This is a genomic window from Mycobacterium alsense (assembly GCF_002086635.1).
GTDB lineage: Bacteria > Actinomycetota > Actinomycetes > Mycobacteriales > Mycobacteriaceae > Mycobacterium > Mycobacterium alsense.
Window position 1 is genome coordinate 1 of sequence record NZ_MVHD01000007.1, and the last position, 57,671, is coordinate 57,671.

At 67.7% G+C, this 57,671-nt stretch carries 41 protein-coding genes and 1 pseudogene (1 of these 42 running past the window's edge); 14 read left to right on the plus strand and 28 right to left on the minus strand.

Annotated elements, in window-relative coordinates:
• Nucleotides 1-241 (minus strand): annotated as a pseudogene (locus BST11_RS06575) (hypothetical protein); the annotation flags it as partial.
• Between the two features lie 314 nt (nucleotides 242-555).
• Between BST11_RS06575 and BST11_RS06580 the strand changes: the two are divergent.
• The gene (locus BST11_RS06580; protein ID WP_083137175.1) at nucleotides 556-1,563 is read left to right on the plus strand and encodes a YihY/virulence factor BrkB family protein; all 1,008 of its coding nucleotides are present in this window, start codon (nucleotides 556-558) and stop codon (nucleotides 1,561-1,563) included.
• Here BST11_RS06580 and BST11_RS06585 read toward each other — a convergent pair.
• From BST11_RS06585 to BST11_RS06605, 5 genes are read right to left on the minus strand one after another with little or no spacing between them, the layout of a single operon-like run.
• Nucleotides 1,505-1,645, minus strand: a complete 141-nt coding sequence (locus tag BST11_RS06585; RefSeq protein ID WP_083137176.1) for a DUF3072 domain-containing protein — start codon at nucleotides 1,643-1,645, stop codon at nucleotides 1,505-1,507. The two genes, BST11_RS06580 and BST11_RS06585, sit on opposite strands and share 59 nt — an antisense overlap.
• Nucleotides 1,646-1,656: 11 nt before the next feature.
• On the minus strand, nucleotides 1,657-2,739 hold the full coding sequence (locus BST11_RS06590) for a PDR/VanB family oxidoreductase (protein ID WP_083137177.1): 1,083 nt from the start codon (nucleotides 2,737-2,739) through the stop codon (nucleotides 1,657-1,659).
• A 2-nt stretch (nucleotides 2,740-2,741) separates the two neighbouring features.
• Nucleotides 2,742-3,647 carry an alpha/beta fold hydrolase gene (locus BST11_RS06595; protein ID WP_083137178.1) on the minus strand — a complete coding sequence of 302 codons (906 nt, stop codon included), beginning with the start codon at nucleotides 3,645-3,647 and terminating at the stop codon, nucleotides 2,742-2,744.
• A 13-nt stretch (nucleotides 3,648-3,660) separates the two neighbouring features.
• A complete protein-coding gene (locus BST11_RS06600; protein WP_083137179.1) occupies nucleotides 3,661-4,569 on the minus strand; it encodes a metal-dependent hydrolase in 909 nt (302 codons plus the stop codon).
• A 19-nt stretch (nucleotides 4,570-4,588) separates the two neighbouring features.
• On the minus strand, nucleotides 4,589-7,831 hold the full coding sequence (locus BST11_RS06605; protein ID WP_083137180.1) for a thioester reductase domain-containing protein: 3,243 nt from the start codon (nucleotides 7,829-7,831) through the stop codon (nucleotides 4,589-4,591).
• Between the two features lie 590 nt (nucleotides 7,832-8,421).
• Here BST11_RS06605 and BST11_RS06610 point away from each other — a divergent pair.
• Nucleotides 8,422-8,727: a hypothetical protein gene (locus BST11_RS06610; RefSeq protein WP_067326064.1), complete on the plus strand. Its 306-nt coding sequence runs from the start codon at nucleotides 8,422-8,424 to the stop codon at nucleotides 8,725-8,727.
• A gap of 9 nt (nucleotides 8,728-8,736) precedes the next feature.
• On the opposite strand, the gene BST11_RS06615 is transcribed toward BST11_RS06610, so the two are convergent.
• On the minus strand, nucleotides 8,737-9,735 hold the full coding sequence (locus BST11_RS06615) for a diacylglycerol/lipid kinase family protein (protein WP_083137181.1): 999 nt from the start codon (nucleotides 9,733-9,735) through the stop codon (nucleotides 8,737-8,739).
• 139 nt (nucleotides 9,736-9,874) lie between these two features.
• Here BST11_RS06615 and BST11_RS06620 point away from each other — a divergent pair, with 139 nt between their 5' ends.
• From BST11_RS06620 to BST11_RS06655, 8 genes are all read left to right on the plus strand, one after another.
• Nucleotides 9,875-10,744: an oxidoreductase gene (locus tag BST11_RS06620; RefSeq protein ID WP_083137182.1), complete on the plus strand. Its 870-nt coding sequence runs from the start codon at nucleotides 9,875-9,877 to the stop codon at nucleotides 10,742-10,744.
• A gap of 108 nt (nucleotides 10,745-10,852) precedes the next feature.
• Nucleotides 10,853-11,770 (plus strand): DMT family transporter, encoded by a 918-nt coding sequence (locus BST11_RS06625; protein WP_083137183.1) that lies wholly within the window; start codon nucleotides 10,853-10,855, stop codon nucleotides 11,768-11,770.
• Between the two features lie 300 nt (nucleotides 11,771-12,070).
• Nucleotides 12,071-12,730, plus strand: coding sequence for an esterase (locus BST11_RS06630; RefSeq protein WP_083137184.1), 660 nt, complete (start codon nucleotides 12,071-12,073; stop codon nucleotides 12,728-12,730).
• A 14-nt stretch (nucleotides 12,731-12,744) separates the two neighbouring features.
• Complete coding sequence (locus tag BST11_RS06635; RefSeq protein WP_083137185.1) at nucleotides 12,745-13,998, plus strand: hypothetical protein; 1,254 nt, start codon at nucleotides 12,745-12,747, stop codon at nucleotides 13,996-13,998.
• A 121-nt stretch (nucleotides 13,999-14,119) separates the two neighbouring features.
• Nucleotides 14,120-14,620 carry an antitoxin Xre/MbcA/ParS toxin-binding domain-containing protein gene (locus tag BST11_RS06640; RefSeq protein WP_083137186.1) on the plus strand — a complete coding sequence of 167 codons (501 nt, stop codon included), beginning with the start codon at nucleotides 14,120-14,122 and terminating at the stop codon, nucleotides 14,618-14,620.
• Nucleotides 14,617-15,246: an RES family NAD+ phosphorylase gene (locus tag BST11_RS06645; RefSeq protein ID WP_244897552.1), complete on the plus strand. Its 630-nt coding sequence runs from the start codon at nucleotides 14,617-14,619 to the stop codon at nucleotides 15,244-15,246. The genes BST11_RS06640 and BST11_RS06645 overlap by 4 nt, the downstream gene beginning before the upstream one ends.
• A gap of 117 nt (nucleotides 15,247-15,363) precedes the next feature.
• A complete protein-coding gene (locus BST11_RS06650) occupies nucleotides 15,364-18,552 on the plus strand; it encodes an AAA family ATPase (RefSeq protein WP_083137187.1) in 3,189 nt (1,062 codons plus the stop codon).
• Nucleotides 18,553-18,800: 248 nt separating this feature from the next.
• Nucleotides 18,801-20,477, plus strand: a complete 1,677-nt coding sequence (locus tag BST11_RS06655; protein ID WP_083137255.1) for a PPE family protein — start codon at nucleotides 18,801-18,803, stop codon at nucleotides 20,475-20,477.
• 35 nt (nucleotides 20,478-20,512) lie between these two features.
• Here BST11_RS06655 and BST11_RS06660 read toward each other — a convergent pair whose 3' ends face one another.
• From BST11_RS06660 to BST11_RS06670, 3 genes are all read right to left on the minus strand, one after another.
• Nucleotides 20,513-21,433, minus strand: a complete 921-nt coding sequence (locus tag BST11_RS06660; RefSeq protein WP_083137188.1) for an acyltransferase domain-containing protein — start codon at nucleotides 21,431-21,433, stop codon at nucleotides 20,513-20,515.
• Between the two features lie 45 nt (nucleotides 21,434-21,478).
• A complete protein-coding gene (locus BST11_RS06665; RefSeq protein WP_211284663.1) occupies nucleotides 21,479-24,064 on the minus strand; it encodes a helix-turn-helix transcriptional regulator in 2,586 nt (861 codons plus the stop codon).
• 132 nt (nucleotides 24,065-24,196) lie between these two features.
• Nucleotides 24,197-24,700 carry a PE family protein gene (locus BST11_RS06670; RefSeq protein WP_142276221.1) on the minus strand — a complete coding sequence of 168 codons (504 nt, stop codon included), beginning with the start codon at nucleotides 24,698-24,700 and terminating at the stop codon, nucleotides 24,197-24,199.
• A 269-nt stretch (nucleotides 24,701-24,969) separates the two neighbouring features.
• On the opposite strand from BST11_RS06670, the gene BST11_RS06675 reads away from it, so the two are divergent.
• Nucleotides 24,970-34,029, plus strand: coding sequence for a BTAD domain-containing putative transcriptional regulator (locus BST11_RS06675; protein WP_264010407.1), 9,060 nt, complete (start codon nucleotides 24,970-24,972; stop codon nucleotides 34,027-34,029).
• A gap of 21 nt (nucleotides 34,030-34,050) precedes the next feature.
• On the plus strand, nucleotides 34,051-34,956 hold the full coding sequence (locus BST11_RS29225; protein WP_083137256.1) for a PE family protein: 906 nt from the start codon (nucleotides 34,051-34,053) through the stop codon (nucleotides 34,954-34,956).
• Between the two features lie 34 nt (nucleotides 34,957-34,990).
• On the opposite strand, the gene BST11_RS06685 is transcribed toward BST11_RS29225, so the two are convergent.
• The 7 genes from BST11_RS06685 to BST11_RS06715 all read right to left on the minus strand — a co-directional run bounded on the left by BST11_RS06685 (nucleotide 34,991) and on the right by BST11_RS06715 (nucleotide 43,056).
• Nucleotides 34,991-36,586 (minus strand): PPE family protein, encoded by a 1,596-nt coding sequence (locus BST11_RS06685; RefSeq protein WP_083137192.1) that lies wholly within the window; start codon nucleotides 36,584-36,586, stop codon nucleotides 34,991-34,993.
• 262 nt (nucleotides 36,587-36,848) lie between these two features.
• The gene (locus BST11_RS06690) at nucleotides 36,849-37,166 is read right to left on the minus strand and encodes an STAS domain-containing protein (RefSeq protein WP_083137193.1); all 318 of its coding nucleotides are present in this window, start codon (nucleotides 37,164-37,166) and stop codon (nucleotides 36,849-36,851) included.
• Nucleotides 37,166-39,631, minus strand: a complete 2,466-nt coding sequence (locus BST11_RS06695) for a SpoIIE family protein phosphatase (RefSeq protein ID WP_083137257.1) — start codon at nucleotides 39,629-39,631, stop codon at nucleotides 37,166-37,168. The genes BST11_RS06690 and BST11_RS06695 overlap by 1 nt, the downstream gene beginning before the upstream one ends.
• Before the next feature lie 184 nt (nucleotides 39,632-39,815).
• Entirely contained in the window at nucleotides 39,816-40,721 is a 906-nt protein-coding gene (locus tag BST11_RS06700) for a TPM domain-containing protein (protein WP_083137194.1), read from the minus strand.
• A 59-nt stretch (nucleotides 40,722-40,780) separates the two neighbouring features.
• Nucleotides 40,781-41,485: a nitroreductase family protein gene (locus tag BST11_RS06705; protein WP_083137195.1), complete on the minus strand. Its 705-nt coding sequence runs from the start codon at nucleotides 41,483-41,485 to the stop codon at nucleotides 40,781-40,783.
• Between the two features lie 17 nt (nucleotides 41,486-41,502).
• Nucleotides 41,503-42,138: an HD domain-containing protein gene (locus BST11_RS06710; RefSeq protein ID WP_083137196.1), complete on the minus strand. Its 636-nt coding sequence runs from the start codon at nucleotides 42,136-42,138 to the stop codon at nucleotides 41,503-41,505.
• A gap of 42 nt (nucleotides 42,139-42,180) precedes the next feature.
• Nucleotides 42,181-43,056, minus strand: coding sequence for an alpha/beta fold hydrolase (locus tag BST11_RS06715; RefSeq protein ID WP_083137197.1), 876 nt, complete (start codon nucleotides 43,054-43,056; stop codon nucleotides 42,181-42,183).
• 142 nt (nucleotides 43,057-43,198) lie between these two features.
• Between BST11_RS06715 and BST11_RS06720 the strand changes: the two genes are divergently transcribed.
• Entirely contained in the window at nucleotides 43,199-44,155 is a 957-nt protein-coding gene (locus tag BST11_RS06720; RefSeq protein WP_083137198.1) for a TIGR03619 family F420-dependent LLM class oxidoreductase, read from the plus strand.
• A gap of 439 nt (nucleotides 44,156-44,594) precedes the next feature.
• Here the strand turns inward: BST11_RS06720 and BST11_RS06725 are convergent, their stop codons facing one another.
• Genes BST11_RS06725 through BST11_RS06750 form a run of 6 tightly spaced genes read right to left on the minus strand, consistent with a single transcriptional unit; the run spans nucleotide 44,595 to nucleotide 49,517 of the window.
• Nucleotides 44,595-45,284: a hypothetical protein gene (locus BST11_RS06725; RefSeq protein ID WP_083137199.1), complete on the minus strand. Its 690-nt coding sequence runs from the start codon at nucleotides 45,282-45,284 to the stop codon at nucleotides 44,595-44,597.
• Entirely contained in the window at nucleotides 45,281-46,204 is a 924-nt protein-coding gene (locus BST11_RS06730; RefSeq protein WP_083137200.1) for a vWA domain-containing protein, read from the minus strand. The genes BST11_RS06725 and BST11_RS06730 overlap by 4 nt, the downstream gene beginning before the upstream one ends.
• Nucleotides 46,201-47,178, minus strand: a complete 978-nt coding sequence (locus BST11_RS06735; RefSeq protein WP_083137201.1) for a hypothetical protein — start codon at nucleotides 47,176-47,178, stop codon at nucleotides 46,201-46,203. Before BST11_RS06735 ends, BST11_RS06730 begins: the two co-directional genes overlap by 4 nt.
• On the minus strand, nucleotides 47,169-47,642 hold the full coding sequence (locus BST11_RS06740) for a hypothetical protein (protein ID WP_068206874.1): 474 nt from the start codon (nucleotides 47,640-47,642) through the stop codon (nucleotides 47,169-47,171). Before BST11_RS06740 ends, BST11_RS06735 begins: the two co-directional genes overlap by 10 nt.
• A complete protein-coding gene (locus BST11_RS06745; protein ID WP_083137202.1) occupies nucleotides 47,632-48,498 on the minus strand; it encodes a DUF58 domain-containing protein in 867 nt (288 codons plus the stop codon). Before BST11_RS06745 ends, BST11_RS06740 begins: the two co-directional genes overlap by 11 nt.
• Before the next feature lie 17 nt (nucleotides 48,499-48,515).
• Entirely contained in the window at nucleotides 48,516-49,517 is a 1,002-nt protein-coding gene (locus tag BST11_RS06750; protein WP_083137203.1) for an AAA family ATPase, read from the minus strand.
• Between the two features lie 109 nt (nucleotides 49,518-49,626).
• Here BST11_RS06750 and BST11_RS06755 point away from each other — a divergent pair, with 109 nt between their 5' ends.
• Nucleotides 49,627-50,964, plus strand: a complete 1,338-nt coding sequence (locus tag BST11_RS06755) for an adenylate/guanylate cyclase domain-containing protein (protein ID WP_068206868.1) — start codon at nucleotides 49,627-49,629, stop codon at nucleotides 50,962-50,964.
• 67 nt (nucleotides 50,965-51,031) lie between these two features.
• On the opposite strand, the gene BST11_RS06760 is transcribed toward BST11_RS06755, so the two are convergent.
• The 5 genes from BST11_RS06760 to BST11_RS06780 all read right to left on the minus strand — a co-directional run.
• On the minus strand, nucleotides 51,032-52,135 hold the full coding sequence (locus BST11_RS06760) for a 3-keto-5-aminohexanoate cleavage protein (RefSeq protein ID WP_083137204.1): 1,104 nt from the start codon (nucleotides 52,133-52,135) through the stop codon (nucleotides 51,032-51,034).
• A gap of 201 nt (nucleotides 52,136-52,336) precedes the next feature.
• On the minus strand, nucleotides 52,337-53,506 hold the full coding sequence (locus BST11_RS06765) for a CaiB/BaiF CoA transferase family protein (protein WP_083137205.1): 1,170 nt from the start codon (nucleotides 53,504-53,506) through the stop codon (nucleotides 52,337-52,339).
• 68 nt (nucleotides 53,507-53,574) lie between these two features.
• Nucleotides 53,575-55,098 (minus strand): aldehyde dehydrogenase family protein, encoded by a 1,524-nt coding sequence (locus tag BST11_RS06770; protein ID WP_083137206.1) that lies wholly within the window; start codon nucleotides 55,096-55,098, stop codon nucleotides 53,575-53,577.
• A 31-nt stretch (nucleotides 55,099-55,129) separates the two neighbouring features.
• The gene (locus BST11_RS06775; protein ID WP_068214399.1) at nucleotides 55,130-56,311 is read right to left on the minus strand and encodes an amidohydrolase family protein; all 1,182 of its coding nucleotides are present in this window, start codon (nucleotides 56,309-56,311) and stop codon (nucleotides 55,130-55,132) included.
• Between the two features lie 248 nt (nucleotides 56,312-56,559).
• Nucleotides 56,560-57,671 carry the 3' portion of a cytochrome P450 gene (locus BST11_RS06780; RefSeq protein ID WP_207544293.1) on the minus strand. 109 nt of this gene lie beyond the right edge of the window, so the window shows 1,112 of its 1,221 coding nt (coding positions 110-1,221); its start codon lies off the right edge, out of view; its stop codon occupies nucleotides 56,560-56,562.

Consider the following 57,671-nt stretch of genomic DNA (forward strand, 5'->3'; position numbering starts at 1 on the left):
GCCCCCCCGGTCCACCCGGCCCGTTCGCGGTCGGGAGCCAGAACACGCATTCGTTCAGCTGCACACTCCACACCCACCCCGGCGCGCACGGCTCGTCTGCCCTGCTGATCGCCGGCGCGGCGATGCTCGTCAGCGGCAAGACCACCGCCGCGACGGCCAAGACGCCGACCGCGCAGCGCGTGAGAACACGCCCCGCCGCCGGTCGCCCGTCGGTCTCTTCTGCCGCGATCGCATCGGCCATATCGACCCTCCTCCTGGATGGCTCGGCGCCACTGAATACTGATTTAATCGCTGCGCGAACTCCTCGATCGGCGTTTTCCCGATTTTCGGATGAAAGTTCCCGGGGTCGCGGTGTTCCGTCGGCGACCCTCTCGGAGACCGGGATGACGCCCGGTGACTTTCAATCCCGTTGCACAGCAGGCGGTCCGCAATGTCACCGGCAGTCGCCGCGGCGGCCGGCCGAGCGCCGAAGCCGGGTCGGATTGACGGCCCCCGAATTGGGGTATCCCCGGCCAACCCGTCGTTCGGGACCGTTGCTAGAGAAGCGAGCGCACGATGATCGGCTGGCTGGACAGGCTGCAGCGGCGCAACCGCGCGGTCGGCGTGGCGGTAGCCGTCATCTACAAGTACCTCGACGATCAGGGCGGCTATCTGTCCGCACTGATCACCTACTACGGATTTGTCTCCCTGTTCCCGCTGCTGCTCCTGCTGACCACGGGCCTCGGTGTGGTCCTGGCCGGACGGCCCGACCTGCAGGAGCAGGTGATGCACAGCACGCTGAGCCAATTCCCCGTCATCGGCGCCCAATTGCACCAGCCCGAGGGGCTCAGCGGCGGCACCGTCGCCGTGGTCGTTGGCGTCGTGGGCGCCCTCTACGGTGGTCTGGGCGTCGGCCAGGCGCTGCAGAATGCGATGGACTCGGTGTGGGCCGTCCCACGGAACAAGCGCCCCAACCCAATCCGGTCACGCCTGCGCAGCTCGCTGCTGCTGCTGGTGCTCGGCTCGGCCGCGCTCACCGCCACCATCCTGTCCGCCATCGGTCAGGCCACCGGTGCGCTGGGCGTTTTTGGCCAGATCGGGGTGGCCCTCGCGGCCGTCGCGATCAACGGGATGATCTGCCTGGCGATATTCCGCGTGACCACCGCCCGGCAGCTCTCCTACCGCCAGGTCTGGCCCGGTGCGCTTGCGGCGGCGTTCATCTGGCAGATCCTGCAGCGATTCGGCGCCGGTTATGTCCAGCACACGGTCAAGACGGCCAGCGCCACCAACAGCGTGTTCGCGCTGGTGCTGGGTCTCCTGGCCTTCCTGTACCTCGTGTCGTCGACGCTGGTGCTGTGCGCCGAGATCAACGTCGTTCTCGTCGAGCGCCTTTACCCGCGCGCCTTGCTCACCCCGTTCGTCGACGACGTGGATCTGACTTCGGCCGACCGCCGCACCTACACGAAGAAGGCAAAGGCCGAGCGCGTCAAGGCATTTCAGCGCGTCAGCGTGCGGTTCCGCGACCTCACGCGCAAAACCCCCCGGCCGGACCCCCCCACGGTGCGCCGCCGGCCCGCCGGCTAGCCCGCGCCGCGTCCGGTGTGCCGTCCTCGCGCCCGGCTTCCCGGGCCAGCGTGTGCAAATAGCTGCGTTGTGGCCCGGTCATCGGCTCGTCCGTCAGGCGTCGATCACCACGCGACCGCTCTTCGCCCGCGAGACGCACACCAGCATTTCGTCGTCGCCCTCCACGGTGCGGCCCCGGCGATCGACGTCCCCGCCGAGCACCTTGACCTTGCAGGTCCCGCAGAAACCTTGCTGGCACGAATACGGGGTCGCCGGGTCGCGGTCGAGCATGACGGCCAGCGCCGACCGGTTCGACGGCACGCTGAGCACCCGCCGCGACCGCGCGAGTTCCAGTTCGAACGGAACGCCGTTGATGACCGGCGGCGGGCTGAACCGCTCGTAATGCAATGGGGCACCGACGTATTCGTCACGCGCCGCGCGGACCGCCTCCAGCACGGCCGTCGGCGCGCACACGTAGACGGCGGTCCTTGGGCCCGCGCCGGCCAATAGCTCATCGGTGGTCGGGAATCGGCCGCGCTCGTCGTCGGCCCACACGGTAACCCGGTCGGGGTCCACGGCCAGCATCTCGTCCAGCAGCGGCATGTAGTCGCGACCCCTGCCGGCATAGATTGCGCGCCAATTGATTCCGTGCTGCTGTGCCACTTGGATCATGGGCAGAATGGGCGTCACCCCGATGCCGCCGATGACGAACAACACGTCCTGCTCGTCGGTCACGAGATAGAAGGCGTTGCGGGGACCTTCGAATTCGAGGGTGTCGCCGACGTCGAAGGTGTCGTGCATCTCCACCGAACCACCGCCGCCGTCGGCGATCCGGCGCACGGCGATGCGGTAGTCGGTGCGCCGGCCGGGCTGGCCGCACAGCGAGTACTGCCGGCGCCGACCCGAGGGCAGCCGAACGTCGATGTGCGCGCCCGGGGTCCAGGACGGCAGCAACCCGCCGTCGGGATCGGCCAGGGTCAAGGCCACCACGTCGGGCGTGAGAACCTCGCGTTTGGTCACCACCGCGGTACTGGTGCGCTGCACCGGCACCACCCGTGCCGGCGTCCATCGTGAGGCCGATGCCAGGCCGCCGAAGAATGTCCCCACGCCGAACAACGCCGTGTACAGGCGGTCACGCTTCCGCCGACCGTACAGATCGGTCGGCCGGCTCTCCCAAATACCCCGTGACACAACCATCCTCATGCTCCGCGAACGCTATGGCGGCCGCTGACCAGGTTCACCCATTCGTCGATGCGCCGGGCGATCACGCCTGGATGGGAGGCCACCACCCAGTGCCCGCCCTCGATCGGAACGATCCTACCGCCGGGCGGGATCGAGCCGGTGAACCGCTGCAGGGCGGGCGTCACGAAGTGGTCCTGCCGCGCGATGAGCACCTGCACCGGGACGTTGGTCTGCGGCAGGCGGGGCCCCGGCGACAGGATCGGCCCGGGCATGTTGGCGCGGTACAGGTTGAGCCCATTGAGGTAGTCGTTTACCGACCGCAGCGACGCGGCGCGGCGCGGGCCGTCGGCGCCCGCGCGGCCGATGCGTTCGACGGCGGCAAAGACTTTCATCGTGGCCCGGGAGCGGATCGCCAGTTCGGGCACGAGCGGACACAGGAAGAACCAGATGTATCCGGAGGCCAGGAACTGCCGAACCACGTCGGCCACCGCGCGCGGTGTGCGCGCCGACCGCAGGAACCGGCCCGCGTAATTCAGGTGCGGCCCCGAGATCGAGGTGTACGAGGCGATCTTGGGCGAAACGGACCCGTCGGTGACCGCCGCCCAGCCCTGGATCGAGCCCCAGTCGTGGCCCAGCAGGTGCACCGAATCCACACCCAGGCTGTCGATCACGGCGCCGACGTCGGCGGCGAGCTGGGTGAGCCGGTATCCGGTTCGGCCCGCTGGCCTTGACGATTCGCCGGCCCCGCGGACGTCGTAGGCGACGACGTTGAACCGGTCGGCCAACTCCTCGGCGACGCCGTCCCACACGCGGTGGTTGTCGGGGTAGCCGTGGATGGCCAAGACGGTCGGGCGCCGCCGGTCGATCTCGGTGTAGGCGTGCACGGCGAGTTTGACGCCGTCCGACGCGGTCACGGTGGTCATCGATGCCCCGACCTCAGTGCGACGCGCGGGCGGCGGGCGACCGCGCCAGGTAGTCGACCGCGCGTCCGACCCCGCCCAGCTGCGACGGATGGAAGCTCGGCTTGTAGTAGGCGCCGATGACACCCAGGAACTCGAACGGCCCGGGTACCAGGCCCCGCCGCGCCGCGCGGAAGTAGTCGCGCCAGCGCGGCTTGGTTCCCGGCGGGAGGTTCGGGTCGACGGAGTACATGAATCGCACGCCGCGGACGAACAACCACAGCAACGCCGGCGTCACCAGCAGCTGTGTGCGCACCTGCCGCCAGTAACCGGCGCGCAGATGCTTCATGGTGTCGAACGCGACCGCCTTGTGCTCGACCTCTTCGGCGCCGTGCCAGCGCAGCAGGTCCAGCATCACCGGGTCGGTGCCCATGGCGTCGTGTTGCGGGGTGTCGAGGATCCATTCGCCCAGAATCGCGGTGTAATGCTCCAGCGCCGCCACCATCGACACCCGCTCGAGCAACCAGCTCGCCCGTCGTCGCGGGCTCCAGTGGGGGCGGTCACCGATCAGCTTGTCGAACAGCCAGCGGATCTGGTTGGTGAACGGTGTCACGTCGATGCCGTTGGCCGCGAAGTGCCCAAGCACGCCCGAGTGCGCCTGGGAATGCATCGCCTCCTGGCTGATGAAGCCCTGCACGTCCAGCCGCAGCTGGTCGTCCTGGATCAGCGGCAACGACTTCTTGAACGTGTCGACGATCCACTCCTCGCCCGCGGGCAGCAGCAGGTGCAGGATGTTGCAGAAGTGCGTGGCAAACGGCTCGTTGGGCACGTAGTAGAACGGCAGCTTGGCCCAATCGAACTCCACGTCGCGCGCCTGCAGGACGATCCGCTCGTGATCCAGCGACGCGTCGTGCGGACCCGTTGCCTTGTCATCGACCGTGAACATCGTGGGCTCCCTAACACTGTTAGGCACTGCGTTGCGCCTCGGCCTCAGCCTCGGTGATCAGGCGCTCGCTCCGCAGGAACCGGACCAGGTTGTCGACGGTCTCGGTCAGCGGGGCCTCTTTCGTGTGGACCTTGGCCAGGGCGCGCGCGTGCCGGTATTGGACGTTGCCATAGCGCTTGTCGCGCATCGCGGCGATCTTGTCCGCCGAGCGGGTGAGGAAATCGACCAGCGGATAGATCGGATCGCGCGGCGTGCACCGCCGGTTCATCTGCTCGACGAACGCCGGAATGTCGTAGTAGTCGAAGCGGTACCCGTACCGCTCGGACAGGATCCGGGTGACGTCCGTCAGGTTGTAGTAGTCGTCGGCCGTCATGTTGAAGATTGTCCCAGCCCCGGCCACCGGCACATCCATCAGCGCGACGATGTGGTCGGCGATCAGGTCCGCCGGAAGCAGGCTGAGCTGGTTGAGCGCGTCGGCGGCGATGCCGTGCTCGATCATGAACGCCATGGTGCGCACCAGGATGTCGTCCTGGCTCCCGAAGCCCGCGCTGGTCGGTGAGATCAGCGATGGCCGGTAGATGCGCACGTCGAGCCCTTGCCGCTGGGCGGCCAGCGTCAGCTGCTCGGCGACCCACTTGGTCTGCGAGTAGCCGAAGTCCAGCGCGTTCATCTCGGCGTTCACGTCGGACTCCCCGACCACCGGCTTGACGCTCCACCCGTAGATGAAGGTGCTGGAAACCAGGTGGAAGGCCTTGCGGTGGGACGTCATGGCCAGGCGCAAAAGCTGTTGTGTGCCAAGCACATTGGCGGGCCGCAAGGCGTCGTACGTCCGCACGTAGTTGACCAGGGCGCCGTTGTGCACGATGGCGTCGACGCTCTCGGCGAGCCGCTGGAACGCCTCCGCACCGATGCCGAGGTCCGGCTCGGCGAGGTCGCCGCAGATGACCCGCACCCGGGAGCGGACCTTGGCCTCGAGCGACGGGGACCACAGCTGCGCCTTGCGGAGCGCGGCGACGATCCGGTCCAGGCCGTGCTCGGCGTCCGTCGCGCGGATCAGCGCATGCAGGGTGTAGGAGGTGCTCCCGAGCAGGCTGCTCACCAGGAACGGCCCCAGGAACCCGGTGACGCCGGTGACCAGCACGTCGTGCACCGCGCCCGGCCGCGCCGGCGGCAGTTCGGGCAGGGGCAGTCGCGCGTCGGCGCGCATCTGCCCGATCTCGTAGGCCTCGTACTCGGTGGAAATCTGGTCCAACGCTTCGCGCAACGCGTCGAGCGGCTGGCCCGATCCCTCGCCGAACTGGCGCATGAGCCCGAAGAACTCCGCGACCGTCAGGCGCTGCAGCAGGCGGGTGTTGACCTCGTCGGCCAGTGCGCCGGCGCCGTGCTCTTCGAGCATCGCCTGCAGGTCCGCGCGGAGCTCGGCCAGGGCGAGCGAGTCGATGCCCAGGTCGGCGAAGGAGCAGTCCTCCTGACCGGTGAGGTCGTAGCTCTCGATCAGGTTGCGGAAGCGGCCGAGGGGGCCCGCGCTGGCGTCCGGCCCGTCGTGGGTGTGGTGGGTGTAGGTCGCCAGCACGGGCAGCTTGTCGTCCAGCCAAAGCTGGCGGGTCTGGGCGCGCCGGATCTTCCCGGAGGTGGTCTTGGGGATGCTCCGCGGCGGCGCGAACACGATGGTGTGCGGGTCGATGTGGCAGTGCCGGCGAATCGCGCGCGCCAATGCCTTGCCGTCCGGCAGCGCGTTCCCGTCGCGCACCTCGGCCACCACGACCAGGGTCTCCTGCTCGTCGCGCTCGACCGAGAACGCGGCGACGCAGCCGTTGCGGATGTGACCGGCCGAGTGTTCGACGACGGACTCGATGTCCGACGGATAGCAGTTGACGCCGCGGATGATGATCAGATCCTTGGTGCGGCCGCAGACGAACAACTCGCCCTCGTACAGGAAGCCCAGGTCGCCCGTCCGCAGGTAGGTGTGCTCGTCTTCGCCGGCGATGCGGGCGCCGAACATTTCCGCGGTGACGTCCGGGCGGTGCCAGTAGCCGGCGGCCTTGGAAGGTCCGTCCACCCAGATCTCGCCGACGCGACCCTCGCCGAGCGCCTCCCGCGACTTGGGATCGACGATGCGGACGACGCTATCGGAGACGGGCTTGCCGCTGCTCACCAGCGGGGTCTGGTTGTTGTTCTCGGGCATGGCCTTTTCGACCCGCACGAAGTTCTTCTCCAGGGCCCGCTTGTTCACCGCGAGGGTCTGGCGCCCCCGCAGGGTCACCCCCAGGGTGTTCTCGGCGAGGCCGTAGGCGCCGGTGACCGCGTCGGGTCGCAGCCCGTAGGGGGCGAAGCGCTCCCGGAAGCGCGCGAAGGTCTTGGCGCGCAGCGGCTCGGCCCCGATCACCATGGACTCGAGGCTGCTCAGGTCGATGCCCTCCAGCTCCGAGGCCGGAAGCTTGTCTTCGCGCAGGCAGTACTCGAGCGCGAAGTTGGGCGCGGGCGTGCGGGTGCCGCGCACCTCGCTGATGAGCCGCAGCCACGCCGAAGGCCGCTTGAGGAAGTCCTCCGGCGACATCCCGTGCGTCGACCCGCCGATCACCACCACGAACAGGTAGGCGGAGATCAGGCCCATGTCGTGGTGCTGCGGCAGCCAGCTGACGGCGACCTCGCGGTCCGGGAAGGCCGCGGCATTGGCGATGACGTTGGCGTGGCTGACGACCACACCCTTGGGGTTGCTGGTGGACCCGGATGTGTACTGCAGGAACAGCACCCGGCCGGGGGTGTCGGCCACGCGAGGCCCGCCGAAGTCGCGGGTGCTGTCCGTGGCGACCCAGGGCAGGTCCGGCAGCCGCTCGGCGTCCGCCCACGGCAACGTGCCCTGGCGGTGGCCGAGTAACTCGCGGAAGCCGTGCTCGAGCTCCTTGGTCGATAGCACGGCCTTCGCCTGGGAGTCGCGGGCGATGAAGCTGAGCTTGGCCAGCCCCGCCTCGAACGCCATCGGCAGCGGCGGGCTGACCGGAACGGCGATCACGCCGAGGCGCGCGCAGGCGTAGAACGCCGCGACCATCTCCAGACCCGGCGGGTAGACCAGCAACGCGCGGTCGCCGGCCTTGAGCCCGGCCTCCGCGGACAGGTAGGCCGCCAGCTCGCGTGTCCGCTCGGAGAAGCTCTGGTAGGTGTAGCTCTCGAGTTCGCGGCCCTCGGCGTCGACGAACCGGAAGAGGGTCTCGTGCGGATTGCGCGCTTCCCACATCTGCAAGTAATCGATAAGCGTCTCCATGGCGGGAGCCACTCCCCCTTCCAGGTCATCGGGTGATTTCATAAACTTCGGCAACTTCGGCCAAGCGATTTCTAACACCACGGTAGCGCCACCAATAACTCATGCAAAGCCATTTTGGGAGTGCACATTAATTTCACAGCATGGACCCAGCCGTGGCGTGATCCACGGCACATCCGGTGAAATAGGAATGGACTTCAATAGATACTGGGATCAGTAGCTCAGTAGGCGGCGGCCAGCGCATAACTGCAGCTAACCAGCGCACTACGTGGATACTGATTTGCGTATCGGCAGCGTTCCGTAGGTGATGATTTTATGAATTACGGGGACGCAAATTCGGACTCGACTTTTGCAATTTCAAGAGCAATTCTGGATTGCGATAGAGCGGCGGGACACATTCGTCCTCACAATGCAGAAAGCGGCGCAATTTTCGCCCCGCAATGGCGAGAACGAGCGGCCGTGCGGCACCGGGTCGCCGCCGCCCGGGCGCCGCCGACCGCGCCGTCCGCCGACGTGGCGGGGCAACGGTCTGCGCATATACTGAGAATGATCTACTGATTTCCGTACACCGCTCCCACAGAGAGGGGTCGCCGATGAGCTCTACGGACCGCACCGCCGACGTGGGCCGTCGCGACTACGCCGCGGTCCCTCCCGCGGTCGCGTCGGCGTTGACCGAGCCCTTCGCCGTCGGACGGACGCGCCAGCCACGAACGCGGCGAACGGTCGACCTCACCCACGCCCAGCACCGCGCTCTCGACATCTGGCAGAGGGAGGCCGCCGATCGCCTCGGCGTCGCCCGCGTTACCGGACAGGACGTGCTGGCCACGCTCGTCGACCAATTGCTGAATGACCCCAAGCTGTCGGCCCAGGTCATTCGCAGCCTGCAGGCCCGGCGGTAGCCGCGCGGACTACCGCCCGCTCACCTGGGCGACGCGGATGTGCGGCCCGGCGCGGGCCACGAGCCGGGCGATGCCGAGGAAGCGCTCGCCATCGATGATTGGCGCCAGCGGCTCGTCCTCGGCCTCGATGGTCATCTCCTTGCCGTTGACGTCGCGTAGCCGATCGCCGCGCAGCGTCCCGTTGGTCAGCGCCATCGGAAAGTGCACGACGATCTTCGAGGGCCTCATCTCCCCCGCCTGGAAATGCAGCGCGCCCGGTTCGGACGCCTTGGGGAACAGCCGGAACGGGCCGCCGATGTGGAGGTCGATCGCGCCGGCGTGCAACAGCCGGTGCGTGCGCGTCGGCACCTCCTCGCCGTCGATGACCACGCGGGCCTGCGTCGGTGCGAACAGACTGGTGGCGTAGTTGGGCTTGCCCGACTGCCCGGGCACCACCTTGTTGGTGAGGTAGTCGCCCAACGAGCGCGCGATCACCCGAACGACGTCCGCGCGGCCATGCGTGTGGTTGTCGTAGTACTTCTCGTAGAACCGGTTGCCCACGCCCCCGGCGGCCAGCCCGAAGCAAAGCCGATGGAAGGGCGCGCCGTCGGCGGTTTCCCCGTCCAGCGTCAGCGTGTCCAGGACCACCTCGGGTGGGGGCCGATCGGTCTCGGCCGCCGAGATCAGCGCGCGCAGGATCGCCTCCGGCCGCCCGCGCACGCGCGCCTTGCGCGCGACGGCGTTGACGCTGCCACCGTTGGTGGGCACGAACGTCGGCCACAGGTCGGGGTCGCTGACGCAATTCTGGGTTTCGTTGATCAACCAGTTCAGCGACCCGTCGCCGCCGTCGCACACCAGGTGCGTGGCCCGCGGAGCCAGCTTCTCCAGGGCCGCGCGCAGGTCCCCGACCGAGGCGGTCTCGGCCACCTCGCCACAGGGGCCGACGATGCGGCGAAGCTCGGCGATGCGTTCGCCGGGCGCGCCACGGTTCTGCCGCGCGAGCGGGTTGACGATGACACCTAAGTACATACGGTGATCACCGACCCGAATCTGACAGCTGCGCCGGCCATTCCCGCACGATACCTGCGCCGCCTGGGTGCCGGCTCAGCGCCCGATGAGCGCCTGCGGTGTCCGATCCCCCGGTGGGGGCCGCCGTTAGGGTGGTCTCATGCCTGGTTGGACAGCCGCAGACCTGCCCTCGTTCGCCGGACGTACCGTGATCGTCACCGGCGCCAACGCCGGGCTGGGCGAGGTGACCGCGCGCGAGTTGGCCCGGGTGGGCGCCCGCGTCGTCCTGGCCGTCCGCAACACCGCCAAGGGGCACGCCGCCGCCGGGCGCATGACCGGCCACGTCGAGGTGCGCGAACTCGATCTGCAGGACCTGTCCTCGGTGCGACGCTTCGCCGACGACGTCGACAGCCTCGACGTCCTGATCAACAACGCCGGCATCATGGCGACCAAGCACGCGGTCACCGTCGACGGGTTCGAGGGCCAGATCGGCACCAATCACCTCGGCCACTTCGCGCTGACCAACCTGCTGCTGCCCAAGCTCACCGACCGCGTCGTGACGGTGTCCTCGCTGCTGCACCACATCGGCTACATCAGCCTCAAGGATTTGAACTGGGAGTCGCGCCCGTATTCGGCGTGGCTGGCCTACGGCCAGTCGAAGCTGGCCAACCTCCTGCTCACCAGCGAGCTGCAGCGGCGGCTGGACTCCGTGGGTGCTCCGCTGCGCGCGCTGGCGGCCCACCCCGGCTGGTCGCACACGAACCTGCAGGGCAACTCCGGCCGCAAGTTCGGCGACACGTTGGTGCTGGCCGTCGACCGCCTGGTGTCCACCGACGCCGACTTCGGCGCCCGCCAGACCTTGTATGCGGTGTCCCAGGACCTGCCGGGCAACACGTTCGTCGGGCCCCGCTTCGGCCTGTATGGCCGCACCCAGCCCACCTGGCGCAACTGGCCGGCCAAGCGCGCGCGCACCGCCGCCGCGCTGTGGGAGCTATCCGAGCGACTGACCGACACGAAGTTCCCGCTCTGAGCCGGCGCTATACCGGTCGACAGGCCCATCCCATCGCTCGCGACTAGATTGGTGAAAAGCTAACTGCGCGGAGATGCGGGTTAAAGGGCGGGCAAGGGAGGTCGTGCCGTGTCACGGACGGATATTGCGGCACTGCTGGCCCTGCTGGCGGCGTTGGCATCCGCGGTTGGCAACGTGATCCGCCAGCGGTCCGCGCAGGAGGTCACCGACAAGGAGGTCGGCCACCTGACCTTGTTCGGCATGTTGTTGCGCGATACCCGCTGGTGGCTGGGCGGTCTGGGCGACATCTCCAGCTACTTCCTGCTGGCGGCGGCCCTCGCCAAGGGCTCGGTGTTGCTGGTCATGTCGTTGCAGGTGACTGCGCTGCTGTTCGCGCTGCCCATCTACGCGCGGGTGACGCGCCACCCGGTGACCCGGCGGGAGTGGCTGTGGGCGGTGCTGCTGGCGGTCGCGTTGGCGGTGGTCATCGCGGTCGGGGATCCGGCGGGCGGCCAACAGCGCGCGCCGCTGGGTACGTGGATCGTCGTGGCCGCCGTGATGGGCCCGGTGCTGGTGCTGTGTCTGGTGGGCGCACGGATCTGGAGGAATCGCCCGGTGGCCGCGGTGCTGCTGGCGGTGGTCGCCGGTTCGCTGCTGGCGACGTTCGCGGTCCTGATGAAGGGCGTCGTCGACATCATCGAAACCGGACCGCGTGAGCTGTGGCGCTCGCCCGAGCTGTACGGCTTCGTGTTCTGCGCGGTGGCCGGGATGATCTATCACCAATCGGCGTATCGCGCCGGCGCGCTGACCGCCTCCCTGCCGACGATCATCGCCGCCAAGCCCCTCGTCGGCGGGATCCTCGGGATCGTCGTCCTCGGCGAGACCGTGGTGGCCGGCGGCAGCGAGTGGTTCGTTCTGGCGCTCGCGACGGTGGTGGTGTTCGTCGCGACGGTGGGCCTCGCCCGCGGGGAGGCCGCCACCATGGCGGCCGGCGCCGGGCGCGACGTGAAAGCGACCGACCCGTTGCAGCCCGCGTCGCAAGCCTGAGCGGGCGGCGGCCGCGGCAGCTGTTTGGCCGCTGAAACGGGGTCGGCAACTCCGTCGCAAGATTTGCGCAAGAATCGCGCAAGCCCTCCATTGCAGCCTTCTGCGTGACCGGCCACGTGCGCCGGTACCGGAAGGAAACGCGACATGAGGGCGATATGAGGGCGGGAAAAGCCACGACCTTGGCCGCGGTGTGGCGGGCGGCGGTCGACGGCCGCGGCGCCGTGTTCGTCAACGACGGCTCGCATTTCGGCATCCTCGAGCTGGCGGTGCGCTGAGATGAGGCGGGGCGGGCCGTTAGCCATGACGTTGGCGGCCCTGGCATCGCTCGCGTCGGCTGCCGCGCACGGCCAGTCCGCGTGCGCCGATGTCGGCGGAACCGTCGGCCCCGACCGGGCCTGCCACATCCGCAGTTCCACCGCCGCCTACGACGTCGACATCAGCTTTCCCGTCGACTACCCCGACCTGCAGGCGGTCACCGGGTTCGTGAAGCGCGGCCGCGACGAATTCACCGGCTGGGTGGCCAGATTCGGGCCGGCCGCGGCGCGCGGCCGACCGTACCAGTACATCGTCACCGGCGAGACCTACCGCTCGGGCACACCGAGCTCCGGCACCGAAAGCCTGGTCCTCACCATCGACAACGACACCGGCCTCGCCAACGAGGGCCACCCGAACACCACGTTCCAGGCGTTCGACTTCGACCTCGCCAGGCGCGCGCCCATCACCTTCGGCACCCTGTTCAGGCCCGGGACGACCCCGCTCGGGGTGCTCAACCCAACCGTGCGGCGCGCCTTGGACGCGCCGTCGGCCGAACTCACCGAGAACACCTACCGAAACTTCGCGATAACCGACGACGCGGTGATCTTCTTCTTCGGCCAGAACCAGATCGTGCAGGACAACGACGGGCCACACCAGGTCTCGGTGCCCCGCACCGACCTCGCGGCACTGCTCGCCTACACCTAGGAAAAGGAATCCATATGAACCACAAGCACATTGGAGGCGGGGCGCGCCTGCGGGCGGGCGTCGTCGCGGCGGCGGCGATCCTGGCCGCGGGCTGCTCGTCGGCCGGATCGGCCGGATCGACCCCGGCGCCCAGCCCGCCGCCAAGCCCGGCGGCGACCGTGCAACCGGCGGCGCACGGTGTCGAGGCGCCGCTCGGGACGGTTCCGTGGGCGCAGGTCGGACCCGGCTGGATGCTCGCCATGTGGAGCCCGGCCGTCGCGCACCGCCCCGGCGAGAAACCGGCCCCGGACGAAACCCCTTGGGACAAGGCCGCTCCGACGCTGTACCTCGTCGACCCGGTGGGTGGCCGCTACCCGATCGCGACCTTCCCGGCCGGCACCACGGCCGGAGTGGTCGACTGGTCGGGTGACCGCAGCCACGCGCTGTTGCAGGCGGATCGGCCCGGGTCGGTGTCGGACCACACGGTCACCTCGGTCGACCTCCGCGACGGCAAGCTGACCTCGTTCTCCGTCGTCGACGGCGACCCGATCGGTTATGCGCGCCCCGATGGCACGGCGGTGCTGATCGGCAAGGGCCACTACCCCGGGCGGCCGTCGCTCGAGCGCGTCGACCTTGCCGGCAATCGGGAGCTGACGTATCCGGTGGGCCAGGACTACCAGGGTGGCGCGCTTCCGACACGAGACGGCACTCAACTCGTCCTCGGCTCGTCAAAGGGCCTCGCCCTCATGGGCGACAACGGGACACCCGGCAAGGCCCTGCCGGTGCCCGGGGAGCTCACCGCGTGCTCACCGGTGCGATGGTGGGCCCCGACGGTCGTGCTGGCCCGTTGCACCGACGCCGTCCGGCATTCCTCGTCCGGTCAGCTGTGGCGGGTGCCCATCGACGGCTCGGCGCCGGTCGCGGTGACCGCGGTCAACTCGGCCCAGGGCGACGACCCCGGATTCAAGGGCGACTACGGCGACACCGACGCATGGCAGTTGCCGAGCGGCACGTTCCTGCAGTCCCTCGGCGCCTGCGGCAGCGTGTTCCTGTCCCGCCTGACCGCCGACGGGCACACCACCCGGGTGAAGATCGACGGCGTCTCCGACAGCGTGCGCGTCGACGGCGTGAGTGGCGACAAGCTGGTCCTCGTGGCCAAGGCCGGCTGCGGTTCCGGCACGTCGCTGCTGACCTACGACCCCGCGGCCAACACCCACACCGCGTTGCTCGGCCCCACCGTCAACGGCGGCAGCGTCGGCGGGGTCCTCGTGTACCCGGGGCGCGGGTGATACCGCGCTGCACGTTGACCAAGTAGACTCGATACATCCCAGGATAATAGGCTATGTATGTCTAGTCAGGCCATGTTTCGAACGCCTTGCTTGACCTCATTGACTTGAGTAGCCTGGAGCTATGACTGCACTGCCGGCCTTGCTCGACAAGGAACTCGCCGAACAGGGAGTCGACGACAGCGCGCTGGGCGAAGACGACCTCGAATACGCTGCCGCGGCCATCCGCAGCCTCGTGACGCGCCTCAAGACGCGCACCACCTGGGAGAGCCACATCGGCCCCCTGTTGACCCACAGCCAGGTGCTGGATCTGACGAACTGGACCAAGCAGGCACTGAGCAACGCCGTGCGGGACCACCGCGTCCTTCGTCTCGACAGCGACGGCAGCCACGCCTACCTGCTCGCGGGGTTCGACGATCAGTCACCGGCGCGTCCGCTGCCCGCCCTGAAGCGGGTGCTCAAGGCGTTGGCCCCGACCGATCCCCGCGGCTGGACCGCGGCATCGTGGCTGATGTCGCCGCAGCCGGAACTCGGCGGCAGGACGCCACGGGACGCGCTGATCGCGGGGATGGGCGACCGGGTCGCGACGCTCGCCGAGCAGGCGGCGGCGCGGCTGGCCCCGTGAGCCCGGCGTCCCGGGCCGTCGGTCACCTCGCCAAACCCCCGCCACCCGCTCAGCTGAAGGCGGCGTTTCCCTCCCGCGACTACCCGCCGGGGACTGCGGTGTTCCGGTCACACGGCCACGGCAAGGAACCTCGTTGGTTCAGTTGCTCCGGTGCGGGGCGATTCGACCTCGCGACTCCCGACGGCACCTGCTACCTCGCCGAATCGGAAGCCGTCACGCTGTTGGAGGCCTGGGGAGGCCTCCAGGTCGTGCCCGATTACAAGGCGGCAGAACGGGACTCGTCGCGCCTGCGCCTGGACAAGGGCGCGACGGTGGCCGACCTCACCTCGAATCTGGCGATTCAGTACGGCGTCACCTCGGAGATCTTCAGCACCACCGACTACGGACTGACCCAGCTGTGGGCGTCGGCTCTTCGGCAGGCAGGCTTCGGTGGGATTCGGTACTGGGCAAGGCACGACCTCGCGCATACCGCGGGGTGCCTCGCGTTGTTCGGCCCGGCCGACCCCAAGAAACCTCTCGCCGGGTTCGAGGTCGACAACACCGACCACCTCCCGACCCGGGCCGACCTGCTCGACGAGCTCGAACGAGAAACGGGGATTACCGTCCTGCCCGTCCCGCCGATCTAGCCGGGCCGCGAGCAGCGTCTGAAATATGAATGCCGATCATTTTGCGCGTCAACGTGCTGGTGAACGCCCTATCCTTGGGCGATCGGGGTGGTCGGAGCCCCAGAACGGTGGTACTCGATGACCGCGGGCGCGGCGTGCGGCTCATGTGGCACCGGCCTGCGCCAGAACGCCAAGTTCTGTGACGAGTGCGGTACGCCCGTCGCGGCGCCTGCCGACACCGCCAACTACAAACAGGTGACGGTGTTGTTCGCCGACGTGGTGCGATCGATGGAGATCGCGGCCGCTCTCGACATGGAGCGGTTGCGCGAAATCATGACCGGGCTGGTGGGGCGGTTGGCCGCGGTGGCGCAGCGCTACGGCGGAACCGTGGAATACAACGGTGACGGCGTGATGGCGCTGTTCGGTGCCCCGGTTTCCTTGGAGGACCACGCTTTTCGAGCCTGCATGGCCGCGCTGACCATCCAGGAGGAGGCGGGCCGGCTGGCGGCCGAGGTGCAGCGCCGCGATGGTGTGGCGCTCGAGTTGCGGGTCGGCCTCAACTCGGGCCGGGTGATCTCCGGGGAGATCGGTGCGGGGCCGCTGGGGTACATCGCGACCGGCGAGGCCCTCGGGTTCGCGCAACGGATGGAATCGGCCGCGCCCCCCGGCGGGGTGACGCTGTCGGAGTCGACGGCGCGGCTGGTCGAGCACGCCGTGGTGCTCTCGGAACCGGAGTGGGTGCGTGTCAAGGGCGTCGATGAACCGGTTCGCGCGCGACGGCTGCTGGCGATCGGCCCGCAAGATGGCGCCGTCGGAAGGACCGAGGCAAGCCTGGTCGGCCGGCGTTGGGAGATCGCGGCCCTGGACGCGATGGTGGAGCGCGCGGTCGGCGGGCGCGGCGGTGTCGTGACGGTGGAAGGACCGCCCGGCATCGGCAAGAGCCGGGTCGCCCGCGAGGTTGCGGCGCTGGCTTCCGGTCGCGGTGTCGAGGTGCATTGGGCGTTCTGCGAATCACACGCCCGTGACATTTCCTTCGGCGTGGTGGCGCGGTTGTTGCGGTCGGCCATGGGCGTGGGCGACCTCGACGGCGGCGCCGCTCGCGCGGCCGTGCGGCGGCGGGTGCCATCCGCCGACCCGCAGGATCTCCTGCTGCTTGACGACCTGCTCGGCATCGCCGATCCCGACGTGCCGCTCCACCGCATCGACCCCGACGCACGGCGACGACGGTTGACCGCACTCATCAACGCCGCGTCGGTGGCGCGCACCGAACCGGCGCTTTACATCGTCGAGGATGCGCATTGGATCGATACGGTCAGCGAGTCGATGCTCGCCGATTTCCTCGCCGTCATTCCGAACACCCCGTCGATGGTCCTGATCACGTCCCGCCCCGAGTATGAGGGGGTCCTCACGCGGGTGCCCGGAGCGCAGGCGATAGCCCTTGCCCCACTGGGTGATTCCGACATCGCGTCACTGCTGGGTGAACTGATGGGCAACGATCACTCGGTGGGCGAGCTAACGGCGATCATCGGCGACCGGTCCGCCGGCAACCCGTTTTTCGCCGAGGAGATGGTGCGCGAGTTGGTGCAGCGCGGGGTGCTGGCCGGCGAGCGCGGCGGCTACACGTGCGACGCTAACGCCACCGAAGTCGCGGTCCCGGCCACGGTGCAGGCCGCCATCGCGGCGCGCATCGACCGGCTGAAACCCGCCGCCCGCCAGACGTTGAATGCGGCATCCGCGATCGGGGCACGGTTCGGTGCGGAGCTGCTGGTTGCGCTGGGCATCGATCCGCTGGTTGACGAGTTGCTGCGCGCGGAGCTCATCGATCAGGTCCGGTTCACCCCCAGCGCCGAATACGCCTTCCACCACCCGCTGATCCGAGCGGTGGCCTACGAATCGCAGCTGAAATCCGATCGCGCCGAATGGCACCGGCGCCTGGCCGGCGCCATTCAGGAGCGCGCGCCGGAATCGGTGGAAGAGAATGCGGCGTTGATTGCCGAACATCTTCAGGCCGCCGGCGAGATGCGCGCCGCCTTTGGCTGGCACATGCGCGCGGCCGCCTCGTCGGCCAATCGCGATGTCGGGGCCGCCCGCGTCAGTTGGGAGCGGGCATCTGGAATCGCCGATGCGCTGCCCGACGACGATCCCGATCGGCGGTCGATGCAAATCGCTCCGCGCACCATGTTGTGCGCCACCGATTTTCACGCCCGAGCCGTCCACGAGACCCGTGGCCGCTTCGCCGAGTTGCGCGAGTTGTGCGCCGCGGCCGGCGACAAGCTCTCGCTGGCGGTCGGCATGACGGGATTGGCCACCGAGCTGTTGTTCGCGGGGCGCGCGAATGAGGGAGCGCGGCTGGTATCCGAGCAGATGGCGCTGCTCGAGTCGATCGGGCAACCGGCCCTGACGATGGGGCTGGCGTTCGTGCCGCTGATCACCTGGTTCGATAGCGGCGAGTTCGACGAGATCCTGCGGTGGTCGCAGACCGTGATCGACCTGGCCGGCGGCGATCCCGTGAAGGGCGCCGGTTTCGGTATCGGATCACCGCTGGCGATCGCGCTGGCATTGCGCGGCGTCGCGCGGCAGTGGCTGGGCCGTCCGGGGTGGCGGCAGGACGTCGAGGACGCCCTCGCGATGGTCCAACACAGCGACCCGGCCACCGTCGCTCTCGCCCTCGCGTGGACCTACGGTGTGGCAATCGTTTACGGCGTCATTCGGGCCGATGACCCCGCGCTGCGCGCGAGCGAGGAGGCGGTACGGACCGCCCAGCGGACCAGCAACGATCTCGCCGTGGGCATGGCCGAGTACTCGTTGGGCGTCATGCTGTTGCACGAAGACTCCGCGGCCCAGCGTCAGCGCGGTCTGGACCTGATGTTGGAGGGCCGCGAGAGCCTGCGCGAGCGCATTCCCTCGCTCGTCGCGGTATCCGAGCTGTTGGTGGCCGCCGAACGGGCCCGGCGCGGGGAACACGATCACGCCATTGCGCTGATGCGCCCGGCCGTCGACGAGCTCCACGAGGCGGGACGGCTCGGGTATGCCGTGTACGGCATCCGGGTTCTGGTGGAGACGCTGCTGGAGCGCGGCGGCGAAGATGACCTGGCCGACGCTCAAGCGGCGATCGACCGGTTGGCAAACCTACGGTCCGACCAAATTCCGGTGATGGTCGACATCACGCTGCTGCGGCTGCGCGCGCTGCTAGCCCGGTCCCGCGGCGACGATGATGCCTACCGGGACCTGACGGGTCGCTATCGCACCATGGCGCAATCGCTCGGCTTCGAAGGGCACATCGAATGGGCCGAGGCGATGATCGACCGTCCCGAAACCCGCCGCTGACCGGCATTCCGGCACACATTTACGTATTCGACTACTGAAGCGGGGCCCCTCGCTGCGGGCGACGCTGAGATGTGCGCTGCTGCTCACATCGGTACCAGGGAACAACATATCGTCACTAATCGCGGCGCCGGAGATAACGGCAGCGGCGGCAACGGATTTGGCGCCGCTTCCAGAGTTGGCCTGCCGTAGCCCTCGACCGCGACTACCCGGCTACAAGGAATAGGAGGTCGGCCGTGGTCAGTTTTCCGATGCTGCCACCGGAGATCAATTCCACGCTGATGTTCGGCGGCGCGGGAGTTGCGCCGATGTTGGAGGCCGCGGCGGCTTGGGAGGGTTTGGCCGACGAGCTACGGGTTGCGGCGAACTCGTTTGCTTCGACGATCTCGGGGCTAACCGAGCAGGCCTGGCAGGGGCCGTCCTCGGCGGCGATGGCGGCGACCGCGGTCCCATACGCGGCATGGCTCAGCGCCGAGTCGGCGCGCGCCATGGGAGCGGCGGCGCAGGCCCAAGCGGTGGCCGGCGCATTCGAGGCCGCGCAGTCGGTCACCGTGCAACCGGTCTTCGTTGAGCTCAATCGCAACTCCATGATGCAGATGGTCCGGTCGAATTGGCTCGGGCTGCTGACGCCGGCGATCTTCCAGCTTGAAAGCGAATACGAGCAAATGTGGGCCCAAGACGTAGCGGCCATGGTGGGCTACCACGCCGAGGCGTCGGCCGCTGCCGCGCAGCTGCAGCCCGCGGCGAGCCTGCAGCAGACACTCGCGAACCTCGGTATCGGCAACAGGGGTAATGCGAACGTGGGCAACGGCAACACGGGCGACGGCAATGTCGGCGACGGAAATATCGGCAACCAGAACATCGGCGGCGGCAACATCGGCAGCGCCAACGTGGGCACCGGCAACAATGGCATAGGCAACATCGGGGCTGGAAACGGTGAGAGGTTTTCTCCGAGCAATGCAAATATCGGCTTCGGCAATGTCGGTAAGCCCGGCACCAGTTCAGACCCCGGTCACAACGTAGGCATGGGTAACGTCGGCAACAACAATTTCGGCTTCGGCAACTTAGGGGACGGAAACAGGGGCGGCGGAAACGCTGGAAACGGAAATATCGGCGCAGGGAACACGGGCAACAACAACTTTGGCTTCGGGAATACGGGCAACGGCAACATCGGGATCGGACTCAGCGGCACGAATCAGGTCGGGATCAACCTGACCGGGCTGTTGAACTCGGGTAGCGGCAACATTGGCCTGTTCAATTCGGGCACCAACAACATCGGCTTCTTCAACTCGGGTAACGGCAACGTCGGCATCTTTAACACGAACACCAACCTGGTACATCCGGGTGATTTCAACAATTTTGGCATCGCGAACGCGGGCATCGGCAACTTTGGCCTGGGCAACGGGGGCAACCTAAACTCGGGTATCGGCAACGGGGGAACCCTCAACACCGGTTTCGGGAACTCGGGCTACTACAACACGGGCGATGGGAACGCGGGTAGCGTCAACACGGGGTTCGGGAACGCGGGCTCGTACAATACCGGCAATGAAAACTCGGGCGACTCCAACACCGGTCTGTGGAATTCGGGACGCGTGAATACGGGCTTTGGCTCCGCAACCGACACCGGCCTGACAAACTCCGGTTTCAACAATTCGGGCAGAGGTAACTCCGGCTTCGAGAACACAAGCGAGTTCTCCTCGGGCTTCTTCAACACGGCCATCGGGGGCGTCGAACGCTTCGGGATCTCGGGCTTCTCCAATTTCGCCACCGGCGGCTCGATTTCCAACGGCTTTACTTCGGGCTTTTTCAACACCGGCGGCGCCGGCCCGTTCTCGGGCGAACCCGCCGGCCTCAGAGGTGGATTCAACTCCGGCTTGCTCAACATCGGCACGGCCATCGCGGGCTTCCTCAGCATCGCGAACCTGTGACCGGGTAACCCACTGGTGCTCGCCGGCTGACGAAATCACTCTGCCGCGTCGTCGGCGCAGCCCTGCAGTGATCCGCGAATATCCTCGACCAGCATTGGATGCGGACTGCACTCGACAAACGTGCGATACCCACGTGCGTATGCCCATCGGACGGCTTCTTCGAACAGGACGGGTTGGCGCAGGTTGGCGAACCAGTAGTCACCGTCCAAAATCGACGCGTCCACCGCGGCGCCCGTGACGGAGGAAATGAATGGAATTCTGCCGGGTCGCGGCCGCAGCCCGGATAGCGACTCGCGCAACATCTCCCGCAACTCGTCCACATCGGCGGAATGCGAAGCGTGGTCGACCGGAAGCCGCGTGGCCGGCACGTCCTCTCGCTCGCAGACGGTCATCAGCTCGTCGATTGCGGCCGCGGTCCCCGTGACGACCGTCGAACGCGGGCCGTTCCGCGCGGCAACGGCAATCGATCGGCGCCATGGCTCGATGAGCTCGAAAACCCATCCGCTGGGCCGTTGGATCGAGACCATGGCGCCGGATCCCGCGATTGCGCCGACTGCCCTGCCGCACAAGAGGACTACCTTCACCGCGTCCGGCAACGACAGGGCACCACCGACATAGGCGGCCGCAACCTCACCCCGCGAATGGCCCAGCACCGCATCGGCGTGGATTCCCCGCGCGCGCCAGTGCGCGGCAAGCGCAACCGTCACCGCGAACGATACCGGTGGCCCCAGGTCGGCCCGATCCGATGTCAAAGCACCGGCGCCGCCCCGTATCGCCTCGATCAGCGAGCCGCCGACAAACTCGCCGAAAGCCGCGTCGCAGAGCCGCATTTGCCTGGTAAATGCCCCGGCGGAGTCCAGCAACTCGAGGGCAGCGCTCATCAACTGCGGGCTTTGGCCGGGAAATACGAACACCGTTCCGCCGGTGCCGGTGGCATTTTCGTGTCCGAGGCCCATCCGATGAGCATGCTGATGTCGTCGTCACGCCGAATCAGTATGTGATTACTGAAATCCTTGGCCGGCGCCACGCCGGGGCACCAGAGCGGCGAGTTCGTCGCGGGTCGTGGTTCCGGTCTTTGCCATCGCCCGGTAGATGTGGCTTTCGACGGTGCGCACGGAAAGGGTCAGTCGCTCGGCGACCGCGCGGTTGGACAACCCCTCGCCGATCAGCACCACGATCTCTCGTTCGCGGTCGGTGAACGGCACGGGTTCATGCGCCTCGCGAAGCGCCGGAGTCCATGCGCCACACTGTTCGGCCAGCGCTTCGGCTCGTGACGCGCATCCCAACGCCGACCCCCGACGCCCCTGCGCCCGGTACGCCAGCGCGGCATGTGCGGCGGCATCGACGGCGGCGACGAGGTCGCCCATCCGCTCGAATTCTTGCGACACCGCGGCCAATTCAGCGGTGTCGGCGTCCCTCAACGCGGTCGAGAACCGGGCCGCGACGCCGACGCGCGGTCCCTCCGCGATGGCCTCAAGGTCGCGCAACCGGTGCGAGACCGACCGGTCACCGAACTGGGCGGCGGTCTGTAGGCAGAGCACCTCCGCCGCGAACTGTCCTTTGGCCGAGGCCCTTTCGGCCGCCGACAACACTGCGGTGATCGCTTCGCTGACGGCACCCTGGCCCGCGGCCACCCACGCCCGGGCGAGGGTTCGTTCGTAGTCCAGCGACCTAAACGGGCGTTGCTGCCGGTCGAGGGCGGCAAGCGTCGCGGCCGCCTCCGCGGTGGAACCGCGCATCGCCAGCGCGGTCGCACGCGCGACCTGATAGCGGTAACCCCAGCCCAAAGCGTGTGCGGCCGAGAGGCCGACCGCCGCTTGTTCCAGCAATCCATCAGCGGCATGGAGGCGTCCGGCGCCGAGAGCGGCCCGACCCGCCACGGCGGAACCGAGCAATTGAGCCGCCCCCGGAAGGTCCGCGGCCTGCCGGCGGACCCGCTCGGCGATCCCAAGCGCGTCGGCCGTCCGGCCGGCCAGCAGCAGCGCGCTGACGTGTGAATCGGCGATGTTGAATCTCATGTGCGGAGCGTCGAAAGAACGCGCCGCGGTGGCGTATCCCGCCTCCGCGAGCGCCACGGCTTCGGTGGCGCTTCCCGCGTCCGCGGCAATGGTGGCGAGCACCCACGCGATCTCAGCGCCAACGACGGCGGGCAGGTCGGCCAAGGTGAGGCCCTTCGAGGCCCGCATCGCGGCTTCCGGGTCGTCGGTGGCGAACCAGTACACCGTGAGAAACGCATCGATATAGCTGCGGGCTTGTGGTGATGCGACCCGCGCCGCATCGTCGATGATTTCCTTGGCGCGCGCGGGGTCACCGAGTGCCCACAACATGTTGCTGGCCCGCAGGAATCCGAGTCGGGCGCGGTCGCCGTCAGTCAACTGCGCAGTACCGGTGCCGGCCAGTACCGCCTCGGCTTCCCCGCCCCGGCCCAGCCACGAAAGCGCATGCGCACGGACGAAATTCGGTTCCGGCCCGGCACCCACGCGGGCCGCCGCCGCGGCGAGTCGATCCGCAAGAGGAAGGTCCGCCAGCCAGACGGCCCCCTGGGCCGCCCTGACGAGTAGGTCGCCGTCGGGCGTCACATCGGAGTCCAGGCTCAGTGCGGCCCGGCGCACCACGACGGGGATCTCCTCGCTGTCATTGCCCGCGGCGAGCTCTGCCACGACCAGTCCGCGCAACCGTCGCAGCCGGGTCGGTGCCGCGCGGCTGCGGCGCACCTCGCCGTAGAGCGGATGCGCCAGCCGCACCTGCACCCCGCCATCGGCCGGCTCGAGGGTGATCAGGGCACGCGTGTCGGCATCCTCGATCGCGGCTGGATCAGCGATGCGCCGCAGGTGGGCCAGTTCGATGGGCTCCCCGACAGCAACCACGTCGACCACATCGTTGACCGGCGCGGGCAACGCTCCGATGCGGGATTCGATCAGCTCAACCAGCCCGGGCGGCATGACGGGATCACCCAGCCACCGCCAGTACCCGTCACGCCGAACGATTCGACCGTCGGCAACCTCTTGCTCGACGATGTTTCGCAGATACAGCAGGTTGCCATGGGTGAGCTTCCAAAGCCGCTGAGCGGCAAGCGGATCCACCGGCCCATCCAGGGCGGCTGACAACAGGGTGGTGGTTGCGTCGAACGACAGCGGCTGCAGGTCGAGCCGGTCGAACTGGCCGGCCGCCCATGTCTCTCGCACCACGGCGGGGAGCGGATCGCCATCGCGAACGGTCAGGATCACTTTCGCCGCACCGCGCTGCACGATTTGATGCAGGACGAATAGCGACAGATCATCGAGCAGGTGGACGTCGTCGACGCCCAGTACCGCAACGGCGCCCGAAGGGGCGGCGGTCAGCGACTCCACGACCCCGCGCAGCAACTGCGGGGTGTCGGTGACGCCGGGATGCGCCCACGCCGTCAGGGCGCCCAGCGGAATCGCGCGCGCCGCCGATGTGCCGACCGCCCACCGGCCCTCACAGCCCCGGGAAACGGCCGTCGACAATGCCTCACGAGCGATCCGGCTCTTGCCCACGCCCGCCGCGCCGCAGATCACGATCCCGGACACATCCGAAGCCGCGATCGCGGCGTCGATCGCCCGCATTTCCTCCGAGCGGCCGACTAGCGGCCATGACAAGCGCACGCCAGAAGCGTACGTGCGAACACCGGGGCTACGGTGTTTATCGCCGAGGGTCTCTACCCGGCGAGCCTGCGACCCATTCGTTCCTGACGGCGGCTACACGGCATCCAGGATGCTCTTCACGACTACCCCCCAAAAGGCATACAAGAAAAATGCATCGAGCAGGAAAACCAGGGAGGGCAAAAAGACGAAGGGTTGCAACTGCCCCGGCACCAGGTCGTACCAAGTTTGTGTCCAGGTGAAGTAGGCGAGGGTCATATACAACAGGGAGCCAGAAGCTTGGCGAACGCCGGTATCGACCCCCAGTAGCAACGGCATGATCGCATCCTCGGTGCTGGCATACGATGCCGCGCTTGCCGTCAAATTCCGAGCAAACTGCTCCTGAGACGCCGCCACCTGGCGGGCTCGCGCGTAATAGTCCTGAGCTTGCTGGGAGAACAGGCTCGCGATGCCCGCCGACACCTCGTCGGCGGCCGCCGGGGTCAGGGCAACGGTCGCCGGCGCGGCCGCCAGATGGGCCGCCTGCACCGTCGACGCGATGGTTTCCAGATCCGCTGCGCCCGCCGCCATCAAATCCGGCGTAGCGATGACATACGCCATGTCGACACCCACCTCGATACCTCAACCTCGCCGGGTCAATCGCCGGCAACTTGAGCCTCGCCCGCATCGGTGCGGCACGCTACCGTAGTCGACTACTTAAACCCCGGCGGCCGGCGAGCGTAACGCCGCCGCGAAAGTCGCGACGAAAATCGCAGCCAGGTTACGCTCGCGGCCCAGGTCCGGACGACAAACAGGGGCGCCTTTACCCGATCTTGACCGCTCGTTGAATTCGCTCACCGACGATTGCCGACATGACTACGCTTCATCGGGTGGAGCTGGGGGTTTTGGGACCTCTCCAGGTCCGGCAGCATGGCGTGCCGGTCGCGATTCCGGGCGCCAAACCCCGCGCGATCCTCATGATGCTCGGGTTGCACGGCGGCTCCCTCGTGCCGGCCGAGGCGCTCGTCGAGCTGCTCTGGGGCGACGATCCGCCGCGCACCGCAGCCAAGGCCCTGCAGACCCACATCTCCGCGCTGCGCCGCACCCTGGGCGACGGCTTCGTCCTGACGCAGGGCGTGGGCTGGGCCCTGGCCGAGACCGACGTCGACGCGTCGCGTTACACGTTGGCCGCCCGGCTGGCACGGGACGCCGCGGCCGCGGGCGACACCACCCAGGCGGTGGCCCGCTTCGAGGAGGCGCTTGCGCTGTGGCGCGGCACCCCCGAGCTGCCCGACGGCCGGCGGGGAACGTCGGAGAAGACGCGGTGGATCGAAGGTCACGCCGCGCTGGTGGAGGATCGCGCCGACGCGCTGCTCGCGACGGGCCGCGCGGCGGAGATCGTCGGGGAGCTCGAGGCCGCGGTGGCCGAGGCGCCGCTGCGCGAACGTCGGTGGGGCCAGCTCATGCTCGCGCTGTACCGGGCCGGCAGGCAGGGCGAGGCGCTTGCCGCCTATCAGCGGGCGCGGGGGCAACTGGCCGGCGAGTTGGGCGTCGACCCCGGCCCCGAGCTTCGCCGGCTCGAGGCCGCGATAGTCGCGCAGGATTCTTCGTTGGATGTTCTTGTGACGCAGCGACTTCCGTCGGTGACCCGCGCCGTGACGTTTCTGCTCACCGACATCGAGGGGTCGACGGCCGCCTGGGAGGCGGACGCCGGCGCCATGGCGGTGGCGCTCGCGCGCCACGACGAGCTGGTCGAGCAGGTCGTCGGGTCGCGCGGCGGGCGGGTGGTCAAGACGCGCGGCGAAGGCGATGCGACGTTTTCGGTGTTCGAGCGGCCGTCCGCGGCCGCCGCGGCCGCCATCGAGTTGCAAGACGCGATCGGTCACGAGCCGTGGGTGTTGGCCGAGCCCATGCGAATTCGCGTGGCGCTGCACACCGGCGAGGTCGAGCTGCGCGACGGCGACTACTTCGGTCGGGCGGTCAACCGTGCCGCGCGCCTGCGCTCGCTGGCCGAGGGCGGCCAAATCCTGTGCTCGGGAGCGACCGCCGAGCTCGTCATCGACACCCTGCCCGACGACGTGGCGCTGACCGACCTGGGGATGCGACAGCTGCGCAACCTCCCCCGGCCCGAGCACGTTTTCGAGCTCCGCTTGCAACCCGGTGACTTTGATCGTCCCGAACCGCAACCAACCGACGCGCCGATGGAGCGTCCCGCCCTGCCCGCGGTGCTGGTCGGCCCCGGACCGTTCGTCGGTCGTGGCCGGGAACTCGAAGGGCTGCTGTCGGCGTGGCAGACCGCCCTGTCCGGTGGCCTGCTGGCGGTGCTGATCGCCGGGGAGCCCGGGGTGGGCAAGACGCGGCTGGCCGGCGAGTGGTCCCGGCGGGCCTTTGAGCAGGGCGCGATCGTGCTGTACGGCCGTTGCGACGAGGATCTGGGTGCGCCGTACCAACCGTTCGCCGAGGCGCTGCGCGCGCTGGTGCCGTGCGTCGGCCCGGACCGGCTGCGCGGGCTGCGCGGTGTCGAAGCGCTGCTCCCGCTTGTCCCCGGGCTGACCGAAGTGCTGCCCGACGTGGCCGCGCCGACCCGCGCGGATCCCGACACCGAGCGCTACGCGCTGTTCGACGCCGTCGTCGCCCTGTTGGGGATCGCATCCGACGCCGCCCCGGTCGTCCTGATACTGGACGACCTGCACTGGGCCGCCAAACCCACGCTTCTCCTGTTGCGGCACCTGCTGCGCTTCGGGGAGCACGCCCGCGTGCAGATCATCGGCACCTACCGCAGCACCGACCTCGACCGCTCCCACCCGCTAGCGGCGATGCTCGCCGACCTGCACCGCGACGGCACCGCAAGTCGCGTGCAGCTCAGCGGGCTTGACGAGCACGACGTCACCGCGTACGTCGCCGAGGCCGGCTACGACGACGAAGAACTGGCACGGGCGCTGGCGTCGGTGACGGGCGGCAACCCGTTCTTCTTGATCGAGGCCTTGCGTCACGTCGACGAAAGCGGCGGGCGGTGGGATCCGAGCACCCTGCCGCAGGGCGTCCGGGAAGCCGTGAGCCGCAGGTTGTCTCGGCTCGGGGCGGAGACGAACAAGGCCCTCGCCGCAGCCGCGGTGGTCGGCAGCCGGTTCGCCTTGGAACTGGTGGAGCGCGTGGTCGACGACGATCTCGTCGACGCGTTCGACGAGGCGGGCAAGGCCGGCATCGTGATCGAGGAGCCCGGCGGCCGTTACCGCTTCAACCACGCCCTGGTCCGGCAGTCGCTGCTCGCCGAACTGCCGTCGGTGCGGCGCATGCGCCTGCACCAGCGCATCGCCGCGACGCTGGAGGATCAGCCCGGCGCCGAGGACGAGCTGCTCGCCGAGCTGGCTTATCACTACTTCGAATGCGCTTGGGCGGGAAACGCCGCCAAGGCCGTCGAATACTGCCGGCGCGCGGCCGACCAGGCGATGGCCCGGCTGGCCTACGAGGGCGCCGCCGAGCTCTACGACCGTGCCCTGCACGCGCTGGAGGAGATCGACGACGAGCTGCCCGACCGGGGCGACCAGGTCGCCGCGCTGCTGATCGCGCGCTGCGAGGCCCTGCTGGCCGCGGGCGACGTGGCGTCGGCGGCGGACGCGGTCCCCCAATTGCAAAGGGCCACTGCTGATTCGCCCAACCTTGCTGCCTGGGCGGCGTGCTTCGACGGCGAGCTGTCGATGCTGATTCATCCCGAGCGGCTGGACGAGGTCGAGACCGCGGTGGGGGCTGCCGCCGCCAAACTCGCCCAGATCGCGGACGCCGCAGGGGAGGCCAAGGCGCACACCGTGCGTGCCGGGTGCCTGGCCCGGCTGGGGAGAATCGGCGACTGCGAAATGGCCCTGGACGACGCCCTGACGGCGGCGCGGCGCGCGGGCGAGCACCGCCGGGTGAACAATGTGCTGGCCAATGCGCCGCTCGCCGCGCTGTGGGGCCCCAACCCGGTCGCGCGTGCGGGCGGGCGGTGCCTGGACGTGGTGCGGTTGCTGCGGATCACGACTGACTCGCCTGCGGTCGAGGCGACGTCGACGCGGTGTCAGGCCGTGCTGGAGGCGTTCCGCGGCCGTACCGCGGCGGCGCGACGGATGATCGACTCCGCCCGCCGGACGGTCACCGAACTCGGCTTGCGCCATGCTCTTGCCGAGGTCGAGCAGTTTGCCGGCATCGTCGAGCTGATCGCCAACGAACCCGCCGCGGCCGAGATCCACCTGCGCAAGGCCTACAACGGCTTTCGACGTATGGGCCTGGACGCCGATACCGCCGAAACCGCCGCGCTGCTGGGCCGAACCTGCCTCGCGCTCGACCGCGACGCCGAGACAGCTGAATTGTGCAGCGAGAGCGAGCGTCTCGCCGGGCACGCATTGAAGCCAGCGATCGCGTGGCGCACCCTGCGGGCGCTGCTGCTCTCGCGCCGCGGTGAGCATGAGCAGGCACGGCATTTGGCCGAGGCTGCGGTCGCTTTAGCCGAGCGCACTGACGCATTGGTCGATCACGGCGACGCCTGCCTGACGCTGGCAATCGTGTTGCGGGCCGCCGGTGACCGCGCCGGCGCGCGCACCTCGGCCGAACGTGCGGCGGATTTGTACGAGCGGAAAGGCGCTGTCGCACTTGCCGAAATGGCGCGCAGCATCCTGGGTGAGCGCGCCGCATCACCAGCTTCGTCCGAAATGTCCAGCGTCGAGCTGGCCAACGCTTGCGTCAGTGCGGTCAGCCGGCTCGATGAGGCCGCCGCCCGCAATGCGCGCGACGAGCTGGAGCGGGTGCTCGCGCCCAGCGTCTCCGTCGAAAGCCGCCGGAAGATAGTCGGGTTGTCCCGCGTCGACTTCTCGCCGAGCGAATGGCTAAGCGAGGCGAGGCGTTTTTCCGAGGTGGGCGTAATGCGGTGTCGTCGTGTGCCTATCGCTGTGCGAGGCGAACGCCTGGCGCTCGTCCGCACGGTGCTAGGCACAGCAGACCAGAGCCCTGGGGCGCCGGAGGACGAGCTGCTTCACCTAGTGGGCCTTGACGAGGAGGGTCGAATCGCGCTCCAAGTGTCTTTCGACGTCGAGGACATGGACGCCGCACTCGCCGAGCTCGACGCCCGATTTGAGGCGGAGCACCCGCGATCACCGCTCGAGAACGCCGCAAGTCGAGCAGATCAACGGTTCAACGAGCTCTTTGCGAAGCGACACTGGGACGATTACGGTGCGCTGCTCGCCGATGACATCCGGGTCGAAGACCGGCGTCGAGGTCTCCGTCGAGAGGGTGAAGATCGCAACACCGAACTAGCGGAACTACGGGCGATCGCCGATGTCGGCGTTCAGAACATGACGTCACACATCGTCGCGATTCGCGGCAAGTGCCTCGCCCTCGTTCGTACCGTCTACTCGGGCCGAGAACAGCGGCCGGAGGCCTTCCATACCGAGCTAATCCGCATCGCAGAACTCGACGCCGACGAGCGAATCACGACGTATGTCGCGTTCGACCTCGATGACTTAGACGCCGCCCTCGCCGAGCTCGAATCGCGCTACCTTGCCGGCGAGGGCAAGCCCTACGCGTCCACCTGGTCGGTGATCACGGGAACCTTCGCATCCATCAGCAAGAGCGAGTTCCCGGCGATGAGCGCCGATTGCGTGACGATCGACCACCGCCGGGCGGCGGCGTTCGCGCCCGGCGAGCTGCCGGCCTACATTCGTGCGGCCTGGGACGCCGGGCAGAACATCACCACATTCGTCCATGGCGTACATCGGTTGAATGAGCAAGGCGCGGTCGTCTCCTACGTGGCGTACGCAATTGCGCACGACCGATTCGACGGTGAGTGGCATGAGGTCGCTTTGGTGACGGTCGACGGGACCATGGTCAACCGCTGCGAGTTGTTCCACGATGACGACCTGGAGATGGCAATCGCCAGTTTCGACCGGCTCACCCGGCCGCGGCTCGAAAACACGGCAAGCCGGGTGTACGAGCGGGTCAAGGCCTGCTTTGCGGCCCGCGACTGGGATGGCATAGCCGATAAGCTGGCCGACGCAGTGTCAACCGACGATCGTCGCCGCGTAGTCAATACCGGGCTCCGGCAGGGCAAAGATGCTGTGATCGACGAGATCTCGGCGCTGGCCGAGGTGGGCATGGACCCGATGTCGGACGTCGTTGCAACCCGTGGCGAGCGCCTGGTCCTCAGTCGTGTCCGTATCTCGGGACACGACCAGGAACCTGAGGTGTTCCACTCGGCCGGTCTCGATGTCCTCGAGATCGACGCGGAAGAGCGGGTTGTGGCCCGCGTCGTGTTCGACCTCGAGGACCTTGACTCCGCCATCGCCGAGCTCGACTCCCGCTACCTTGCCGGCGAAGCAGCGGCCCACGCGCGGACCTGGTCAGTCATAGCGAGTAGTTATGCGGCGCTCAACCGCAGTGAGCCGCCGCTCACGACGCCGGATTGCGTCAACATCGACCGCCGGCGGGAGGCAGCGTTCGGGCCAGGCGACCTGACCGCGTATATGCGTGCCGGGTTGGAACTAGACCCGAACGTCAAGGTCTATGTCAGGGAAGTGCATCGGCTGACCAGCCGCGGCGCAGTCATCACCTACGCGGCCCATGAAACCTCACAAAGCGGCTTTGACGCGGAGTGGTGCGGGGTCGCCGTCTTCACAATCGAAGGCGAGATGATCAACCGCACCGAGGTATTCGACGAAACGAAGATCGACGCCGCGATAGAGAGATTCAGACAACTCAGCCGGCCGGCACCACCGCTGGAAAACGCGGCCAGCCAACAATATGAGCGATTCAAGGTGTATTTTGCCGCCCACGAGTGGGCCGCCATAGCCGAGATGCTGGCCGACAACGTTTCGACTGAGGACCGTCGCCGGGTAGTCAATTCCGGCCTCCGACAGGGTCACGATGCCGTGATCACCGAACTGTCAGGACTCGTCGACGTCGTCAAGGCCATCACGTCAGAGCCCATCGCAACCCGTGGCGAGCGGCTGCTGCTAAATCGCGCTCGGACGGAGACTTACGAGGCATTCCAAACCGACTTTCTCGACGTGGTGGAGGTTGACCCCGAAGGTCGAGTCGTCGCCCGCGTCGTATTCGACCCCGAGGACTTCGACGCCGCCCTCGCCGAACTCGACGCTCGGTATCTGGCCGGCGAGGCGGTCGCCTATTCACGCACGTGGTCGGTCGTAGCACAGACATACGCTGCCGCGAACCGGCACGAGCTCCTGTTGTCACCGGACTGCGTCACCATCGATCACCGGCAAGCGAGGGCCTTCGTGCCCGGTGAATTCGCCGAATACATGCGCGCCACGTGGGATCTCGCGCCGAACGTCTGGGGTTACGTTGAGGCCGTGCACCGGCTGAGCCGCGTCGGTGCGGTCGTCACCCATGTGGTGAGCGGAACCTCGAAAGAGGGATTCGACGCCGAGTGGCGAGAAGTCATCCTCGGCCTGTCCGAAGGCGACCGCATCAATCGCTGCGAGCTGTTCGACGAGGAAGACCTCGAGGCCGCACTCGCCCGCTTTGATGAGCTGCAATCGGCGCCGCGCCGGCTGGAAAACGCCGCGACCCAAGCGTTTAGACGCTTTATCACCTGCTTCACGACCCAGGACTGGACCGCGATGGCGGCGACAATGGCGGACGCTTTTTGCTCGCACGATCACCGCCGGGTTGTCAACGCCAGCGTGCTGCGTGGTCGTGACGCCAATATCGCAAGCGTGCGAGCAGTCGCCGAGGCCGGGTTCGAGGGCCTCACGTCGAACGTCATCGCGATCCGCGGGCAGCGCCTGGCCTTGGCTCGTATTCAGTCCTCGGCCTCTGGCTTTGAACCCGGCGAGATCATCGACGACATGCTGGGCGTCTGTGAGATCGACGTCGGCAACCGGCTCGTCGCCGGCGCCATCTTCGATATTGATGACGTCGAAGCCGCATTCGCGGAGCTCGACGGCCGCTACCTCGCCGGTGAAGCGGCCGCCCACGCAGACGCGTGGTCGGTCCTCATGCGGGTCCAAACCGCGTACAACCGGCACGAAGTCTCCCCGACGACAACCGACGACTGGGTGAACATCGATCATCGGCGAGGTCGAGCGTTCATGCCCGGCGACTTGATCCCCTTCCTCCACGCCACCTGGAACGTCGCCGCGGACGTCAAAGGTCACCTCGAGGAAGTTCACCGGTTGAACAGCGTTGGAGCCGTGATCACCGAGGTAGTGACTGGAACCTCCCGGGACGGCTTCGATTTCGAGTTGCGCGAAATCGGCCTTTTCGCGTTCGAAGGCAATCTGGTCTCCCGGTTCGAAATGTTCGACGAGGCGGACCTCGACGCCGCGCTCGCCCGATTTGAGGAACTGCAGCCGCCGCCGCGGGGGCTGGAAAACGCCGCGACCCGGGCACACTCACGCGTCCGGGCCTGTGTCGCGGCCCGCGACTGGGATGCGCTGACCGAGATCCTGGCCGACAACATTGCGATCGACGATCGCCGACGGACCGTGAACTCCGGAATTCAACACGGTCGAGACGCCGCCGTCGCAGACATGCGGGGCGCCTCTGACTTGGGACTCACGGATATTTCGTTGGCCGTCATAGCGACCCGCGGCGATCGTCTGGAGCTCAGCCGGACGTGTATCCGGGGCCAAGATCACCCCGAGGCGTTCCGCATGGAATTTGTCAGCGTCCTCGAGATCGACGCTGACGAGCGGATCGTGGCGCGCGTGGCGTTCGATGCCGAAGACCTCGACGCCGCCTTCGAGGAGCTCGACGCCAGATACCTCTCCGGTGAGGCGGCCGCCCACGCGCACACCTGGTCGGTCATCGCACGAGAATGCGCCGGTTTCAACCGGCACGAACTCCCCGCCGCGGACTGGATCACCATCGACCACCGGCGACTCGCTCCAATCGACGGGACTGAGCTGCAAGCAGCCATGCGCGCCATTTGGGACCTCACGCCAGACCTCAGTGCCCACATCGAGGGGGTGCATCGGCTCAACAGTTTCGGCGCCGTTGTCACCTACGTGGCGCATGGGACGTCGCCCGAAGGCTTCAACGCCGAGTGGCGAGTGATCGACCTCGAGACTGTCGAAGGCCACCGGATCAGCCGCCGCGAATTCTTCGATGAAGCAGATCTCGACAACGCCCTTACCCGCTTTGAGGAACTGCGCCCGCGGCCCCGGCTGGAAAACGCGGCAAGCCGGGTACTTGACAGGCACTATGCGTACTTCCGGGCCCGCGACTGGGCGGCGATAGCCGAGATCCTGACCGACGACACGTTCGTCGACGACCGTCGTCGCCTGACGAGCTCCGGGTTCTGGGAGGGTCACGATGTCGTGATCGCAAACCTGCAGGCCCTGGCCGACGCTGCGCCGCTGTCGTGGGCCCTCATCGCGACCCGTGGTGAGCGCCTCGCCCTCACTCGCATCTGTTCCCCCAACCGCGACCTGGGGCAAGGGGAGTTCAGCAGCGACATGCTTATCCTCGCCGAAATCGACACCGACGAACGTATCGCGGCGCAGGTCGCGTTCGATCTCGACGACATCGACGCCGCATTCGAAGAGCTCGACGCCAGGTACCTCGCCGGTGAAGCGGCCACCCACGCGCAGACCTGGTCGGTCGTCTCAGGCTCTTATGCCGCGATGAACCGGCGCGAACTTTTCCCGACGACACCGGATTGGGTAAACGTCGATCGTCGGCGACACGCAATTCTCGAGGAGGGTGGCCTGAACGCATCCCTGCGGTCGCTGTGGGAGCTCGTACCGGACATCAAGTTCCGCATCGAGGCCGTGCATCGGTTGACCGACCTTGGAGCTGTCACCACCCATGTGGCCCAAGGTGTTTCGCAGAACGGCTTCCACGCCGAGTGGCGAGGAGTCGAAGTCCAAACCGTCGACGGCGATCTGATCAGCCGTTGCGAAATATTCGACGACTCAGACCTCGACGCCGCACTCGCGAGGTTCGACGAGCTCGAGTGACTGATTGACGTGGAGAACAGCGTGTCGCTTCTGGTGGTAGTGCCCGACGGGTTGACTTCGGCTGCAATGGATTTGGAGGACATCGGTTCGTCGGTGACCGCGGCGCATCTCGCCGCCGCCGTTCCGACCACCGGACTTGCCGCCGCCGCCGCCGACGAGGTGTCGGAGGCCATGGCGGCGCTGTTCGCCGGTTACGGTCAGGAGTTTCAGGCGCTCATCGTCCGCGCCGGCGCGTTTCACCAAGGGTTTCTGCAGGCGCTCGACTCGGCGGCCGGCGCATATGTGGCCGCAGAGGAGGCGAGCGCTCTGCTGTTGGACGCGGCGATCAACGACATGAACCTGCTCGTCCAGCGCGAGCTGGGCATCTACAACTTCGGCGATTGGCGCGGCTGGGCCGCGCTTGCGTTGGACTACACCTGGGGGTTCCCGGGAACGGCACTGGGTTACGGTGTGCGACTGATAAATTCGTTCTATCCGGACGCGGGTTACGATCCCGCCCTCAGCGCGCTCGCGGGATCCCACGTCTACCGCGGCGGCATCGGGCTACCCGGCTTTACCACCACGTTGGGCAATGTCACCACCCACCTGGGGACCCGCCCGGGCGCCGAGGACATCATGCTGAACCACGAGTCGGTGCACGTCTGGCAGAACAGGCTCTTCGGCCCGCTGTTCACGACCAGCTATGCCGGCTGGATGGCCGGCGGATTCTTCGTGGGCACGGGCTACTGGTTGCTGCACCCGAACCAGGACTGGTTCAGTCTGGTGGAGACGGCGGCCTACTACGACAACCCTTGGGAGGTATGGGCTTACGCCAACGACAACAACTGGCCACCGCCGGGGGCAAACCCTGCCCTGCTCTGGCCGGCCTGGACGGACCCGGTGCTGCTCTGGCCGGCCCGGGCGAACCCCATTGCGCCGTTTTTGTAACCGGACAACCAGTTGCGTTGAGGTGAAGTGATTCTCAGCCGTCGCCTCGCTGCTCCCCCGCACCGCCGGCCTCCCAAGTGCTTGGCATCATCGGGCTCCTGGGACCGCCGCCGAACTCGTCACCGGCCATCGTCGTCAAGCCCGCCGCCTCGGTGACGCCACGCGTGCGCCCGGCCCCGGAAAGACCCAGCACTCCCCCGCCCTGACCGGAGGCGGTGGTCGATCCGGCCCCATGTTCCCCGGCCACCGTGCTCCCGTCAGGGCCCGTGTCGTCCTCGAGGTCCATGTATTCGTAGCCGCGGCCCAGTTGCTTCGCCATCGCGCGTTGGCGCCGGCGCTCGCGGTTTCGCGCGCCCGCCGCCGCGCCGGCCGCCGTGGCCGTCGGTACCGCTGCCGTGTCGGGGGCTGAGGCTTGGGCCCCGGTCCTCATGCCCGATCCGAACCCGACGCTCGGAGGTGCCACCAGGTAGGGGTAGCCGATAGCCGCCGTCCCCGCCGTCGCGGCCGGTGGTGGTGAAGGAGTTGCGGGCGGTCCGGCGGGCGCCGAATGCGGGACCGGCGCCGTGGCCGGCGTCGGAGTGGGGCTCAACGCAACCGAGCCGATCGCGGCGGCCGGCGGCGGCTGGAGCTCGGCCGCAGTCGGGATCGGCGCGGGAAGGACGGCGGGTGGCACGGCGGGTGCCAACCCGGCGAATCCGGCGAAGGTGCCGAGCGCTCCGAGCGGGGCGGCCGCCAGCGGCAGCGCGACAGTCAGCAATTGCGGAAAGTTGTACACGAGCTGGACGACGTCGAAGATTCGGTGCGTGATGAGCTGGGTAGCGGCGATGAGCAGGACCGCCATCAGCTGGGCGGGATTGTGCGCGAACGCCAGGGTCTGCGGGTCATAGACGAACAATCCCTCGTAAAAGCTTGTCCAGATGTCCCCGAGTGCCTGAGAAAAACTCGTCCCCGGGGAGTACGACGTGAAGGGGTTGCCCGGCCAGATGAGCTCGAACAGGCTGTGCCCACCCTCGAAATTGAACAGGTCGTTGAGGAGGCCTTGCAGCCCGAACGGATCGCCGGGGCTTGAAGGCGGATCGGATGCCGCGCCGGCTTTCGTGATCGGGGGCGCCGGGGAGGTGCGCGGGGCCGCCGTCACCGCCGCGGTCGCGGCCGCGTGGTAGGTGCCCATACTGGTTCCGGCTTGGATCCACATCCGCAGGTAGTCGGCTTCGTTGAGCGCAATCGGGATGGTGTTGATCCCGAAAAAGTTCGTGGCCACCAAAACAGCGTGCATCGCATGGTTGGCGGCCAGTTCGGGCAACGTCGGCATCGTCGCCAACGCCGCGGTGTATGCGGCGGCCGCGCTTTCCTGCTGGGCGGCGATTCCCGCGCTGTCCGCACTGGCCTGCAACAGCCACGCCACATATGGAACATGGGCCGCTACATAGGATTCCGCGCTCGAACCCTCCCATGACCCGGCCTGCACCCCACCCAGCAAACCGCTGAGTTCGTCGGCCGCCGAGGCGTATTCGGCGCTCAGCGAGTGCCAGGCACCGGCCGACGCCAGCAGCGGACCGGGGCCCGGACCGCTGGACAGCAGTGCCGAATGCACCTCTGGTGGCGTGGCCATCCAGACGGGAGCGGTCATCGTCAAACGGCGCCGAACAAGCGTTGCGCTGGGCGGCCGGTGGCGCCGCGACCACCGCCGTCGTCAATCGTTACCGCCGCATTGGCCCGGGCCCAAACCTCCGAAATCACCTGCAATGCCATCACTTTCACCCCTGGCGATGAACGTCGACGTCCCTACGGGCAGAGTAGCCGTCACCATTCGGTTATGCAAATGATTCGCAAGAGCGGCCGACCAAGCCGAATCCGCGGGCAACGGCCTAGCGTTCAGGGCCGCCGCGCGGTCAGCTCTCGGCGGCGGCTTCGGTGGTGGCCAATTCGGTGAGGCCGCTGATCCTGAGGACGGGCATCAGGAGCGGGTGGACGATCACATGGATGTGGTCGGCGTGGGTGAACAAGGTGTTGATGGCGGCGCTGTCCATGTACTCGACGGCGCTGAGGTCGACCTTGACCTTTTCGTCGCTGTCACCACGCTTCGATTTGGCAGCGGTCAGGGCCTGGTTGAACTTGTCGATGTTGCTGAGATCGATTTCCCCCGCGGCGATCAGCCTCAGTCTCCCGTCAACGTCGCGGGCGGTGTCGAGGCTGAGCGACGTGGACATCAGCTGATCCTCGCGGATAGGTGAACGGTAGTCCCGGTGCGGTCGGGCTGAATGTTGACGTCCTGCATAAGCTCTCGCATCAGCGTGATGCCCCGGCCGCGACCGGGGTAGGTGGGCGGTTGCGGGGGCTTCCACGAGCCGGTGTCGGTGATGGTCAACTGCACCCGGTCGACCAGTACGGTCGCGCCCAGGGTGACCGTGCCCCCCGGGCTGTGGCGATGCCCGTGTTCGATGGCGTTGGCGACGGCCTCGCCGGCGGCGATGAGCACGTTGAGGGTCTGGTCGGGGTCCAGCCGGGCCCGGGTCAACCAGCTCCGCAACGCGCTCCGGGTCGGGGCCAGGTGGTTGACATGCGCGGGAAACGTCAGCTCGAGCGGGGCGGGATGGCGGTAGAGCAGAAGAACGACGTCGTCCTGATAGCCGCCGTCTGGCACGAGGCGGGACATGATCTCGTTCGCCAGATCATCCAGGGCGGCGGCGCGGCCGTCCTGAGCGACGGAGGCGACGCGAGAAATGCCGTGGCTCAGCTCAATCCGTCGGCGTTCGACCAAACCGTCGGTGTAGAGCAGCAGGGTCGCGCGCGCGGGGATGGTCACCTGGGCTTCGGGCCGTGACCAGTCGGGCCGCACCCCCAGCGCGATGGTGTGGCCACCGTCGAGCATCTCGGTGGTGCCGTCCGGGTGGACCAGGAGGGGCGGCGGGTGCCCCGCGCTGGAGTACACCAATTCGCCGGTATCGGGGTTGAGCACCGCGCAGACGGCGGTGGTGCATTGCGCGCCGGGCAGCCGCGAGGCGAAGCGGTCCAGTCGCTCGAGAACAGCGGCGGGGTTGGGGTAGTCGAACAGCAACGCGCGCCAGGCGCTGCGCACCTGTCCCATGACGGTGGCCGCGGCCAGGCCATGGCCGACGCAGTCGCCGACGATCAGGGCGATGCGCCCGTCCTCCAGATCGACGATGTCGTACCAGTCACCGCCCACCTGCAGGGGCCGGGTGGCAGCCTGGTAGCGCACCGCGAACCCCGTAGGCAGGTCGTCGGGACCGAGGATTGCGTTTTGCAGCGCGAGTGCGGTTTCGCGTTGCTGGTCGACCTGGTGTACCCGCTGCAGACCCTGGCCGAGCCGTCCCGCCAGCACGGTGAGCAGGGTCTGGTCCTCGAGCGTGAACGCCCTTTGCTCGGCCAGCTCGATCCATACGACGAGTACGCCGTCGGGATGCCGCAGCCCGATGCCCGCGCTCCCGGGCTGTGTCGCGAAGGGGGTGAGCAGGTCGCCGTCGCGCAACGAGCTGAGGGCCTGTTGTGTCTCGGTGGGCAGGTCGGCCCACTGCACGGGCTCGCGCACCGATACCACGAGCGGTGAGCCGAAGGCCGTGTCGCCAGAGCCGGTGTCGGCCGGGAAGGTGACCGCCAAGACGCGGCGCGCCCGCCACAGTCGGTACAGTTCCTCGGCGGCGACCCTCACCGCTTCATCGACGGTGTCCGCCTGGGTCAGTTCCTGGTTGAGCGCGTGTTCGCGGCCGGCAGCCAGCGCCAACGCGATGGCCGCGTGGCGCGCGAAGTCGCTGACGAGGTCGAGATAATCGTGACCGAAGGGAGCCCGCTGCGGGTCGCGGGCCACCGCGATCACCCCGAGCACCGCGTCGTCGGCGATCAGCGGCATGACGACTGCCGAACGCTCGCCGACATCGGTGAATCCCTCGATCGGGTATTGGAAGGAGTCGGTGATCAACGGCAGGCCACGACGGGCCACGCCGCCCGTGGTCGAGCCTTCTATCGGGACCTGCTGACCGATCACCTCCTGCGAGTACCGGCCCGCGGTGACGGCGACGACGAGGCTGTCGGCTTCGTGGGCCGGCGAAGTGGGCTCCCCCGGAACCAGCAGGATTGCCTGCTCGGCATCCGCCAACTCCAGCGCCCGGTTCACGATGAGCTGCAGCGGTCCCGTCTGGGGGTCGCCGGACAGCAGTGCGGTCGTGATCTCGCGGCTGGCCTTTGTCCATTTCGCCGATTCGCGTTCCCGCTCGAAGAGCCGCGCGTTGTCGATGGCGGCCGCCGCCGCGGTGGCCATCGCCCGCACGGCCGCCTCCCGGGTGTCGGAGAACGCCCGACCGGGCCGGTCTTCAACCAGGTACAGGCTCCCGAACTCGGCCCCGCGCACCGTGATGGGGATCCCCAGGAGCGCCCGCATCGGCGGTTCGTGCGCGGCCAGGCCGCTGGCCTGCGGGTAAGCACTGAGGTCGTCGATGCGAAGCCCCTCACCCACCGGCAGCTCGCCGAGCCGCTGCGCCGTCTCGTCGTCGATTCCCGCGCGGATGAAGGAGGCCAGGGCGCCGTCGGCCGCGCGTATGCCCAAAGCCCCGTAGGGGGCGCCGGTCAGCTCCATCGCCACCTTGACGACGCGCTTCAGGGTCACATCCAGGTTGAGATCCGAGCCGATCTCGACGATGACCCGCACCAGTCGTTCCATCTGGTCGCGAGACGCCACCAGCTCGTCGTGCTGCTCATTTCCCGGGCTCACCGGTTCACCCGGCCCTGCCCGGTGAACGCGGATCCCCCGCCGTCGCGTTCCATAGCTACCAACCTATCGGTCGACAGGGCGGGCGCGGCGGCGCATCGCCATTGTTCCTGGCCGGTGGCGGTGAGTGCCGGGATCATCGTTTCGATGCGGTGCCGCGGCGTCGTGGCGTGCGGTGGGCGGCCAGCACGTCGTCGTTTGCCAGCGTTTGCGCCTGAGCGGCCAGTGTCGATGCCCCGTGGGCGTGGGCGATCGCCTCTTGCTCGTTGCTGGCTTGTTTGCCGTGCGCCGCTGCCAGCTGCCGTCTGGCCTCGTCGAGGCGGGCCCTGGCCTGGCCGCCGACGCTGTCGCCGTGCCTGGCGACGTAGTCGGAAATCTGGCGCAGTCTGGCCTCGGCGGTGGCCACCGCCTGGCCCAACGACGGGTCGTGCCCGTCGCCGGGGTCGATCCGCCGCGCGGCGCGCCGGCGGCGACGCGCGCGATAGAGCAGGAGTATCAGCACGACGAGGACCAGCGCGGCGATGACGACGCCGATCGCGAACGGCAGCCAGCTCTGCTTTGCCGGGGCCACCGGCGTGTCCAACCCGTCCGCCGCGGCGACCGCGGCACCGCTCCAGTCCCTGGCGGCCACCGCCGGTTCGATTCGATTGCTGCGCAACGTGTTTGACCCGTCGGCGCTGAGCAGATTTGGTGGCGCGATGAACGAGTACCGCTTGGTCTTGGTGGCCACCGCCAGAAGCGCGTCGTGGTCACCCATCCCGGTGGCGTCGCGGGTCTGGTTGGCCCAGTTGTCGGGTTTGAAGTTGGAGAAGTTGTCGACGTAGACCACCCACAGTTGAATGTGGCGATCGCGATGGAGCCGTTCGATTGCGGAGCTGACGGCGGCCCGCTTGTAGTCCGCCAGCACCCCGGAGCTGTCGGTGATGTGGTCCGTGAGCTTAGCGGGTGGTTGCGCGCCGGTGGGGCTTGCCAACAGCACGCCCGTCGTGAGGCCTGTAATCAGGATCGTCAGGGCGACTCCGAGCAGCCGGACAACGCGCATACAGGTAATCTAGCCGCCTTCTGGCGCGACGAGGGCTCGGTTTCAGCCGCCGTCGCTGGTCATCCGGCGGCGGGCAGGACGGTCGCCGCTGCGTCCCGGGGCGGCCACAGCGGCTGGGGCACCTCGACACCGAACGGACCGTCCCAGCGATTGCGGGATGAAACCTCATGCACCGGACGCCGGTTGGCCGCCACGCCCCACTTGCCCCGCGGGTAGCCGAGGGCCAGCATGGCAGACATCTTCCAGCCTTCGTCGACCGGCACGCCCAGCATCTCGTTCACCCGATCCGCGAAATTGCGGAGCACCATCGTCATGACGCCGCCGACGCCCTCGGCGCGCGCGGCGAGGAGCGCGCTCCAGATCGCCGGGTAGATGTTGGCGCCGCCGAGGTCGTCGATGGCAAAGACGAAGAGCAACAAGGGGATTTCCTCGAAATGGTCCGCGAGGTAGTTTCCGGAGCCTTGCATCCGGCGCATCGTCTCGGCATGCGCGCCCGCGTCCGCACCGGGGGCCGTCGCCACCATCGGTCCGGCCCCGGCGCTGAACTTTTCGTACTCGATGGCGCGGGCCTGCCGGAACAGTTGGGCGAATGCGCGGATGAGTTCGCGATCGTCGACGGCGACGAAGTGCCAGCGCTGGGTGTTGCCCCCGTTGGGGGCGCGCACGGCCGCGTCGAGGATGCGGGCCTGGGTGTCCAGCGGGATGGGATCCGGCCGCAGCCGACGCATCATCCTGGTGGTGTAGAGCGCCTCGTAGATGTCCATTTTCCGGCTCCTTTCCGCTATTCGGGCCAACTGCTGTTGAGTACGTGGTCGACCATGTTGCCGCGCTGGAACGACGGGTCGAAGTGCGCCAGCACATCGGCGTTCATCGTCCCGAACGTGCTGTGTGGGCGGTGCTTCATGCCGTCGTTGAAGGCCACCAGGATCCGGTTCTTGAAGTCGGGGCGCGGATGGGCGGCGACCACCGCGTCGATCGCTTCGGTGCTGAGGTCCTCGCGGCCGACGCCGACCACGTCGGTCTTGACACCCGCTGCGAGCAAGGCGGTTTCGGGGTCGAGGCGCGCGGGAACTTCGGGCGTCGTGTGCAGCGCGATGCCGAGCCACACCTTGTCGGCCTCGGGTTGCCCGACGCCGTGTTGCAGCAGGAAGTCGCGCGCCGCGTCGGCGCCGTCGATTTCGAAGCGTTGCATCGAGGTGCCGTAGCGGGCGGTGAGGCCGAGGTCGTGGAACATCGCCCCTACGTAGAGGAGCTCCGGGTCCGGCCGCAGGCCCAGCCGGCGTCCGTGCAGCGCGCCGAAGAGGAACACACGGCGGGAATGGTGAAAGAGCACATCGTCCTCGGCGCCACGCACGAACGCGGTCGCCTCTCGGACGAGCGCGGTGTCGGGTACGACGACGCCGGCGATGGTTTCCATCGATCGATTGGCCACGATCCCCGTCTCCTCCGTCGGATCAGCTCAGTTTCCGCCGCTGCGGCGCCGGTGTAGCGACGGGATGCGGCCCCTTTTCCCACAGATTCCGACACGCGTGGTGGTGATCCGCTTGGCGGGGGCGTCCCGGTCGAATTCCAGCACCGCGCGGGCGAAGCATCGTGGGTCGTAGTCGATCCCCTGGTGGCCCTGGCCGCGCAACGCGGCGATCGTGGTGCCCGGGATTTTCGCGGCGACGGCAGCGGCGGCCGCGCAAAAATACGCGGGGCTTTCGGTGCCGAGCAACATGCGGACCGGCACGGTGATCGTGGCCTGCCGCTCGGTGAGGCTGTAGGCGCCGGCCTCCGCGAGTTCACGGGCGGCGGTGTGGCCGATCGATGCGGCGACGTACGGAAATTCGCGGTCGGCAAGGTCTTTGATGGCCGACTCGGCTAGGTGCAGGGTTTCGCGGTAGAACGCTTCGAGGATTTCGCGCGGGTCGGACATCGTCGTGATCCGTGCCACCCCCTCCGGTGAGCTGACGTCGAGGTCCGGCGACGGGATGGGCGGCTCGTAGAGCACGATCCGGCGGAAAGCGGGTGTGATCAGGGCGGCTTCCAGGACCGCGAGCGCCCCGTAGGAATGCCCGACGACGTAGACGTTGCCGCCGACTGCCGCGGCGACGGCCGCGACATCCTCGGCTTCGCGTCCCAGGCTGTAGGGCCCGGCCTCGGCCGTGCTGAGCCCCCGGCCGCGGCGGTCCATCGCGTGGACGGTATAGCGCTGCGCCAGCGCCGACGTCACCGCGCGCCAGCGCGCACGCGTGCCGGTGCTGCCATGGACGAGCAGCAGGGGCGGTCCCGCACCGACGGATTCGTAGCCGATCACGGTGCCGTCGGGGGAAATCACGGTCGTCGTGCCCAATGCAACCGCGACGCAGCCTCGTGATTGCCGTCGGGATGTGCCATGTTTCCCACAGATGCGGACAGCTTCTACCCCACCGAAATTCGTGACGCCGGGTGGTTGCTGTCTGCTACAAACATCACGACTACCTGAGGGGTTCTGAATGCAACTCGGGCTTCGTCTGCCCCAGAGATTGGGAGTCGACCTACAACACGAAGTGGTCGAAGCGGCCCGAACGGCCGAAGCGGCCGGATACGCGAGTGTGTGGACCTACGAGCGGCTGCTGTTCCCGCAGACCCCCGCCGAACCGTATGCCCCGCCGAACGTGCCGTGGCCGGAAAGCTCCCGGCAGGCCGCCGATCCCCTGGCGGTCCTCGCGGCAGCGGCGGCGGCGACCGAGAAGGTGCGCCTGGGCACCTCCGTGCTGATCGCCGCGTTGCATACACCCGTCCAGCTGGCGAAGGCGCTGGCCACCATCGATCAGATCAGCGGCGGCCGCATGGTCGCGGGCCTGGGCACCGGCTGGTCCACCGACGAACTTCAGGCCACCGGGGCCACCCGGGCGGATCGCGGCCGCTTCCTCGACGAGACGCTGGACGTCTTCGATGCCGTGTGGGGACCCGACCCGGTGACCTTCCGGGGTCCGCGCGTCGTCATCGACAACGCAGCGGTCCTGCCCAAGCCCGTCGGAAAAATTCCCGTGCTGCTCGGCGGCGGCGGCAGCAACCTGGGCCGCGGCACGAGTTCCCGTGCCCTGCAACGCATTGCCACACGCGCGGATGGCTGGCTGCCGCTGCTGACCACTCCCGGGCCGGCCGGGGCCGCCGCCCTGCGCGCAAGCTGGGACCGCATCCGGGAAGCTGCGTTCCAGTTCGGCCGGGACGCGAGCCGGATGCGGCTGGTCGTGGTGGGCAACGTGACCTTCACCGACCGACCGGCGGGATCCGACCGGCCGGCGTTCGTAGGCACCCTCGACCAGGTCATGGACGATGTCCGAACGGCCGCGGAGGCCGGCGCGGACGAGCTCATCGTGGACCTCAATCTGCAGGACTGGTTCGTCAGCACTCGACAGATGCTCGAGACGGCGGTGGAGATCCGCGAACGGGCCGCGGCCCTCTGATCGATGCGGGGTTGTATAAATCGGCGGACGCGGGGGCCGAGCCGCGCTAGGCTAAGCGGCTCGGGCAGACATTAGGGGCCGCGCCGGCCGGGCGCGAAAACGCAACAAAGAAGCAACGCCGGCGGCGGCCATTGGCCCACTCGGGGCGCCACGGACTGCCTGCGCGCCCAGGGAGATGCGAATGAAACCGAGATGGAAGACAGCAATCATCGGCGCTGTGGCCCCACTCCTTTTTGGGGCGGGTATTGCGGTGGCACCGATCGCAGCAGCGGTTCCCTTCCCGCAGGGTTGCGGGCAGTGGCCGGAACCACCGTGCAGCCCGGGAGTGCCGAAACCGGCGACCCAGAGTGATCCCAACGGCGCCCCGTACTGGTGGGAAGACAGCACCGGCCGGCATTGGTGCCCACCAGAATGCTTGACGAATTAGGAGGTTAGGCCCCTAGCCGCCCGGCGGGGCGGCGGCGGCCGCATCCCGCAATATCTGCTGCAGCTTCTCGAGCGGATCGCCCCCGGCGGGGTCAAGCCGGCGCGGCGGGATCTCCCGGCCGTCGGGTGTGACCGCGGCGGGCGGCGGCGCGGCTGGCGGCGCGTTGAGGGCGGCCCTCTTGGCCGCCAACCGGTTCGCGGCGTCCTGGCGGATGGACCGCCGCTGCGGGTCCGGGTCGTCGTTGCCGACGAAGCAGGCGCGCGGCGCGGCGTCGACGACGGCCAGCGCACTCGCATATCGTTCCTCGGCGCGTGCCCGGTCTCCTGTCGCCACGCCCCGGTCGCCCTGGGTTTCGCGGACAAGTTCGAGATTGACCCGCACCGGGCAGGAGCGGGCGGCATCCGTGCGCGCGAGCGCGGCGGAGAAGTCGGTGTCGGCATCTTCGAGCCGGCCGTCCAGCACCGCGGCGGCGCCCGCGGCGAACGGCGCCCTCGCCGGTTCCACCACGTTGGCCACGCCGAGGATCGTCGCATCGGCCCGCGCCGTGTCCGCGTCACCGCGCGCGAATGCGGAGACGGCCGAATTGCCGGCCAACACAACGGAAATCAGTTTGAGAGCGACCAGCACCGCGACGATGCTCAGCGGCGCCGAGCAGATCAGCAGCCGCCGTCGCAGCCGCAATCGCGCCGGTCGGCGCGTCACGATGCCGAGTCCCGTCGGGCGATGCGACCGCGCCGGAACTCGCGGACCGACAGGTAGATCTCGGCGAGCAGCAGCCCCGCCGCGAGCAGCGCGGGCAGCCAGTACAGCTCGCTCCGATCGACGCCCGTGCCGTGCGGCGCTTCTGGCAGGTCTAGCCGAAGCGGCTGACCGGGATCCCGGTGGATGTAGTGCACGCCGAGTTGGTCCGCGATGCGCCGCAATTGGGCGTCGTCGATCGCCTCGCTGCGGCCGTAGCCGAGCACCGCACCGCCGGCCACCGATCCCCGCAGGACGTTGAAGTCGCCCTGCGGCGCGCGCGAACCGCGCGCACCGGAGCCGAAGTACAACACCGCGTTCCGCGAACCCGGATACTGCTGGGTCGCCTGGACCAGCTGGTATCGCAGCAGGTTGTCCGCGGCCCCCGCGTTCACGTCGGGGCCCGCGTTGTGGGCTCCCAGCGCTGCGACGGTGGGGTGCAGGCTCCAAACGTCCTCGGACAGCGGCCAATCGAGCGAGGCCCGCGAGTCAAAGCCGACCAGCGCGTACCGTGCCGCGGGGTACTGCTTGATCACCGCAGCGATGTCGGCACGCACGCCGGCGATCCGCGGCTGGTCGTTGCCCGGCGTGCCGTAGTCCTCGACACCGGAGTCGGCCGATCGATCGACGACAAGGAACACGTTGAGATCGGCGCCGGCTGCGTTTGTTCCCCAGCGATTTTCGTCGCGGAGAATCGCCGGCCGGGCGGTCGCCGTGATGAGCAGCAGCACCGCGAGGGTCACCCCGGTCCACCGCAGCGCCGCACGGCCCCGGCGGCGCCCCGCCGAGAGGAGCACCTGGCGCAGTGCCACCAGGCGCGCAAGGAGGAGCGCACCGGCGACGACGGCGAGGATCGGCCAGGGCAGCACGGGTTGGAACGTCATCGGCGCAACACCAATAGGGCCACCGAGAGCACGGCCGCGGACACCAGCGCGATCGCCAGCGGCACCGCCGGCGCATCCCGGACGTCCGCGGTGACGACGGTGCCGTCGACCCGGCGCGCGGGCGGGGCGTGCGTGCGGATGCCGTCGATCGCCTTGGTTACCGATCCGCGTCCCGGCGCGAGGTAGTGGCCGCCGGTCCGTTCGGCCAACGCGACCAGCGAGGCGCTTGCGGCCGAGGGGGCCGTGTCGACGACATTGACTTGGGCTCCAGCGCGTTCGGCCAGGTCCGTCACACCGCCGTCGGTGAACAGCGCGGCGCGCAGGTCCCCGGGGGCGCGAAGGTCTGAGGGGCCGAGGTAGATCACCGAAGGCCGGTGCGTCTCACGCTTCTCGTCGGGCGGGAATCCCGAGATGCAGAGCGCAAGAAGGTCGTTCACGCTCGGCGCATAGTCGGTGTAGGGCACCGGTGGGGCGAACGTCGTCGACCGCGCCGCCGGCGCCTGGGTGTACTCGCCGAAGAGGGCCACGGCGTACTGATGGTCGCGCGTGAGCGGCACCAGGCGGCGGTTCACCGATGTCAGGCCGATGCGCTGTGTCTGAGGAGACGTGGCGGCGTGCCCCGCGAAGTAGTCGAGCAATTCAGCCGTCGCCGCATCGGTTGCCGGCTGCCCGACACACAACATGACGTCCTCGGGGTGAGCGGCCTCGAAATCCGTGCTGGCCACGCTCGGGCGCGCCGCAGCCCAGGCGGCGGCGCCGAACATGACCGTCAACACCACCAGCGTCACAACCGTTGACAGCGAACGCAGCCGGGCCACCTTGGCGTACTCGGGCAACCGGGTCAACCGGGCGACGTTGGCCAACGGGCGCAGCCGCCGGCGCGCGGTGGTCATGGGTAGCAATGCCGCCAGCGCGACCGCCGCGACGAAGCCGGCCGACCCGATCGCCGCTATCGGCCACCACCTCAGGTCCACGAGCGGATCAACTCCTGCGCCTCGGCGCTCACCGCGGCGACGTCGACCCGCGACTCGGGGTTGAACTGCGCGTCACCGAGCCGGGTGAGCAGCGGCGCGGCCGCGGCCAGGTTCCGCTCAGCCATGGCGCCCACGTGCAGGTACTGGGCCCGCGCGCCGGTCGCCTGGTGCAGAAAGCTGCGCACCGTCCGGCTGATCGCCGCGCAGGCCGCCGGAGCCGGCGCCCGTCCGGCATCGTGCCGGTCGGCGATTCGCTCCACGCGGCGGGCGAACCGGTTGCGGATCAGCCGGGCGTGCACGCGCCGCACGACGGGGATGCGCCGCAGCCGGTGCGACGGCAGCGTCCACACGACGACGCCGGCATACCAGCCGACGACGGCAAGGATCAGCACCACGGTCCACCACAGCCACCACGACGAGTACGGCTGCGGACCGAACACATGGCGCAGCAGATCATCCGGCACGGGCGGCCACCTCGGCCAGGCGAACGAGTTCACGCCGAATGTCGTTGCTGCCGCCGATCATCGCATAGGGAATGGCGTGGCCGGTCAGGAAAGCGTCGAGGCGGTCGCGCCGAACCCGCTCGGCCCGACGGTACGCGGCGACGACCCGCGGGCCGAGGTCGGCTCCGTTCAGGACGAAGCGACCGGTGGCGACGTCGTACCCGTCGGTGTTGTCGGGACCCACCGCGGGCATGTCGGACACCATCGCCCACATGATGTCGTGGCGCCCGCTCAGCCGCGCGAGCACCGCGTTGAGCCGATCGTCGACCTCGGGTTCGTCGGACACCACGATGATCAGCATCGTGTGCCGGTAATGCGTTGCGACGTAGTCCAGTTGGGCGGCGATGTCGCTGCGGCCGCGTTCGGTGGTGCTGTGCTGGTACCACCGGTGCAGCAGCCCCTCGATGTGCGACTCGCCGCGCCGCTGGGGAATGTTCACCGAGCCGCGGCGGTCGCCGTAGACCATGCCGACCTGATCGGATCGCCGCAGGCCGATCAGCCCCACCGCGCCCATGATGTGCGCGGCGACGTCGCGTTTGTGCTCCCCGCTGGGGGCGAGCGCCGCCGTGTTGCGGCCGGCGTCGGCGACGAGCAGGATCTTGTGGTGCTTTTCGGAGACGAACCGCTTGATGAGCACGTCGCCCGAACGCGCGGAGGCCTTCCAGTCGATGTCGCGGACGTCGTCGCCGCGAACATACGGGCGCAGGTCGTCGAATTCCATGCTGCGCGTATGCAATAGCGCATAGCGGCCGCCTTCGAGCAGGCCGCGGGTGTCGGTGCCGAAGTGCGCCTTCGCCCGGTTGAGGTGCTTGCCCAAGGTGGCCTTCTGACGCCTCAGGGGACCCGGACGGCCCGCAGCACGGCGTCGACGACGACCTCGGGGGTGATGTCGGCGCTGGCCGCCTCGAAGCCGAGGATGAGTCGGTGCCGCAGCACCCGGTGGGCGAGCGTCGCGATGTCCTCGGGCAGCACGTGCGCGCGCCCGGACAGCACCGCCTGCGCCCGGGCCGCCTTGCAGAACGCGATCGTGGCGCGCGGGCTCGCGCCGTATTCGATCAGGCGCGCGATCTGCTTGGGCAGCGCCCGCGCGGGATGTCGCGTCGCGTCGACCAGTTGGCTGGCGTAAAGCATCAGCGCGCGATCCATGTGGACGTGGCGCACCGCGTCCTGCAGGCGCAGCACGTCGTCGAGGCTGACCACCGGCGGGGTGGGCCGGCCCTTGTCGTAGACGCCGGCGTCGATCCGCGACATCACTTCCACCTCCTCCTGCGGGGAGGGGTAGCGCACGATCTCCTTGAGCAGAAAGCGGTCGGTCTGCGCCTCCGACAGTGGGTAGGTGCCTTCCTGGTCGACGGGGTTCTGGGTGGCGATGACCAGGAATGGATCCGCAATGGGGTGCTCGTGTCCGGCGATGGTGGTCTGGCGCTCCTCCATCGCCTCGAGCATGGCGCTCTGGGTCTTCGCGCTGGACCGGTTGATCTCGTCGAGCAGCACGATGTTGGCGTGCACCGGGCCCAGCTGGGTGACGAACGAGTTGGTCGCCGAGTCATAGATCTGCGTGCCGATGATGTCGCTGGGCAGCAGGTCGGGCGTGCACTGGATGCGGTGGAAGCGGCCGTGGATCGATTCGGCGAGCACCTTGGCGGCGGTGGTCTTGGCCAGGCCGGGCACGCTTTCGAGCAGGATATGGCCGCCCGTGAGCAGCCCGATCAGCAGCGACTCCCTCAGGTCGCGCTGCCCGACGATCTTGGACGCGAACGCCTCGGAGATGGCGTCGACGATCCGCCGGATGTCGTCGAGTTCGCGCTGGTCCGGTTGTGTCCGTGTGGTAGTCATACGCCCGCTGGGATACCCGACCGCCGATTTTTGACACGTCGACCGGACTTGTCAGCCACTCAGCCGCCGCTCAGCGGTCCTTTGCACCTACTGGGCGTAGTGTTCGACCATGAACGTCGCGGGCAGGCCACCGGACATTCGCTATGCCAAAAACGGTGACCTCAATATCGCCTACTTCACGACCGGGGAGGGCCCCGACCTCGTCGTCGCGCCCGGGTTCATTTCGCACCTCGAGATCATGTGGGAGGAGCCGTCGGTCGTCCACTTCTATTCGCGGCTCGCCTCTTTCCGTCGCGTTATCACGTTCGACAAGCGAGGCACCGGCCTCTCGGATCCGGCGACGCACGCGCCGACGTTGGAAGAGACCGTCGACGACCTGCGCGCCGTCATGGACGCCACCGGATGTGAAAGTGCCGACCTGCTGGGCATTTCCGAGGGCGGCACGATGTCGATGCTGATGACGGCCAGCCACCCGGAGCGGGTGAACATGCTGGCTTTATATGGCGCGTTCCCCCGGCTGCTCCGAGCGCCCGATTACCCGCTCGGCGTCACCGAGGAGCAACTGTCGAGGATGGTCGAACTCAGTACCAAGGGCTGGGGTGAGGGCGTCGCGCTCGGCGGATGGGCTCCGAGCCGGCGAGGCGACTCCGACCTGCGGCGGTGGTGGGCACGGCTGCAGCGCATGGCCGCCAGCCCGGGCATGGTGCGAAACATCTTCGCGCTCTACCCGCAGCTGGACATACGAGACGTGCTGCCCGCGATCCGGCTCCCGACGCTGGTGCTCCACCGGCGCGACGACCGCATGGTCAGTGTCGAGATGGGTCGCTACCTCGCCGACTGCATCGCCGGGGCCAAGTTCGTCGAGCTCGACGGAGCGGACCACCTGTTCTTCACGGGCGACGCCGACGCATTGCTCGACGAGGTTGAGGAGTTCCTCACCGGCGTCCGGCCGCTGCCTGCGGTCGAGCGCGTCCTGGCCACCGTGCTGTTCACCGACATCGTCGACTCCACAAAGCGGGCGGTCGAACTCGGTGACGAGCGATGGAAGGTGCTGCTCGGCAAGCACGACGCACAAGTCCGCCGCCAGCTCGAGCGCTTCCGCGGCCGTGAAGTCAACACGACCGGTGACGGCTTCCTCGCCCGCTTCGACGGGCCCGCCCGAGCGATCCGGTGCGCCATGGCGATCCGCGACGTGCTGCGTAGCCTCGGCCTCGAAGTGCGGGCGGGCGTGCATACGGGCGAGGTCGAGCTGCGCGACGACGACATCAGCGGCATCGCCGTCCACATCGCCGCGCGCGTCGCGGCGGCGGCCGGGCCGGGTGAGGTGCTCGTCTCGCGCACCGTCGTCGATTTGGTCGCCGGGTCCGGTCTCAGCTTTGCGGCTCGCGGCGAGCACACCCTCAAGGGTGTGGCAGGCGAGTGGCGGCTGTTCGCGGTCGACAATTGAGGCACACGCCGCCACTGCGGGGCCATTCATCTACGACGAGCGATCAGCCGGCACCGAAAGGACGTTGTCACAACTCGACTCGGATCGCCCGCTCGGGGCAGCTCGCCGCGCCCTGTATGGCCTGCTCCAGCAGGCCGCTGTCGACGAGGGGCTTGACGACGACGCAGTAGCCGTCGGAATCGGGTTGGTACACCTCCGGTGCATGGGAGTAGCAGACTCCCCAGCCCATACAGCGATTCCGGTTGACGATCACCCTCACCAACTCGGTTTCGTCCGTTTCGGCCACAGCGAAGCGGGTGCGCACGTCATCCGGTGTGGCCGCAGCGAGTCCACGTTTGGTAATGAGGTGGACCGCGCGATCGACCATCTGGGCATTGGTGGTCGTCCGGAACACCGATGGGCAATCCCCGATGCCCACCCGAATGCCCAGACCACGGTCCAGTGCGTGCTCCCACAGCTCTTGGCACAGTTCGGCGGAACTCATCGCGTACGGCACGACGACGATTTCGTGGTCGATCCACTTGGGGATGCGCGAGACCAGAAAATCCATGACGTCGGGGGCTGGCTCACTGTGGGACACACAACGATCGGAGAAGAACAGCTTGATGTTCAATGGCTGTCGCAAGATCCCGATGCGGGCTGCGAGGATCACCCAACGTAAGTCGACGGCGTTGAACACAGCGATGCTGGGCACCAGTCCCAACTCGGTAAACCGATCGAGTTCGAGCGGGTAATGGGGACGTGAGCCGTTCGTATCATCAGCGCCGAAGTGGACTGCTCTGAACTGGTTTTTGTCTTCTAGCCACAACACGTCCTTGACGTGTTGAGCCGGGTCGAACGGCGCCAGCAATAACTCGTTTCCGGTCGGCGGATGCTCGGCCAGCGCCCAGATGTGTTCGAGGCTGCCCGCGTAGCCGGGGTAGGCCAGCGGATCGACCTCACCGGCCGCCGCGGCCAAGATGGTGCGGGAGACCTCATCGTCGGTCCAGGCTTGCCGACCGTCGCCGTAACGGGCGTGAAAATGGACCACGCTGGCTCCATGCTGAATGCACTCCACCACGTCGCGGGCGGTCTCTTCAGCGCCGTGGGGCACGTGAGGGTTTTCGTGCTTGCTGGCGTCCTCGTTGAGCCCGACCTCGAGGTATACCTTGCCGTCGTCGCGAAAACTCATGGCGTTGTTGCTCTTTCTGGCACGCGTGCGCCGCCGCCCTGACCCGCAAGCAGTCGGCGGATCGCGGCCGCGGCTTGCCGGCCCGGAGGCCCATCCGGGATCCTTTCGGGTCTGGAATCAGAGACCCACAGATATTTCTACAAGAGTACTTGTGAAAAGTCCAGAGGTCGTCTGCGCAACTCTCTTCAACGCGCCGGTGTTTCAGATTGCACCGGACGAACGAAGGCGCTCCATTCCGACCGCGTCGTAGCCCGCCAGGGCGCCGAGTAACTCTTCCGTATGCTGCCCGACGCGCGGGGCTGCTGGCGGTGCAAATCGTTCGTCGGGGTTGGTCTTGATGCACGTTCCAATCAATTGCTGCGACGTCCCGTCAGGCTGAGTCTGCTCGTAGACGAGTCGGCGAGCCTTCGTGTGGTCGTCGTCGAACAGATCGGCGCCCAAAAAAGCTGGCGCACCGGCGATATCAGTCGCGATAAAGAAGTCGGTCCATTCCCTGCGAGTGCGGGCCTTGAAGATCGCCGTCAACTCGTTGCGCAGCCAAGCCTCTGCCTCGACATCCTCCCCCGGCTTCCGGCGCCCCGGTTCGAAAAGATCCATCCTGTCGAGCGACTCGCAGAATCTCAGCCAGAACTTGTCCTCCAAGGCGTTGAACACCAGGTAGTTGCCGTCGCTCGTTTCGTAGTACTGGTAGCGAAGCGAAGCGCGGATTCCCTCGCCGTAGGCCGGCTGACCGTTCGCCAACGCTGTGAGGTGCTGAAAGTTCCAGTTAATCGCAGCATCGACCTGCGCTACTTCAACGTACTGCGGCTTGCCGTCGCGTCCGGCGGCGTGCAGCGCGGCGAGTACGCCCATCGCTGCGTATAGCGGTCCCGCCAGAACACCTGTCGTCCCTGTCGCCGCCCCCGAAAGGCGTGGCGTTCCATCCGCATCGATGATCGGCGGGCTTAAGCCGGCGAAACAGTCAAAGGAAAGCCCGTGTGTGGCTAAGCGGGTGTAGGGCCCATAGCTGCCCATGCCGTTGAGCACGCAGTACACAACTGTCGGGTTGACTGCGACGATGTCGTCGTAGCTGAAGCCGAGCCGGTGCGCGGTTCCGTACCGTAGTCCGTCGATCACCACCGCCGATTTCGTGGCCAGGCGGCGAAACCCCTCTTGGCCCTCAGGCGTTTTCAGGTTGATCGCCACACTCTTCTTGCCACGATTCCAGTGCGCGTCCTGCAGTTCGCCGCCGGAAACCGCACCGCGGAAACCGCCGCCGCCAGGCGGCTCCACCTTGATCACCTCTGCGCCGAGGTCAGCCAGATGCCCGCCCAGCGCATCCGCCGAGAACAGTGACACTTCGAGAACGCGGACATCCTTCAGAAGTTCCATAACGCGACCTTTCCAACCTCAAGTCCCGACGCGGATGCGCGCCACGTCGTCGAAGGTGCAGTGCCCCGCTACATCATGGTGATCGATTTAAGCTCGGTGTACTCCTCGAAGCCCCAGCGACCCTGCTCTCGGCCAAGACCACTTTGCTTGAACCCACCGAACGGCCCCCCGCCGTTGAACATGCCACGCGCCGGCAAAGACCAGCCGGGGCCCTGCCCTCCCCCCGGATTAGTTCCCAGATCGACACCGGGTGCGACAGTCTGCACCATCATGGTGCCGGTCCGGATCTGCCTGGCGACGTTGAATCCCCTCGCGGCGTTGCGGGTCATCACCAGACCCGCCAGACCGTAGATGGAGTCGTTCGCGATGCGGATGGCTTCGTCTTCGGAGCGGTAGGTCATCACCGCCAGTACAGGCCCGAACACCTCTTCTTGGCATAAGCGCATGTCGCTGCGGCAGTCGACGAATGCCGTCGGTTCGTAGTAGAAGCCGCGTTGAAGGTGTTCGGGACGTTTGCCGCCGACCACCAGCCGCGCGCCGTCTTGTAGGCCGGCCTGCACAAAGGATTCAACTCGCTGACGCTGCTGATCCCTGATCAGCGGACCGACGACAGTGGCGGGATCACGCGGGTCCCCGACCGTGATCATCGGGGCCATGGCGTTGAGGCCCTCGACATACGCTTCGAGCAGGTGCTCGGGCAACAGAAGTCGCGACGTCACGGTGCATGCCTGTCCGGCATGCATCAGCACCTGGCCGAATCCTATTCCCGCAACCTCACTTTCGTTGACATCGTCGAGAACAATATGCGCGCTCTTGCCGCCGAGCTCCAGCTGTGCGCGTTTCATCGTTGCCGCCGAAAGCGCGCGGATGCGTCGACCGGTCGCCGTCGAACCGGTGAACCCGATCATGTCGACGCCTCGGTGCGTACACAGCTCCTCTCCCACGTCGGCACCGCCCACGACCACATTGAACACACCGGGCGGAAGGCCGGCCTCCTCGCTGACCTTGGCCAGCTCCAACGCGTTCATCGGAGTCCATGGGTGGGGCTTCAGTACCACAGTGCAGCCGACGGCCAATGCGGCCAGGCACTTTTGAATGTTGATTGAGAAAGGAAAGTTGAACGGCGTGATGACGCCGACCACCCCGACCGGTTCGCGAACCACCGCCACGCCGCCCAGGCCGGTCGGCGAAACTATGGGGCCGCCCGGTGTCTCCACCCACGTCACATCGTGTTCGACGAACTCGCCGTAGTAGTGGGCCGCCTCGATGGCGCCGCCAACCTGAATCAGGTCGGTGATGAAGCCGGTCGAGCCGATCTCGGCGACGACTAGCTCCCGAAGCTCCGCTTTGCGCGCATCGAGGATCTCGGCGAATCGCTTGATGATCTTCGCCCGCTCCCGGACGGACATCCACGGCCACGGACCTTCGTCGAAAGCTCGCCGGGCGGCCTCGATCGCCATTACCGCTTGCTTTGGTCCACCGTCGACGACTCGTCCGATCAACTCCTCGGTGGCCGGATCGATGACATCGATTGTGCCGACGGCGTTGTCGCTCAACCACTTACCGTCGATGAAGCTCTGGTATTCCCGCATCAAACGAATCCGTCAGCCATTGAAACCGTTGCTACGTCAGCGTCGGATACGCGGCGGGCTCAAAGTCGAAGACCCGGCGAGCATTACCCTGCAGCACCTTGTACTTGTCGAGGTCGGACCGACCGTCGAGCGCCTTGTGAGCGGCCTGAAGGGAGTTGGGCCAGAGGCTGTCGGTGTGCGGATAATCCGTTTCGATCATCACATTGTCGACGCCGATGGAGTCGAGGTTAGCCGCCCCGAAGTCATCCTCGATGAAGCAGCCGTACATGTGGTCGTGGAAGAGCTGGCGGGGTGACTCCGGGAAAATGTCGGGGTCGGTGGGCACCGGGGTCAAGCGCATCGTGGCCGGGTCAACCGCCCAGTTGTTGGCGCGCAGGTACTGGTAGTCGGCGGCGACATGTTCGGCGCGCTCGATGAGGTAGGGGATCCAGCCGATGCCGCCCTCGGCCAGCACGATCTTCAGATTGGGGTACTTCTGCAGCTTGCCCGAGAAGAGCCAGTCGGTGGTTGAGTTCGCCAGATTGAGGTTGATGTTGACCGCCTGAACGCCAAAAGGTGCGTCAGGAGATGTCGTCGGGCTGACCGAGGAAGATCCGATGTGTGTGCACAGCGGCATCTTGGTCTCGTTCACCACCGCGAAGAAATCGTCCCATGCTCCCGAATGGATCGACGGAAATCCCAGCGGGTGCATGTTCTCCGAGAAGGCGATGGCTTTGGCGCCCTTGCCGGCGCACCGTAGCGTCTCCTCGACGGCCAGTCGGGTATCCCACAGCGGAACGATGACCATGGGGATGTAGCGACCGGGCGCCGACGCGCACCACTCATCGATGACGAAGTCGTTGTAGGCCTGCACGCACTTGAGACCCAGGTCGCGGTCACCGAGGTGGGCGAACATCTGACCGCAGAACCGGGGGAAGAACGGAAAGTTCAGTCCCGCGATCACGTGATCCTCGTCCATGTCGGGGATGCGGGCCACCGGGTCGAAGTATGCGCGGGGCATCTCGTCGTAATTCACTGGCAGCGGGGAATACTCGGCCGGCCTTTGGTGAGCGGCGACCAATATGCCCATCACCGACGCGCGCGCTTGGTCGTAGATCCACGTATCGACGCCGTCGATGCGCTCGACGTGTGGCACGCGATCGCGGTCGGCGGCCGATGCGCGGTCGACCCATACGTTCGGTGGCTCGATGATGTGGTCATCGACGGAGATCATCCATTGAAGATCTTGCTTGTCCACGGGTTCCTCCCGATATCACCGAACCGGTCCATCGGGCCTGGCGAGCGAACAACGGGCGCAGCATGGAGCGTCGTCACGCAAGACGGATACCGATTACCGGCTGACCTGATGCTAGGAGCGGCTCTGGCGCACTGTCAAGTATCACTCGATAACTTGCCGAGCCCACCTTGCAAACTCACAATTACGCTGGCTGCGAAGCTGAATGGGCGAGCGTCCGCCACCTCTCACCGGCCGACGCAGGCACCCGGCGTGAAGACGACGGGCAGGGCGCGGTAGCCCCGAGTGACCGAGTTCCCGTGAAAATCAACCTTTGCCCCAGGGGGGATGGAGTAGTCGGGTATGCGATTCAGGGTCTGTTCGACGCCGACCCGAAACTCGAGTCGGGCGAGATTGGAGCCCAGACACCGATGGACGCCGGCTCCGAACCCGAGGTGGCGGTTTGTCTGCCGGTCGAGAATGCACTTGTTCGGCTCGTCGAACTCGCGCGCGTCGCGGTTGGCGGCCGCATAGTTCACGACGACCGTCTCACCCGGACAAAACTTCTGGCCGCTTACTTCAACCTCTTCCGCGACTGAGCGATGCAGTCCGTGGACCGAACCGGCGAACCGAATGAATTCCTCTATCGCCGTGGGAATCAACTCGGGTTCGCGTACGAGTCGGTCGCGCTCCGAAGCATGGGTGCCCAGATAGAAGAAGGCGAACGACATTGCACTAGAGGTAGTTTCAAGCCCCGCTTGCACCAGCAGAAGCGCATTCGCCACAGCGTCGTCGAAGCTCAACTTCTCGCCGTCGATCTCGGCGGCGAGCAAAACATCGATCAGGTCGTCACGCGGCGGTTCACCACGACGTTTGTCGATCTCGTCGCGCACGCGATGGTAGAGATTCGTCATCGCACCGATTCGGACCTCTTCGCTCTCACCATTGATCCCGAGGTCAGCGGCCTCGATGTAGAGCGGCACGTCCTCAACGGGCATGCCGAGCAAATGCCGAAAGAACACAATCCCGGGTTGCTGCCATGCGACGTCGGCGAGATCGCCGCGGCCCAATTCGATGAAGTTGTCGATCAACCCATCGGTAATCGCGCGCACCTGGGGCTCCAGGTCCTTCATCCGGCCCGGAGAAAAATATGGGTTGAGAACTTTGCGAAGCTGCTGCTGCCGAGGCGGATCCAAGTTGATCACGATGTCGCCAAACGAGGTCGGGTTGCCCCCGGCGGGCTTGCTGGAAAAGCCGCGCCAATCACGCAAGATCTCGTAACAGTCGTCGTAGCGGGTCGCGACCCACGCGCCCCCCGGCGTAGGGCCCAGGAAAGGGACATCCTGATGAGCGAATGGTC

What these genes read in the sequence shown, in the direction of transcription:
- BST11_RS06580 (WP_083137175.1), top strand. Translation starts at nt 556, where the DNA reads ATGATCGGCTGGCTGGACAGGCTGCAGCGGCGCAACCGCGCGGTCGGC.
- BST11_RS06585 (WP_083137176.1), bottom strand. Translation starts at nt 1,645, where the DNA reads ATGACCGGGCCACAACGCAGCTATTTGCACACGCTGGCCCGGGAAGCC.
- BST11_RS06590 (WP_083137177.1), bottom strand. Translation starts at nt 2,739, where the DNA reads ATGGTTGTGTCACGGGGTATTTGGGAGAGCCGGCCGACCGATCTGTAC.
- BST11_RS06595 (WP_083137178.1), bottom strand. Translation starts at nt 3,647, where the DNA reads ATGACCACCGTGACCGCGTCGGACGGCGTCAAACTCGCCGTGCACGCC.
- BST11_RS06600 (WP_083137179.1), bottom strand. Translation starts at nt 4,569, where the DNA reads ATGTTCACGGTCGATGACAAGGCAACGGGTCCGCACGACGCGTCGCTG.
- BST11_RS06605 (WP_083137180.1), bottom strand. Translation starts at nt 7,831, where the DNA reads ATGGAGACGCTTATCGATTACTTGCAGATGTGGGAAGCGCGCAATCCG.
- BST11_RS06610 (WP_067326064.1), top strand. Translation starts at nt 8,422, where the DNA reads ATGAGCTCTACGGACCGCACCGCCGACGTGGGCCGTCGCGACTACGCC.
- BST11_RS06615 (WP_083137181.1), bottom strand. Translation starts at nt 9,735, where the DNA reads ATGTACTTAGGTGTCATCGTCAACCCGCTCGCGCGGCAGAACCGTGGC.
- BST11_RS06620 (WP_083137182.1), top strand. Translation starts at nt 9,875, where the DNA reads ATGCCTGGTTGGACAGCCGCAGACCTGCCCTCGTTCGCCGGACGTACC.
- BST11_RS06630 (WP_083137184.1), top strand. Translation starts at nt 12,071, where the DNA reads ATGACGTTGGCGGCCCTGGCATCGCTCGCGTCGGCTGCCGCGCACGGC.
- BST11_RS06635 (WP_083137185.1), top strand. Translation starts at nt 12,745, where the DNA reads ATGAACCACAAGCACATTGGAGGCGGGGCGCGCCTGCGGGCGGGCGTC.
- BST11_RS06640 (WP_083137186.1), top strand. Translation starts at nt 14,120, where the DNA reads ATGACTGCACTGCCGGCCTTGCTCGACAAGGAACTCGCCGAACAGGGA.
- BST11_RS06650 (WP_083137187.1), top strand. Translation starts at nt 15,364, where the DNA reads ATGACCGCGGGCGCGGCGTGCGGCTCATGTGGCACCGGCCTGCGCCAG.
- BST11_RS06655 (WP_083137255.1), top strand. Translation starts at nt 18,801, where the DNA reads ATGCTGCCACCGGAGATCAATTCCACGCTGATGTTCGGCGGCGCGGGA.
- BST11_RS06660 (WP_083137188.1), bottom strand. Translation starts at nt 21,433, where the DNA reads ATGGGCCTCGGACACGAAAATGCCACCGGCACCGGCGGAACGGTGTTC.
- BST11_RS06665 (WP_211284663.1), bottom strand. Translation starts at nt 24,064, where the DNA reads ATGCGGGCGATCGACGCCGCGATCGCGGCTTCGGATGTGTCCGGGATC.
- BST11_RS06670 (WP_142276221.1), bottom strand. Translation starts at nt 24,700, where the DNA reads ATGGCGTATGTCATCGCTACGCCGGATTTGATGGCGGCGGGCGCAGCG.
- BST11_RS06685 (WP_083137192.1), bottom strand. Translation starts at nt 36,586, where the DNA reads ATGACCGCTCCCGTCTGGATGGCCACGCCACCAGAGGTGCATTCGGCA.
- BST11_RS06690 (WP_083137193.1), bottom strand. Translation starts at nt 37,166, where the DNA reads ATGTCCACGTCGCTCAGCCTCGACACCGCCCGCGACGTTGACGGGAGA.
- BST11_RS06695 (WP_083137257.1), bottom strand. Translation starts at nt 39,631, where the DNA reads ATGGAACGACTGGTGCGGGTCATCGTCGAGATCGGCTCGGATCTCAAC.
- BST11_RS06700 (WP_083137194.1), bottom strand. Translation starts at nt 40,721, where the DNA reads ATGCGCGTTGTCCGGCTGCTCGGAGTCGCCCTGACGATCCTGATTACA.
- BST11_RS06705 (WP_083137195.1), bottom strand. Translation starts at nt 41,485, where the DNA reads ATGGACATCTACGAGGCGCTCTACACCACCAGGATGATGCGTCGGCTG.
- BST11_RS06710 (WP_083137196.1), bottom strand. Translation starts at nt 42,138, where the DNA reads ATGGAAACCATCGCCGGCGTCGTCGTACCCGACACCGCGCTCGTCCGA.
- BST11_RS06720 (WP_083137198.1), top strand. Translation starts at nt 43,199, where the DNA reads ATGCAACTCGGGCTTCGTCTGCCCCAGAGATTGGGAGTCGACCTACAA.
- BST11_RS06730 (WP_083137200.1), bottom strand. Translation starts at nt 46,204, where the DNA reads ATGACGTTCCAACCCGTGCTGCCCTGGCCGATCCTCGCCGTCGTCGCC.
- BST11_RS06750 (WP_083137203.1), bottom strand. Translation starts at nt 49,517, where the DNA reads ATGACTACCACACGGACACAACCGGACCAGCGCGAACTCGACGACATC.
- BST11_RS06755 (WP_068206868.1), top strand. Translation starts at nt 49,627, where the DNA reads ATGAACGTCGCGGGCAGGCCACCGGACATTCGCTATGCCAAAAACGGT.
- BST11_RS06760 (WP_083137204.1), bottom strand. Translation starts at nt 52,135, where the DNA reads ATGAGTTTTCGCGACGACGGCAAGGTATACCTCGAGGTCGGGCTCAAC.
- BST11_RS06765 (WP_083137205.1), bottom strand. Translation starts at nt 53,506, where the DNA reads ATGGAACTTCTGAAGGATGTCCGCGTTCTCGAAGTGTCACTGTTCTCG.
- BST11_RS06770 (WP_083137206.1), bottom strand. Translation starts at nt 55,098, where the DNA reads ATGCGGGAATACCAGAGCTTCATCGACGGTAAGTGGTTGAGCGACAAC.
- BST11_RS06775 (WP_068214399.1), bottom strand. Translation starts at nt 56,311, where the DNA reads ATGATCTCCGTCGATGACCACATCATCGAGCCACCGAACGTATGGGTC.